The sequence below is a fragment of the Blastocatellia bacterium genome, assembly GCA_016713405.1.
Lineage (GTDB): Bacteria > Acidobacteriota > Blastocatellia > Chloracidobacteriales > JADJPF01 > JADJPF01.
Genome location: JADJPF010000004.1, coordinates 230687 through 288357, shown reverse-complemented (window position 1 = coordinate 288357; position 57671 = coordinate 230687). Strand labels below are relative to the sequence as shown.

The window sequence follows — 57671 nt, the reverse complement described above, 5'->3', positions numbered from 1 at the left end:
TATTACGCGCCCAATTAAAGCAGTGCAAGATCTGGATAAAGATGGACGCAATGAAATAGTTGTCAATGTTTGGGATGGAGCAACACAAGAAACCCGAATTTATCGTGGTGATGGAGATCAAATTAATTTAGGTCAACCAATGCTACTAGCCTCAATTCCTAGTGCTTATGTTTGGGATTTAGCCGACTTAAATAATGATGGGACAGCAGAATTTTTAGCTAGCATTGAGTCGGTTTCTAATCCAACTTTAACATTAAATTCAGCATTAAAACTCTATCGTCCAAGCGTAGTTGGCAAATAGCTATAAGTTTATTGCTTCTGGTAAGTCTATTACTGCTAGCTATTTGCTAAATCGCCCTAATATGGCAGGTGATGAATTTATTAACATTGGTAGTTCTGATCAATCTCGAAGTAAAGCTTTAATTTTAGCTACTCCTCTACCACGTTTTCTTACTTATTCAAATAATGGGATTGGTAGCATTAACTTCCAAGAAAGATTTCTTGTAATGGAAGATGATGTTTTACAGAAAAAAATTAAAAGTCAAAACAGATTTAGATATTCCTCGTCCTAGTATTATCAGAGCAATTTTAAGTACTGCCTTAAATAATGAAAATTTTTAATTAACCTAGAATCATCAGGCCAACTTACAGGAGATTTATCTATTTATCAACGTAGCCGCAACCGTCTGCGTATAGTTGGTAGCCTGTCCGGTTGGATCTTGCCTTTAGCACCCAAGTAAGAGTAGCAAACCTGGATGAAGATCGCTCAAATGAAATTTTAGTTCGTTCTTCTGGTGGAAGAATTTTAGTTTTATCTTTAGATGAACAAAATAATAGTCTAATTCCTATTACATCCTTTGCAGGAACTACAGCCCCAAATTATTCAAGCCTTAGATGGAAACAATAAAAGCCGTCCGCAAATTATTAGCAACCGTTAATGATAATGGAAGGTTAAGACTTGTTGTTTATGACACAAAAGGCACAATAGCAGCAAGAAATTTCCAAGTTGTAGAACGTTTTGGAACTACTTTTTCTGATATCTCAGCAAATACAGAAATTACAATTACAACAGGCTGGTTTTCTGGAATGCCTAATAGAGTAGATATTTTTCTTGCTAGTCCAAGAGGCCGTAGCATTATGCTTTCTGGCGTAAATGGCAACATTGTTTGGACACGTTCAGATGTTTTTACTTTTGGTAATCATGTTTCTGTAAGAGATTTTAACCAAGATGGAAAAGACGATATTCACATTGTTTCTAATAGTTTATATCGTATTCTTAATGGTGGTTTAGGCAATGAATTAGTTGGCCCAATTAATGTTGCAAGTTTTGGTGGGGACTTTAACTCTACACCCATTTTATCAGGCAGTGGTGAAGTCTTGCTTGTTGGCCCGGCAACAGTAGTAAAAATAACTGATCAAGGAAAACTACTTTGGAATTTCTCTAAAACAATTGATGGCAAACCTTCACAACGCCAAGCAAGTAATTTATTAATGGGACTAGCTAAAGTTAGCGGGAAAGGAACCTTTGACATAATTGGTGGTAATTACGGAGAAAATGACTCATTTTATACTTATGACTATTTTACGGGCTTATTAAAACTTAAAACACCTTATCAACCTATTACAGACATTGTTTCAATTGACCTGATCTTAACGGCCAAGATGAATTTGTTTTGGTACTGCTAATGGTCAAGTTGTAGCCATAAATTCACAAGATGCAACATTAGTTTGGTCAATCCAACTAGATTCTTTCCCTAGCGAACCCAATTATTGCCGTAGTTGGAGAATCACGAAAACTAATGTTACTTTTGCCCCTGTAATGGGACATTGCGCCTTTATCAAATAGGGGTTAATTAATTCATCCTGTTTAAAACAAAAAATATAACCTTGAAATTTACATCTTATTTCTATTGGAGGAGATTCCCAACCTATTCATAATTTATCTAATTTAATGACCCAACTGATGGCAATAATTAGCACTTTTACTAAAGATAATCAGGTAAAAGAAGCAAGATTAGTTGAGCAGGCTGTAAATTTAGAGAAAGAAATAAATGATAAAAAATGATGAAGAAATGAGCTAAACAGTTATATAGATTTAAAGATAAATAAAACACTTTATAATTTTTGGCTAAATACTAGTTTTATTGTTCCACTTTGTATAACTCTAGCATTGATGCCGCGCAGGTGAAGCTATTTTCCTATAGTGGAATTAACCCATTTAAGAGCATCTGGGCCAAAGCGTTTGGAAAATTTAAGCACAACCTGTGTGAGGCTGATTTGTTACTTCAATTATAGCTGAACCTAAAGCTAATTTGGTGCCTGCTGGAAGGCTTTCTCGCTTAAATCTAGGTCAATAACTAATTGATCTCCCGCCAGTTTCAATATTCCTTTGCTGTGCTGTTATACTTTAAGCGGCCATAAGATGTGATTTCGCATCAGATTCAGGTAATGGAAATGCTAATAAATGATGTTCTGAGCTAAGTTTTTGAAAGGTTTGAAAACGCAAAGTAAGCAAAGAGTCAAGTTTGGATTTATGAAGAGTATGAGTAGAAGAAAGACAGCAGAGAATAGAGTGTTTAAACAAATCAAAAGTAGGATAATATTTGGAGTAGAGACATTGTTGCTTTACAAATTTCCACAAACGCTCAATCAAATTTAAGTTAGGAGAATAAGAGGGTAAAAATAAAAGTTCAATGCCCAAAAAAGCAGCAAAAGATTCAACAGCCCTACAACGTTGGTAACGGGCATTATCCAAGACAACAGTAATAGGAATAGACAAGTTTAAGTTAGCGAGTTTCCAAAGTAACTCACATACGCTTGAGGCAGTAATGTAAGTATCATTAGTAACACTGACAAACTCATGAGTAATAGCATTGATTGCACCTAATACATTAAAGCGTTGGCGGCCTGATGGAGAAGGGATGAAAATTCTAGTAAAACACCAAACATATCCTAAAAATGCTCCTAATACAAAATGGGCTGCATCTACAAAGAACACTGCTCTACTTCCTTCTTTTGCTTCTTCTAAACGGGGCATTAACTCTTTTTTTTAAAGGCATCTTGAATCTCAGGGTCAGCTTTTGATGGCATTACTCCTACTTTTCTACATTTCATTCCTATTTTTTTTAAGAACACTCTGACTTGTGTTGGTGAACGTTTAATTCCTGTTAATTCTTCTATCTTCATCGATGCTTGACTTATTGAGGTTGGTGGACTTTTTCTCAATTCTTGTTCTATTGTTTCTTTATAATTTATTAATTCACTTTCTGGTTTATTAAATTTTACTTCTTTGAGTTTTTCTATTCCTCCTTCTTCATATTCTTTTAGATATTTTGTTACTGTATTTACATGTATTCCTGATAGTTGTGCTATTTTCTGATGCGTTTCCCCTTGACTTTTCAACCAGATTACTTCCATTTTTTGCTGCACTCTTGGATGTGGGTGATGAAATCTTTCATAATGTATTTTTTCTTTTTCTTCCTCAGTAAACTCTGGATTTATCATTTTTTGGCCTTTGCTTATGTTTTTTTATAGCATAGCCTTTTTTACTTTAATTCTAAATCACTGTTTACGCCCTTTCAAAGTATAGTTCAATAACACGAGCATTCATAATATTAAGCCGTATGTCAGTGAGATGATCCGTCTTTTAGTTCGAGAACTACCACGAGTCTTCCAGTTATCTCCAATTAAACCGTTATTTATGTCTAGCTCACCTGTCTCTTAAAACTTCTAATATCAATTTCTACTTGGGAACAATTAATTTTAATACGCCTTCATTTTTAGGTGATTTTTAAATTGATTCTAATCCATTATCATGATCTTCTATGGTTAAATAATTTGTTTCCATCATATTATCTATTATCTTTTTTATATTTTCTTGATTAGTTTCAATAACATTTTCTTTGAGAAAAACTATATTGTCTTCCTTTATCTTTAATGATAATTTTTGTATTTGGTTTTGCTCCTCTATATTGCCAAAAATTAGCCTCTTTAAATTTTTTATCATTTGCAATCTGATGAAAAATCTGTAAGTTTTTGTTAAATATTTCAGTACTTTTCTTTAACTGCTCTATCTGCTGAGGCGTTGGAGGAATTGAAAAATTCATTTGTGGTAACTTTACACTAATTTCTTTCATTCCTTGCATTCCAGTTATACCATTAATGATTATTTCGCCATCCGTATCATCAACAGCTTTAGCAACTCCTCAGGAACAATATATAGTGCAAGAATCTTTTGCCTCTGTTTCTTTACGAAGAATTTTAGTCTTTGCTATTTTCTTAACCAATTCTACTGTATTCATTAATGTATTTAGAGTCAAAATATCTTTCTTGTAAAGTTCTTTCAAAGTATCAGGCTGTTTTTCTGAGTAAGTAGTAGTTAAAAAGTTACTTTCAAATTTGGTTAGCACCTCCTAGCCAAATTTTTTTTCTTCATTTTCTGGCAACTTACTGAGTTCTTTTTTTAATATACTTATTTTTTTATTAATTTCTTTTGCTAACTCTCTATTGTCTTTGCTTAACTCATTTTATTTCTATTAAATCATCTATATTTGTAACTTCCCCATCAAGCACAAGGACATTTTTTAAGTATGCTTCTGGTGGTAACTTGAGATGGAGGTGGCAGAGGTGTTACAGGTTCAGTAATAACATTTTGATTTACTATTAAACCTCTTGCTGGATCTGGTTTTATGTACTAAAAGCGGCTATTACACCAACATTTAACCTAATCGCAATTGCTAATCCTGCTAAAACAGCAAATTTTTTCTTTGCTTTAATCTCAGCTAAATTAAGGTTTTGTCTGTTTTCTAAAACCAACATATTTTGTGTGGCAGTCAAAGCTGCAACAGGCTGAGTAATTAGATTTTCCTTTGCTCCACAGTTGTAACATTTGCTGCTTTTGTTGGTGGTAAAGTTGTTTGAGCGACTGTTAAAATGTGGTGGTTGCTGTGTTTTATTTTTGGTAATATTTCTGGCAACGTGTCAGCAGTTTCTTCCAAAACATTGCGAGGACGAGTAGCCAAGCTAATAAGAGTTTTATCATCTTTTTCAACTAAAGTCAATGCAACACTAAGTTTTGGATCAACAACACTTTGTAAAGCTGCACGCATTTCAGCAGCAGAACTAAACCGACTAGCTACATCTTTTTGTAAGGCTCTTATTATTATTTGGGCTAGTTCTGTAGGAACATAACCAGGTAAAGAATCTGGATTTCGATGACCTATTGCCCCAATTAACGCCATTATATCGATGTGGAAAAAGGCAATCGTCCAGAAATCATTTGATAAAGAATTACTCCTGCTGACCAAAGATCAGATTCTACAGTGCGTTCACCACTAAAAACTTCAGGTGCCATATAGGCAGGCGTTCCAGCAATTCCAACACTTTGCATACTGCTTTTTAAGACTCTAGCTAGCCCAAAGTCAGCAAGTCTTGGAGTATCACCATGAAGTAAAATATTTGCTGGTTTTAAGTCTCGATGAACAACTTTCCTTTGCTATGTAAATGTTCTAGCCCGCTTAAAATCGCCATTGTCATAGCTATTGCAGATTCCATAGAAGGAGCTATACCGTTGTTTTTCTTAAGCCAAGTATCTAGCGAACCATCTGGAGCATATTCACTAACGATAACTAACTGATCATCATACTTATCAGCCTCAATAATAGGTAAGATATTTGGATGGCTCCTAAGTTTAGACCATAGCTGGGATTCTTTAGCAATAGCAGCTAAATCTGGCTCATCATCTAAGGCTAGTTTAATAGCTACTTGGGTAGTAGCAAAAGCACTGCGACGTTCTGCAAGCCAAACTAATCCAAAAGCTCCTCTCCCAAGCTGACGTACTAAGGTATAGGGCCCTATTTGTTCTCCTATGTGCGGCATAGCTCAAACCTCTATTTACTACTTATCTATTATCTAACTGTTATTTAATGGAGATTAGCAAAGTTTTGCGCTTCTAGTTTAACGCCATAGAAGATGATCCGTTTAAAATTCTTTCCAAAAACTCTGGATTTTTCCCAGGAATTTTTATTATAGTATTATTATAGTATTTCTACTCTTGGATTAATACATCTTTGGCATCAAAGCGGGCCAGTAGGCTACAATTTCTTCAACTTTAGGCCGACCACCTGCAAAACCTGTTACAGTAGGTGGCGGTTAAAACTAGTGGTGCAAGCTCTTTGTAAAACGCTCAATGGCCGCTTTATTAGAGCCTCTAACCCCTATGAAGCTGAACTTCGGCTATTTCGTTGCTTGGCTCACCAGAAAGTTGTAAGCCGTGACAAGCATCTACGCCAACAAATTCTGTTAATGTCTCGTCAAATTTTAGCCCTAAAGCTTCTAGTCTAGCGCGTAGGATGCGATCAGCCGCTTTTGCTTTTTTGTAAGCATCCGGCCAAGCATAAACTAGCGACCCTACAGCCTTGTAGCCAGATTGATAGCTGATTGAAACTTTATAAAGCTCTGTTGCTGGATAGCCCTTAATTCCATAAAACTTAACGCGATCATCTCCTAAATCCTCTAAATGAATGGTGGTAAAATCAGCTACACAATCAGGAGTAATATAGCTTACTGGATCGCCCATTTCATAAACAAGTTGTTCTTTAACAATGGCTGGCGTGATGCGTCCGCCTGTGTTTGGATGTTTTGTAATTAAAAAGGTGCCGTCTTCACTAGCTTCAATAATTGGATAGCCAATATTTGCAAGATCTGGAATTGTTTCCCAATCAACTTGGCAATTTCCGCCTGTTGCTTGCGCTCCACATTCAATTGAATGGCCTGCAATTGTGCCTGCTGCTAGTTTATCCCAATCATCTTCGGCCCAGCCAAACTCATAAATCATTGGTGCTAAAGTTAAGCCCGTGTCAGTACATCGGCCTGTTATTATTATTTGCGCACCTTGTTTTAAGGCATCAACTACAGGCCAAGCACCAAAGTAAACATTAGCACTTTGAATTTCTGGTCGCACTGTGGAAAGCGGTTCGTCAGTCTCCATATTGCGTAGCTCAACATTACTAGCTAAAAGTTCATCTAGCTTATCCATAATGTCATCGCCTGCAACAATACCTATTTTTACCTTATCACCTAAACCTAGCTTATTTGCTACTGCTGCAACTGCTTCAGCACAACCACGCGGATTAACTCCACCTGCATTAGCAATTACTTTGATATTTCGCTCCAGGCATTGAGGTAAAATTCTTTCCATTAATGGCACAAAGTCGCGGGCATATCCCATTTTTGGATCTCTAGTTCGTTGTTTTTGCATTATTGACATAGTAATTTCTGCTAAATAATCTAGCACTAAGTAATCAATATGTCCGCCTTCAACTTGACGTACAGGAGCTTCTAAAGAATCGCCCCAAAATCCTTGTCCATTAGCAATGCGAATTGTTTTCATAGATATTTACCTTAGTCTTATGAATAGTTTGTAGCCTAGGGAATAAATCTTAATTTATTCCCTAGAAATAAAAATTTATTTTCCGGTAAAAACAGCTTTACGCTTTTCTAAGAAAGCTTTTACGCCTTCTTCTTTGTCTGCACTAGAAAAACATAGAGCAAAAAAGATCATTTCTTGGTCTAAGCCTTCGCGTAAATTCATACGAGAAGCATTTTTTACAGCTTCTTTACCCATTTGTAAGGCTACTGGGCTTTTTTCTGCAATTTTACGAGCCATTTTCATTGTAAATTCTTCTAGTTCAGCCTGTGGAACAACATGATTTACTAGGCCAATAGCTTTAGCTTCGTTAGCGTCTATCATATCACCAGTTAAAATCATTTCCATTGCTTTACCTTCGCCTACTAACCGGGTTAAGCGTTGTGTACCACCACCACCAGGAATAATGCCTAAATTAATTTCCGGCTGTCCAAATTTTGCATTATCAGATGCAATTCTAATATCACAACTTAAAGCAGCTTCACAACCACCGCCTAAGCAAAAGCCATTAATCATAGCAATTACAGGTTTAGGAAATTCTGAGAAAGAATCAAACATACGTGTTGCACGCATTACAGCACGTTGATCAAGTGCAGTGCGACCTTCAAACTCACTAATATCAGCACCAGCAATAAAAGCTTTGTCACCAGTACCAGTAAAGACGATGACTCGGACATCTGCATTTTTTCCAAGTTCTGCTAGAGCAGACAAGATTTCTTCACGAGTAGGGATGTTTAGAGCATTAAGTTTTTTAGGACGGTTAACGCGAATAATCCCGATTTGGTCTTGAATTTCTAAAATAATATTTTCGTACATTAAAACTTCTCCATAAAATCAAATTTGTAAATTATTTATTTAACTACCATTTATAAAAGCCTTCTCCAGACTTTTTTACCTAATTTTCCTTCAGCGACTTTTTGACGTAAAATTTCAGGAGCGCGAAAAACTTCACTTCCTAAAGTAGAATGCAAATAATCAGCAATACTTAAGCGAATATCTAACCCAACTAAATCTGTAAGTTTTAGTGGCCCCATTGGGTGGTTATAGCCAAGTTCCATAGCTTTATCAATATCTGCGGCAGTAGCAACGCCTTGTTCAAGCATTCGCATAGCTTCAAGTCCTAGGGTAATACCTAAGCGACTAGAAGCAAAACCAGGACTATCTTTTACTAAAATTGGTTCTTTACCTAGACGACGGCTAATTTCTAAAACTGTGTCAATGGTTTCCTTAGAAGTTTCTTCTGTATGAACAACTTCCAAAAGTTTCATAATATGAACTGGGTTAAAAAAGTGCATTCCTAGCACTAGTTGAGGGCGTTTTGTCGCAGCAGCAATGTCTTTTACGCTTAAAGAAGATGTATTGGTAGCTAGAATTGTTTTAGGGCTAGAAAGCTCATCTAGTTGGGAAAAAATACTTCTTTTTAGGTCTAAAGATTCTGGAACAGCTTCAATTACTAGGTTTGAAGGTTTTGCAGCTATAGCTAAATCTGTTGTAATGGTTAATTTAGCTATAGCTTGATCTCTGGCTTCAGCCGTAACTTTTCCTTTTTCTACACCTTTATCTAGGTTGTTTTTAATGCTAGCAAAGCCGCGTGTAACAAATTCATCTTTAATGTCATATAAAAACACTTGATAGCCAGCCATTGCAGCTACTTGGGCAATTCCATGTCCCATTGTGCCGGCACCTAATACACTAATAACTTCAATCATAACTTTTTCCTTAATCAATTAACTTAATCAAATTTACAAGAATAAAGTGCCTCTATAAAAGGATCACAAGCTCTTGCTGTTTTCATTGTGCGAATTGCGGTTTCTAGGTCATAACCAAGGTAGCGGTAAAGATAACCTATTGCTACCGTAGGCGAACGGTTAACCCCTGCGGTACAATGAAGATAAATTATGTGACCTAGACGAGCAAATTCATCAACAATTGCTGTAGATTCTGGTAACTTATCCCTTAAATCTTCAAGTTCAAAATCTCTAATAGGATAGCGTTTTGCTTCAATATTACAACGTAAATAATATTGCTCTATTTTAGGCCAATCAACTCGATACCATTCAAAATCATCATCTGTTTGTAGATTGACTACAGCACTAACGCGGGCCTCACGAATTAAGCGATCAACATCATCAAAAGTTTTTGGGACAGTCCCAACATAGAGATTAGGCAAAATTCTATTAAAATTTATTGCCATAAATAGTAATCCTTACTTAAATTGCGGTTCGCGTCGTTCAAGAAATGCTTTAATTCCCTCTTTAGCATCTTCTGAGCTAAAACATTCTTTTTGCGCAGCAGTTTCATAATTAAGCATTGAGTCTAAATTTTGCTCAATACCTTGATAGATTGCGCGTTTTGCCAGTGCTAAAGCTTTTTGAGGTCGAGCCACTAATTTTTCTAATAGTGCAACAGTGGTTGTTTTTAGTTCTGCGTCTGCTACAACTTGATTAACTAAGCCAATTTGGTAAGCAGTTTGAGCATTAATTACATCGCCTGTAAAAATCATTTCACAAGCGCGGGCTGTGCCAATTAAGCGAGGTAAGAAAAACGTGCCGCCCCAATCAGGATGGAGTCCTATTTTAATAAAAGCTTGGCTAAAACGTGCCGACTCGCCTGCAATACGAATATCACTTGCAAGCGCAAGGTTTAAGCCTGCCCCAGCAGCAACTCCATTGATCATTGCTACCACTGGCTTTTCTAAACTTTGTACTTTGGTAACAATTTGACGACCACTAGAGAGAAGTTTTTCAAAACTAGCTACATCATCATTTTCCTGCAAGCTAGCCATATAATTTATATCCCCACCAGCACAAAAACCTTTTCCTGCTCCCGTTATACAAACGGCTCTTACTTGTGGATCTTGCTCTGCATCAGTTAAAGCAGCCAAAATTTCCTCGCGTGCCGTTCCAACCAAAGCATTTAGCTTGTCAGGACGATTTAAGGTAAGCCAGGCGACTTTGTTTTCTTTTACTAAAGTGATGTTTTCCATTAATTTAACTAGTTATTTGCCTTGAAAATTTGCTTTGCGCTTTTCTACATAGGCAGATAAGCCTTCTTTAGAGTCTTCGCTAGTAAATAAACGTTGTTGGAGTTCTCTTTCAAGTGATAAGCCTTCGGTAAAGCTCATTTCCAAGCCTGATTGAGCAGCACGTTTAATTAATCCTACGGCTTTGCTAGCTCGATTAGGAGGTGTAAATTGTGCAGCATAAGCTAAAGCTTTTTCAGAAAAGTTTTCACTGTCCCAAACTTCATTAACTAGGCCAAAGCTTAAAGCCTCGTCAAAATCCATTGTTCGGCCTGTTGCCATTAGTTCAATAGCTTTAGATTTACCAACTAGGCGGGCTAAACGTTGTGTTCCTCCTGTGCCAGGTAAAACTCCTAAATTAACTTCTGGGAGTCCAATTTTACCGCCTCCACGTCGGGCAACTCTAATATCTGCTGCTAGCGCAACTTCTAACCCTCCCCCAACACAATGCCCATTTAAGGCAGCAATTACTAGTTTTGGGGTTTGTTCAAGTCGGTTTAAGGTTTCATTAGCATGTAAGCAAAAATAATACTTAAATTCCGGTGTAACTTCCGTTAGCATACGGATATTTGCACCAGCACAGAAAAATTTTTCTCCCGCGCCTCTTAGCAAAATTACATGGACATTTTCATCCATTCTAGCTTGCAAAATTGCGCTATCTAACTGCTGCATCATTTCATAACTATAAGTATTTGCAGGAGGATCATTAAGTTGAATAATTGCAACACCTTTATCAACACAATATTCAATCAGTCGGGCTTGTTCAGACTTGTTTTCTGACATAAATTCTCCAGCTAAAAAAATGTAAATATTAGGAAAATATAAGAAATGCCTAGCCTATATTAGCCAAATATCATTGTCAACCGCCTTGAGCAAGATCTAAACTAACCATTTACTTGAATTTAGCCGTTAGAAAAACTTACAAAAACCTAAAGGATAACTGGCACAATTATGTTAAAACTTTTCAATACCCTCTCACGTCAGCAAGAAGAATTTCAGCCCCAAGAAAATAATTTAGTAAAAATGTATAACTGTGGCCCAACAGTCTATGACTTTGCTCACATAGGCAATTTTCGCACTTTTCTTTTTGTTGATGTTTTGCGGCGTTATTTGAAATATAAAGGTTATCAGCTTTTACATGTAATGAATATTACTGATATTGATGATAAAACAATTAAACGTGCTAATGAGCGAGGACTTTCACTACAAGAACATACTAAAGAATTTACTAGTAAATTTTTAGAAGACTTTGACACTTTAGCGGCTGAACGACCAGAAAAAATTGTTGTTGCAACACAACATATTGACGACATGATAGAGTTAATTAAACACTTGGATAAAAACGGGTTAACTTATGTTAGTGAAGGGTCAGTTTATTATCGCATTTCTGCATTTGATAGTTATGGAAGGCTTTCAGGTGCAAAACTTTCAGGAAATATTGCTGGAAAACGTGTCAATGTAGATGAATATGACAAAGAAGATGCACGAGATTTTGTACTTTGGAAGTCGGCTAAGGCGGATGAACCTAGCTGGCCTACTCCTTATGGTGAAGGTCGTCCGGGCTGGCATTTAGAATGCTCTGCAATGTCAATGCGTTATTTAGGGGAAAGTTTTGACTTACATTGTGGAGGTGTAGATTTAATCTTTCCTCATCATGAAAATGAAATTGCCCAAAGTGAAGGTGCAACGGGCAAGCCGTTTGTTAAATATTGGGTACACTCAGAGCATTTAATGGTTGATGGACAGAAAATGTCTAAGCGTGAAAACCGCTTTTTACTGTAAGAGATTTAATTGAACAAGGTTTTGAGCCTTTAGCTATTCGTTACTCGCTTATTTCTGTTTCCTACCGTAAACAACTTAATTTTACTTTAGAAGGTTTAAAAGGCGATGAAATCCGAGTTAAAAAACTTCAGGATTTTCAACGTAGGCTTCATAAAACCAATTGTTTGCCTGGTTCATCTTCAGAAGTTAGTTATGCAATAAAAAAAGCTCGTCAAGAATTTGAAGCAGCAATGGACGACGATCTTAACACTTCTTCAGCACTAGCCGCTGTAGCAATTTTTGAGAGTGAAATAAATAAGGCTATTGCCTCAGAAAGCTTGCTAGCAGATGATAAACAAGCGGCTTTAGACTTTATTAAAGGTGTTGAGCAAGTTTTAGGAATTTTTGGAGAATATAAAGAAGAAATCTTAGATAGCGATATTCAACAGCTAATTGAGGAGCGTTTAAGCGCGAGAAAAAATAAAAACTTTGCCCGTGCTGATGAAATTCGTAAATATTTAGCTGAAAAAGGAATAATCCTACAAGATACAAAAGATGGTACAGATTGGCGACGTAGCTAATAACAGCTAACTTAGTCAATACTTTGGAGTTATCCTAAAATGCAACATTTTAATATAAAAACACATCTTGGAGTTAAGTTTATTGAATGCAGCCCTTTAACTAAAGCAGGGTTTATAGCTGGTTTTAGCACTCGTGTTGGTGGAGTTAGCCCACTACCAGAAAACGCGCTAAATTTAGCTCATTTTGCTGCTGATACTCAAGAAAATGTAAAAGAAAACCGAAAGCGTTTTTTATCTACCATAAAATTAAATGTAAATACAGATCAGCATTATGAAATCGTTACAGCTAAACAAGTTCACTCGGCTGATAGCAATTTAGTAACAAGTTTATCAAAAGCTCAGCAAACCCCTATGACTTGTGACGCGCTACTTACTAATGAAAAAAATATTTTGTTAGGAATACAAACTGCTGATTGTCTACCTGTACTGGTAGCAGACCCTAAAAACCAAGCAATAGTTGGTATTCATGCAGGTTGGCGAGGAACTTTAGCAAGAATTGTAGAAAAAAGCGTTGAACAACTAGTAAAAAACTTTGGTAGTAACCCTAGTGATTGTCTAGCTGCAACTGGCCCAGCAATTGGACAATGTTGTTTTGAAGTTGGGCCAGAAGTTAAAGAAGCTTTTGAAACAGAGTTTTCTTGCTATGGAAGTAAATTATTTAATAACCATCAACCTAATGGCAAATCACACATGGACTTACGCCTAGCCAACCAAGAACAGTTGCTTAATTGTGGCATTAAGTCAGACAATATCTTTATTTGGAATGATTGCACCCTTTGCCGAATGGATCTTTATTTTTCTTATCGTGGTGAAATTTCAAGGGGTGCTGTAGGTCGGTTGCTTTCAGTGATTGGATTAGCTTAAAATCACCACTTTTTGATAACAACTAAAAATATTTTGGGTGGTTAAATTTATGAACGTAGCAGACATAAAACAAGAAGCTCTTCGTGTGATAGAAGCTATCCTAGCTAACTTCCACCAAGAAAACCCAACTTTAACATTAACAGGGTTAGCTTGTGAAATTGACCCAGGTGCAGCATCGCTATATATATCTTTGTGTGACTCAACCCAAAATAACCAAGATCAAATAAGCAAATGGCCTCATTCATTGGATGAACAACAAGTTAAGGGCCTTCGTCCACCTGCTTGGTTTGACCAATACCATATTTTATTATCACGTCATTATAAAGATCATGAAATTAGCTATGAACCCATCAAAGCCGCATTAGCAATTATTCTTGATGGTATTGCTCAAAGCATTGCAGAACTAGAAAAAACTGGTCAACTGGCTAGAATTGGTTTTGCTAAAAACTCTATTTTATCTGTCTGGACAGAAGATGATGCCGATGATAATGTAGGTAAAACGAGGGTAGCAAAACACTTACATCATACTGCATAGGTCAATAAATTTTATAAACCCTTTTCTTACATCTCTTTTAATCAACAACATTTTTAACTCATTTGGGCCTAGATTTTGTCTAGGTCTAAGTAGGTTGCTGAATAACTGCTATCTGACATAAAATAGCCTTCCTTCCTAAATCTATGGTAAACAAGAGGAGATCATTTAATGAGCCGAATAGAAAAAGTGTTAGCCCGTGAAATCTTAGATTCTCGTGGAAACCCTACTGTAGAAGCAGAAGTAGAGTTGGATACTGGTTCTCATGGCCGTGCTGCCGTCCCTAGTGGTGCTTCAACAGGTGAAAATGAAGCTATTGAATTAAGAGATGGTGATAAGTCACGTTACTTAGGTAAAGGTGTAAGAAAAGCCGTTGACAATGTTAATAATAAAATTGCCCAAGCCCTTTATGACCATGATGTCTTTGATCAAGCTGGCATTGATCAAGTTATGCTTGATTTAGATGGCACAAACAATAAAGCAAACCTAGGTGCTAACGCGCTTTTAGCTGTATCTTTGGCTGCTGCTCGTGCTGCTGCGGCTGAACTAGCAATTCCGCTATACCGTTATTTAGGTGGCCCTGGTGCAAGAACCTTGCCTGTACCAATGATGAATATTCTTAATGGTGGCGCACACGCAGATAACAATGTTGATTTTCAAGAGTTTATGGTTTTACCTGTAGGAGCAAGTAGCTTTTCTGAAGCTCTACGTTGGGGAACAGAAGTTTTTCATGCTCTAAAATCAAGCTTAAAGAAACGTGGCTATGTAACTAGTGTTGGGGATGAAGGCGGTTTTGCTCCTAGTCTAAAATCTAACCTTGAAGCAGTAGAAGTTATACTTGAAGCTATCAACGCAGCAGGCTTAAAGGCCGGTGAACAAATGGCTTTAGGCTTAGATGTTGCCTCTAGTGAATTTTATAATGATGGTAAATATGTTTTCAAAAAATCAGATAAATCTGAGCGTTCTCCTAGCGAAATGGTAGAGTTTTACGCCGATTGGGTTCGTCAATACCCTATTATTTCTATTGAAGATGGAATGGCTGAAGGTGATTGGGATGGCTGGTCACTACTTACCAAAGAATTAGGCAAGAAAATCCAGCTTGTTGGCGATGACCTTTTTGTAACTAATACTGAATACTTACAACGTGGTATTGCATCTAGTGTTGCTAATTCAATCTTAGTTAAAGTTAACCAAATAGGTACTTTAACAGAAACTTTGGACACAGTAGAACTAGCTAAGGTAAATAATTACACAACGATTATTTCTCATCGTTCTGGCGAAACAGAAGACACTTTTATTGCTGACTTGGCGGTAGCACTTAACACAGGTCAAATTAAAACAGGATCTGCTAGTAGAACTGACAGAGTAGCTAAATATAATCAACTACTCAGAATTGAAGAAGAGCTAGGAAAATCAGCTAAGTATTTAGGCCATAAAGCCTTTTATAATTTAGCTAAGTAATTTCAGTTAGTTAAAAAGGAGAATAAAATTTATTCTCCTTTTTAGGTTTTAAAGATATTTTTTTGATATGAACATACTTGATATTGGTTGTGGTAAGCATAAAACCCCTGGTGCCATTGGGCTAGATTGTAACCCTAAAACAGACGCAGATGTAATTCATAACTTAGATATTTTCCCTTATCCTTTTAAGGATAATGAATTTGACGTAATAGTTGGTAATCAAGTAATTGAACATGTCCAAGATGTTTTGGCTGTGATGCGTGAACTTTACAGAATTGCTAAACCAGGAGCAATTATTAAGCTAGATACTCCTCATTATACAGATGTTAGCTCATTTCGTGACCCTACACATAAACATCACTTTACTTGTGAATCATTTATGTATTTTACTGAAAAACGCCCAGAATTTGAATTTTATAGCGATATAACAATGCGTAATCGTAAAATTTACGTTAGTTTGCTAAAACTGTGGCGTTTCCTAGGCATAGAGTTTTTAGTTAATTGTGGCAATCGCTACCCTGCATTAAGATTTATAAGACGTTTTTGGGAGTCTTATTTGTGTTATCTTATTCGGGGTAAAAACCTTTATTTTGAATTTGAAGTAATCAAATAATTATTTAAGGGGTAATATGAGACCTGTTGCACTAATTATTTTAGATGGTTGGGGTTATGAGACTCGCACAGAAGGCAATGCTATTTATTTAGCAAAAAAACCTTACTGGGATCATATGTGGGAAACTTATGCACATTCTTTAATTATCCCATATGGACAAAGGGTTGGACTACCAGTTGGACAAATGGGAAATAGCGAGGTAGGACATCTAAATATGGGTGCAGGGCGAATTATTCGCATGGACATTTCCCGAATTGACCATGCAATAGAAACAGGGGAACTTTTTACTAACCCTGTTTTAGTTGAAGCCATAGAACATGCTCATAAAACAGGTGGAGCATTACATTTTATGGGCTTAATGTCGGATGGCGGAGTCCATAGCCTACAAACACATTTATATGAGCTTATAAAAATGGCAAAAGATCATATCCTAAGTAAAGTTTTTATTCATGCTTTTACTGATGGTCGAGATACTGCCCCAGATAGTGCAGCAAGATATATTGCAGAGTTACTTAGTAAATTAGATGAAATAGGCGTTGGAAAACTAGCTTCTATTTGTGGTCGATATTATGCAATGGATCGTGATAAGCGTTGGGAGAGAGTTGAGCAAGCTTATAAAATGATGGTCAATGGCGAAGGAAAGCACGCTCAAGACCCAATTAAAGCAGTTGAAGAATCTTATCAAGAACACATTACAGACGAATTTATTAAGCCTATTGTTATAACTCAAGAAAATGGCTCTCCTGTGGCTAAAATTCAAGATGGTGATAGCGTAATATTTTTTAATTTCCGAGCAGACCGGGCCCGTGAAATTACACGCGCACTAACACAAGCAGAATTTAGCGATTTTGAGCGAGGCGCGGCCCCTAAAATACATTATGTTTGTATGACTCAATATGATGCTACTTTCCCACTGCCAATAGCCTTTGCTCCTCAAACCGTGCATAACATATTAGCTGAAATATTTGCTGCAAATAATTTGCGTAATTTGCGAATTGCTGAGACAGAAAAATATGCTCATGTGACATTTTTCTTTAATGGTGGAGTGGAACAAACTTTTCCTAGTGAAAGGCGAATATTAGTTCCCTCTCCAAAAGTCTCAACCTATGACTTAAAACCTGAAATGAGCGCGTTAGCTGTTACTGACGCACTTTGTCATGAAATTATGCATGGTGGAGCAGATGTTTTTATTGTTAATTTTGCTAATGCTGATATGGTAGGTCATACTGGTATACTGGATGCAGCTATTAAAGCAGTTGAAACACTAGATAAATGTTTAGAGCGCATAATTGGAGCATTACTTAAAGTCGGTGGACGGGCGATTATTACAGCAGATCACGGTAATGCAGAAAAAATGATAGATTATGATACAGGTCAACCCTACACTGCACACACAATTACTAATGCAGTCCCCCTAATATATGTTGACCCAGGTTTTCACGGTAAATTAAGAGAAAATGGAGCATTGGAAGACATTGCTCCTACATTACTAGGAATGTTAGGTATCGTTCAGCCTGCTGATATGACAGGACGCGACCTACGTTCATTAAATAAAGAGGTATAGTTTTTTATGAAAGTTGGTATTGTTGGGTTTGCTGGTTCAGGTAAAACCACTGTTTTTAATACATTAACTGGGTTAAAAGCTGAAGTTGGCGGTTATGGTGGCAAAGATAAAGCTAATATTGGAATTATTAAAGTTCCTGATGTAAGAATTGAAGAGCTAGCAAAAATTTATAAACCTAAGAAAAAAGTTTTTGCAGAAATGAACTTTGTTGATGTAGCTGGCCCACAGGGTGAAGCAGCTAAATCTGGCTTAGACACAAAACTAGTGGCAGAAATGCGCGAAGCAGATGCTTTAGTGCATGTAGTTCGTGGCTTTGAAAATCCTTTAATAGAACAACCTGCTGATTTGCTAAGAGACATTAAAAATTTTGATATAGAGCTAATTTTGGCTGACTTAATTCCTTTAGAAAACCGTTTAGCAAAAATGAAAAAGGAAAAAGCTAATCCAAGGGAAAAAGAAATTATTGAACAATGCAAGGCGGCTCTTGATGAAGAAAAACCCCTGCGTTCACTAGATTTTTCTGCTGAAGAATGGCAAATGCTAGCAGGTTTTAGATTTTTAAGCCAAAAGCCTGTAATGTTGTTAATAAATTTATCTGAAGACCAAATTGGTCAAGCAATTCCCTTAGAAGTTGAACAATATGCTAAAGATAATGGCTATAAACTAATTACTATGTGTGGTAGAGCAGAAATGGATATAGCCGAACTGCCTATTGAAGAACAAGGTGAATTCCTAAAGGATTTAGGGATTTCTGAACCTGCCCGCGATCGTTTTATCCGTAGTGCTTATGAACTTTTAGACCTAATTAGTTTTTTAACCTCAGGTGAAGATGAATGCCGCGCCTGGACAATTAGACGTGGAACTAATGCCCAACGTGCCGCAGGAAAAATTCACTCAGATATTGAGCGTGGTTTTATTCGTGCTGAAGTCGTTGCTTACCTAGACTTTATTGCTTTAGGTAGCGAAGCAAAATGTCGCGAAACAGGCAAATTACGCCTAGAAGGAAAAGAATATATAGTTCATGACGGCGATATTATTAATTTTAGATTTAATGTTTAATTTCTAAGCTTTTTCTAACCTTATGCAAATAAATATCCGTGATGCAACAATTAAAGATATTAATTCAATTATTGTTATCACGGAAATCTACTATAAAGAAGATAACTATCCTTTTTCTAGCGAAAAGTCGGCTAAAAACTTGTCTTTATTAATCAATAACCCTACTTGGGGCAAGGTTTGGGTGATTGAAGAAAAACAAACTATTCAGGGCTATTTTATTGTTACACTTAGCTTTAGCCTTGAATATGGCGGCAGAGACGCATTTTTAGACGAGATTTATTTTTTGCCTGCTACTAGGGGAAAAGGTGTTGGAAAAACTTGTGTTGAACTTGCTATAGAATGGTGTAAAAGCCAAGATGTCAAAGCTATCCATTTAGAAGTCGAGCAAAAAAGAGTTGCAGCAATAAAGCTTTATAAAAAAATGGGCTTTACTCTTCATGACCGCTTGTTAATGACTCGGTATATTTAACAGAGTATACCAATAGTTAAACCCTTAAGTATAATAGCAAAATGTTCCCAAAAGGCCCAACGGGTGCGCATAATATTTTAATGTTAAGAAAAAACTCTGTAGTTAATTAGTTTTTTTAAGTTTTGCTAGTTCTTCTTTTACTACTTGGGTGTAAGGATTATCTGCTGAATTTTCCTTAAGAAAATTCTCTAGCTGAACAACTGCATCTGTTGATCGAGAGCTACGTTTATAAATTTCTGCAAGGTAAAGTCTAGATAGTGGAATTTTTTGGGCTGCATTAGTTACAACGGTTTCAAACTCCATTTGTGCCTGCATCAAATCCTTCAATTGAAAGGCACAAACACCTAATTGAAAATGTGCTAATGGATTACGAAAATCTGCTTCTATAGACTTATTTAAGTATTCTTTAGCCTCAGCAAATTTCTTCTTTTCTGCTAAAACAATTCCCATATTCAAATTTGTTAAAGCTAAATTAGGTTGTAGTCTTAGGGCTGCTTCTAATTGTTGTGTTGCCTCATCATATCGAGCAAGCTGCATATATTCTACTGCCAAATTATTAATTGCATCAATATACGTAGGGTAATATCTAATAGCTTCTGAAAAAGCTTTGATTGCGTCCTCTGATTTACCTTGTTGAGATTTAGTTAATCCTTTTTCAAAGGCTTTTCTAGCATTTTTTGGGATATCTTCATTAACTGCATTAGCATTAACTGTTCCTGGTGCGGCTATTGTTCCTGGTGCAACTGTTTCGCCTGCCATTTTTATTTTTGGTGACATTAATACATTAATTTGCCTTGTTATAGAAAATGAACCTCTTAAAGAAACACGTTCTGTATAAGCTTCTAAGTACTTATCATTATCAGCCGTAACCGTAACAATATATTCACCATTTGGTAGTTGTGTAAAATCTGTTCGAGTTTCCCTAACTAAAGTTTTTGTTAATAGCGGTAGTCCATTGCGCTCAGAATCTATCTTAACTTCAATTACTTGAGGCGGAGCTATTCCATTAGGTAAAATAACACTAACAATTAATCTATGAACAACTACACGTTGTTGGCTATAGGTTGGCATCACAAAAAAAACTAAACTTAAAAAGAGACTTAAAGAGATTTTTAGTAGTAACCTCATAGCAATTGCCCCTAAAATAAATAAGATTTGCAAAAGCAAACTATTTTAAGATAAACAACAGATTTGTTAATGGATTAAGTACAAAAATTGTGTGCAGTTGTGGATAAGTATAATCTAAATTTAGTGATTAAGCGATAGTTAGAAATGCTGATTAGAAAAAATTTACACCAATTTTGCAGCTATTAATTTTTAACCTTTTATTTTTACAAAACCTATAAAAAAGTTTATAAGCAAAAATCTCCAGAATAACTACTAAATTTTAATCTAGTAGTTATTCTCATTAATTATTATTTATAGCTATTCTTTAGCCTGCCCTTTAGCAACAAAATCTACTGCTTGTAAGGCGTTATAGTAGGCCCAGCGTTGCCGCTTTGGTGCAGCCAAGAATCTAATAGCTGCTAGTAATGGTAGAACTTTTAGCCGATGATCTTTAAGTCCTTGATATTCAACAATTGCCGCAAAAGTTGTTTTTATTGTATGAGCAAGCATTATTGGAATTTCCGCGCTATCAGCTAAGGTATATTTAATTAGTTCTGTAAGTAAATTACTGTCAGAATATCCTAGCTCTAAATAGGCTCGTGTAGTCTCTAGGGCTAATGATGGCTGCCTTTGATCTATTTGATTAACTAAAAGCTCTAGCAAATCTTTTTCAGTATAAGTAGATAACTTTTCATAATCTAGTTTTTGGCTTAAATCAGCTTCTTTTTCTCGTTCATTAGCAGGTAAATCTAAAACATCATGGTTAGGTTTACGGGTATATTGTACAAAACGAGCAGCTAAATAAAGCCCTCGTAGTAGTTCTGGACTAGGATAAATTTCTAGTGCTTCTCTAATTGCACTGGCATGTGTAAAGCAATGTGTTACATCTAACCAACCTTCTTCCATGCTGCGATTTTGATCAATTGCAATGTTAAAGCGCAAACAGCGTTCTGCACTAGCCAAAACAATTGCTTGAGCTATTTTTATCATTGGTACACCACTATTTAAGGCTTGGTCTACAACATTAAAAGTCTCATCTAATGAACCATCTAGCAAAGCTTTGCAAAATTCTTCTTCATTAAAATCAGCATTAGCATTTTGTTGAAGTGCAAAAAGTTCTTTAAAATCTACTTTATTAAGCCGTGATTGGAATTTACGCATATAAGGAAGGCGGTCTTCACGTGTTGCCCAAATTATTGTTGGGACTAGGATAGGTAGAATTTCTTTAGCATAATCCCAAGCAATGATATCTAAAAGTTGAAAAGCTTTTACTAAATAAATTAGACGATGCCCATAACTTAAAAAATGACTTGTTACAGTAGGAAATAGCCAAGATTTTATTTCTTCTTTACTTGGGTTTTGTTCTAGAAAAGCGTGAAAAAGTGCTTCTGCCGCTATAACTTGTTCAGTTTCCACTAAATGTAGAAAGTCGGCTTTAGCAGTTTCTAAAGACTCATATGTTGAAAGGGTTGTTGTCTTAGGAACATCGCGTTTTTTTTGTCTTAGCCGAGTCTCAGCAACAGCACTTAAGGCTTGTACTAGTGGGATAACTTTTTCTACACCCTGGTAATAATCTAACATTCGAGCGCAATCAACCATTACAGCCATTCCATGATCCCAGCCATGAAAATCATTTCCTTCGCCATCATAAGTCACACCATAACAAGCAATTGCAGCAATAATTTTCTTTTCATCAAAACCTAGTTTTAGCAGTCGAACAATGTCGCGTGCTGCACGAGAATCATCATTTTCCACCATTGCACTTGTTAAACTTTGAAAATAAATCTCTTGCTGCTCTAAAATTGGTGGATCGCTAACATCTATTTGTAGCTTTTCACCAACAATTTTTGTGTTGTAGGATCGAACATCTTCGCCACCTCGCAAACATTGCCCATCATTAAGATTAAATTTCCAGTTATGCCAATCACAAGTTAAAGTGCAATCTGTAATAGTTCCTTGGACTAAGGGATAACCCTCATGCGGGCAACGATTATCTACAGCATGATAATTATTCTCACCTAATCGAAATACTGCTATTTGTTTACCTTCAATAGATATAACTTTTGCTTTTCCTATGGCTAAATCATTGTTATTTAATACCGTAATAAAATTTTCTTTACTCATACAATTCCCTCTTTTTAAGAATTAAAAATATTTCTTAAAATAATAGCTGAGTAAAGAAATAAAAACATTTCTATTGCTATTAAATTGGCGACTTGTTCAATTTATTGGTCAAAAAAATAGCTTGTAAAAATAAAAAGTGGCAGAAACCTAATTTCTGCCACTCCAGCATTACTTACTCGCTAGCACTAGGCTTTCTTTAATAAAGCAATTTGACCACTATGATAAACAATATGGTTAAATATCCCTCCTATTACAAAACGGAGATTATAGTCTTTGCCTGGAATATTTACGCCTAGGTGAGCTTCTGACAATTTTGAAATTTTTTCAAGCATTTCATCAATATTTTCTTTAAGCTGAACAAGAGTTTTTTGCCAAGCTTGTTGACTAGTATCATTGATTATAGGAAAATCCCCGTCTTCAGGTACATCAAGGATTTTTCCTTCAAGTCCTAATAAAAAAACTTTGTTCCAGCCAAGAATGTGCAAAACTAGTTCCCAAATGTTGTGTGCATTAGGGATAGGTTTTGCTAAAGCTTGTGTAGCATTTATATCTTCTAAAATTTCTTTTAATGCCGGGCCATGAAAAGCATTTCCATAATAAAGACTTTGTAATTCATCAAAAGTTGTTTTTATCTCTGACATTTTGTTTCTTCCTTATCCTATAAAATTTTTAGCAAAAAACTTTGTTTGACTGGCAAAGACTAAAACTCAATGTTACTATCTTGGTAACATATTGATTCTGAATACTTTTTATACTTTTCTAAAACTGCTTTTGTCTTAGCCAAATTTATGTAACCAGCTATTTGCTTTTAAGTGGTTACACAATAAAATAATATTAGTAACCTGTCAAACTAATTTTACTGGTTACACAATTAATTTTTATGAATCTTAAAGACAGACCCGTTTCATCATTAAATTTAATAGGCGGACGATTATGCTTAGATTTTGTTAACACTGTTGGTGGACGAAAGTTTAGCACGCCAGAAAATTTATTTAGTGATTATATCGTACAAGGTGATACGTTATCAAATTACTATGATTTACTAGCATGGTGTCAGCTAACTAAAATACTTTCAGCAAATGAAATTCAAATACTATTAGAAGAAAGCTGTTTAGAGAAAAATAAAGAAAAAATAGAGCATATCTTCAACCTAGCGTTAGACTTACGAGAAGCTATTTATAGAATTTGTAAACAACTTATTAGTAATCAGCAACCTAACATTTTAGATCTAGCCCTACTAAACCAAGTTTTATCATCATCTTATAGTAATCTTGAACTAATATTTAAAGAAGGAAAGTTTCTTTGGCAATACAACAAAGTTACCCTAGAGAAAATGCTTTGGATCATAGCTGGTTCTATGGCAGATTTTTTAACTACTACTAATTTAAGTAGGTTACGGGAATGTCAAGGAAATGGATGTTGTTGGTTATTTGAAGACAGTAGTAAAAATAAGATGCGTCAATGGTGCGATATGCAAGTTTGTGGTAATTTAGCAAAAGTACGGCGGTTTCGCTCAAAGCTAAATAAAAAGGAAAAGGCTAGATGAAAAGTTTAGAAAATATAGAAGATAAAGCAGAAGTATTAAAACGACTAGAAAAGCTCCCTTCAAATGCACAACGCCAATGGGGAAAAATGAATGTTAATCAAATGTTTTGCCATTTATCAGACTCATTTGAAGCAGTAATGGGTAAAAAAGAATTTGTTCCTGCTGATAATATTTTTACTCGAACCCTAGTCAAATGGGTAGCATTACAAGTACCAATACCTTGGCCTAAAGGGGTTAAAACCCGTCCTGAGTTAGATCAATTGCAAGGTGGGACTAAACCCAAGGAATTTGAAAGAGATAAACAAAGATTAAAAGAGCTTACAGAAGTATTTTCCACTTCTTCAGACTTTGCCAATTGGCAACACCCTATTTTTGGTAAAATGGCTTACTCTGACTGGCAAAGATGGGGTTATTTACATATAGATCATCACTTAAGACAATTTGGAGGCTAACCAAGTTATTCTGGTCTAGCGGTGACAAAATAGTATTTACCTGACTTTTGGCCTACAGGAATGGTGACTTCCTTAGAAAGGCCGTTTGTATGGTCAAAGTTTACTTTTAGAACCTCTGTTACTTCTAAAGTAGTTATATATCTTTTCCCATTGAGAATAAAAGGTTTATATTTTCTTGGTGCAGCTTTAGAAATCTTTATATCTATTATTTTATAGTCAAGATAGCGTTTTTGATTACTTGTAACTGAGTTTTTTACTTTTTCATCAACCCCTTGCCAATAATAAAGAGATAAAACAGCCGCTAAATCTTTATGTTTATGAGCTTCTCTATAAGCTGCAATAAGTTCATCAGAAGAATTTTGGGCTAAAAGACCCGTAAAAACAAACAGTCCAACAAAGTTAAATAATAAATAGAAATTCATTTTTAATTATTTCTAAAAACTTTCTTTACTTACTCTATTGGACGAACAAAAACCCAAACAGTGTTAGTCATATCGCTATAAAATAGATTTACTAAAACATTTCTAGGATTTTGCTTAAAAGCAAAGTGATAACGGAATTTTTCATTAAGTTGCTTTTCTGTCACCCCTTGCTTAAATTGTCCATAAAATTCCTTTACATTTGTGCATGGAGCAACTTCTGTAAAAAAAGTTTTTTCTATTACACTTTCTTTTTGAAGTTGAGCTAGCTTTGACTCATATTCATTAAACTTTAAGATTTTTCCTTGTTCATCTAATTGAATAGCCCCACAAGGAAGTTCATCTAATTGTTTTACTGTTAGGGTGTCTATTTTTTGATAAAGTTTTTCTACAACATCAGATAATAATGCCATACTAATATTTTCTCCTTAAGTATAATAAAATGATTGAGTTATCAAAAATTAATTATTATCTATAGATGAGAAATGATCCAGTGTATCTCCAGAACTAATATGCGCCTCACCCAATTCTGATGCAAATTCTACAGCCGAAGACTGTCTATCAGCAGGTTTTTTAGCTAAAGCTTTTAGTATTACGGCTTCAACTTCTTCTGAGACTGCACTATTAAGTAATCTTAATGGTGGTACAGGCTGTTTTAAGTGTTTTTGTAAAATTTCTGTTGCTGTTTGACCATTAAAGGGAACTCGTCCGCTTAACATTCTATAAACTAAAATACCTAAGCTATAAATATCTGAACGAGCATCAAGTTGTTGACCCATATAGCGTTCTGGGGAAAGATATTCTGGTGTGCCAACTACAAAACCTTGTTGCGTTAAAGGATTGCTATCATCATTTAGCATTTTTACAATCCCAAAATCTATCAATTTTACTACTTCCGTATTATCTTCTAATTTATGTAATAAAATATTACTAGGTTTAAGATCTCGATGTAGGATATTTTTTTGGTGCGCTAGGTTTAATGCTGCACAAATTGGGGTAATAATATCTACTGCACGTCCAACGCTTAAGACTCGCCCACGCTTAATATAACTAGAAAGGGTTAAACCATTTAGTAGTTCTAGGACTAAATAGGGTTGGCCTGTTTCAGTTTCATCATAATCAAAAATAGAAACAACATTTGGATGTTTAACTGCTGCTGTGGTATAGGCTTCTAATTGAAACCGTCTTTTTTTCAAAGCATCTTTAGCTAAATCTGGGTGCAGTATTTTGATTGCCGCTATATCACCTATATGTAAGCGTTCAGCCGCAAATACATAAGCCATTCCGCCATCACCAAGTTGACGAACTATCTTATATTTTCGGTCTAGGATTAGCCCTGGCAATTGTTCTGCACTATACATAAAAGTTTCCTTAACGGGCAAAATGATAAACAATAGAAAATAGGCTGTCTAGCAAAATTCTTCTTTTTATCGCTTAGGAATAAGGATTTTAAGAGAATTTTAGATTTATAGATTTGTATATTTTAATGATGGAGGTGAAGGGAATCGAACCCTTGTCCGAAGATCTTCAACGGTAGAATCTACATGTGTATTCCCTTCCTATTAATTTCATTGCTTATAACAGTGGAAAGGACAAGCATTATAAGCAACTAGTTCAGTATTTCTTGTCGTCTAGCCCTGATCACAACTAAACGACCAGCCCGCTAAAGTGACGTTTCTAAGCTACCCACGGGCAAGATAACCTAAAAACGCTAGCTGCCTATTAAGCTGCTAGGGCTAAATTCTGCGTGTTTGCAGTTAGTTTTTCTATGCAGTTTACGGGTTACATAGTTCCCGACATGCATCTACCAATCTCATGTATCCCCGTCGAAGCCTGTCACCCCCGAAGAGAAGTTTTTGAAAGGCGTTTGATCCTAACAGCACTTATAAAAGCAAGTCAAGCTAAGATGCTTTTATTTTGCCGATAAACCTATTTATTTCAGAGTGTTAATTTTTTTCATAACTAAATAAACTTCTGCTATTGCAGTAAAGGAACCTAGAAAAAGCCCTATGATTACAAGCACTGGGCTAGTAGCAAAATATTTGTCTAAAAAATAACCAATCAAAATAGGCCCAGCAAATGCTCCAGGCAAAGAAAACGCTAGACCTACAGCCACCATTGCTGTTTGCCAAGATTTATCTAGCTTTGGCCCTTTGTTACTATCCATAAATTTTTCCAAATTTTTGCTAAAAAGATTGCCTTATTCTAACACAATATTCAAAACGACTTATCAAAGATAAAATCCTTGTTAATTAGGTATACTATAAATATACACTTTTTAATATATGGAACTCACAGACAACAAAATCATTGAATTAACACTTAATGGTGAAGTAGAAGCATTTAATACTTTAGTTAGTCGTTGGGAACGCCAAATTTATGCTTTAGCCTTTCGTATCCTAAAACGAGACGACGAAGCAGCAGATATTTGTCAAGAAACCTTTATGTCAGCCTACCGCAATTTAAGCAAGTTTCGTGGTGAAGCAAAATTTTCATCATGGCTTTACCGCATTGCCATTAATTATTGTCATAGCCGCCTACGTTCATCAGGAAATAATGACCTTTCCTTAGAACAACAACTAGAAGACAAAGGTTTTGAACCTATGACTAGCACGGAACATATTAATGACACTTTACAACGTGAAGAAGTATCAGAAGTAGTAAGAAAGGCTTTGGCAGGACTACCTACAGAAATGCAACAGGCAATAATAATGAAAGAATATCAAGAGCTAAAATTTCATGAAATCGCTGAAGTTCTTAACCTTCCAGTAAGTACAGTAAAAACTAGAGTTTATACAGGCTTAGACCTATTAAATCAACGCTTAAAACACTTAAAAGAAGTTTTATAAGCTACATAGTTGTTAGCAAAAATTTTTATATTTAAAATAAAAAAGCGGGCGTTTTGCCCGCTTTAGTTTTGTAAAATTACTTTGGTGTAACTTAATAATTACTTAGTTAAATCCACTTGTCCATCAGGGCGAAAGTTAACAACAGCATTACTTGTGCCTTTTTCAACTATGGAGACAATACCTTTTGCAACGCTATGTCGCCAGGCTTTATACCATTTTTGAGCAAATTCTCGTCGCTCTTTTTCGCCTAACTTAAACCAACACTCGCCAACTTCTACAATTAAAAGTCGGGGCAAGTCTTTTTGGATTTCAGCTTTTTCAACACAAGCTTTTTCTTTAACTTCTTTACTATTTATATAAGCAACAACTTCTTCTTTTGGAACATCATGCCCAAAAATTGTTGTGGCACTAGTAATTATTAGTATTAAGGCTAAAAATTTATTTCTCATCTTCATTTCCATTTGGTTGGATTAGCTTACGAGTAGCATCATCCAACAACTTATGAAATAGGTTTATTTCCTCAGCACCAACTTTTAATTGATACCATGGGAAATTAAGATGATGGCTATGAACTGGTGATTCATCACCTCGATCACTAATATCAACTAACTGGTCTGGAGTATCAATTATTTTTGCTGTAGCACTAATGCCAGGAGCATCAAATCTACCATTCCCATTACGGTCAATAAAAATTGGATTGGTAAAACCTAGGGAAGTAAAGTTTGGTGCAATTTGTGCGTAAATCGGTGGTGAAGGAGGTTGAACAAGCCCTCTGTCACTCGCGTTTATTGTGCCATCGCCGTTTGTGTCGCCTGTATCAACTACACCATCACCATTTAAGTCAGCAATTGCAGGTAATTTGATGCCAGCTTCAACAGTTAAGAAAGAATCTTTCTTAGTAGTTTTTACTTTAAGACCTGTCACCTTAAAGCGTTCCACACCTAGATTTGAAGTAGGATCAGTAGGTGCAGGATTAACTTTTACTTTGCTATTAGCGTCAAAAGTCATAATGACTTTGCCATTTTCTAAAATTCTCACTTCTTCAACTGGAACCAGGCTGGCGCACTAACAGTAATATCAACTTTTACTTTGCCTGTTCTCTTAGTCACTATTGAGCCTACAGGTTGACCTTGAACATTAAAGCGAATAAACGGCCCTGATGTACCTACCACATTACGAGCTAGCACAGCAGTTGTCACCATATCATCTGTTACTGCCATTGGGTCATCGGTTGGGCTAGCAACATAGCTTATTGGAAAACCTGGAGTTTCTACTACGGCACGATGTGAGTCAGACACGGCTGTAGCAGTTTTAATAAAGCCTTGGTTAATTAACCCTACCCAATCATTACGAGTTACTTGATAGCCACCAATGCTATCACCGTTGTAAAGCTCCATAGCATCAAAGTCAATATTCTTAGTTGTTGTACCTAGTTGGCTACCCACAGTAAAAGCAATAGGTAATGGTCTAGTAGGACTATAATTAATAATATTAAATAGTCCAATTAGGGTTAGACCTGCAACACCTGCTCGAGGATGATTAAGTTGGATTACTTGTTTTACACCTGGGTTCATCATTTTAACGCGGTCATAAAATGTTGCTGCTGGGACATATTCGGTAAATGGTGCGCCACGTCTAGGAGCAAAAGGATCTTCTAGTAATGGGAAAGCGATATGATGACCAAAAGCTTGTGGAAATAGTGGTGTAGGCAAGCTAGTAGTCATTTCATCACCAACTACAGTTTTCATAAACTTGTTTAGAAGTAACTTGCTAACAACTGGGCCGTAATCAGCAATATAGTTATGTTCTGTGGAGACTACTACTTCAACATTTTCTGCTGCAAAGCTACGAATACGGTCTTCTATTGGAACAGAGGCATCAAAGCTTTTACCTGAATGGACGTGGAAATCTGCGGAAACAAAGCCTTTAGTATCAACTACACGTTCAAGAGCAAAATTCATACTAGTTTCTTGACCAGCAGTAACGGTAATTGTTTGTTGGGCAATGGTATATTCTAGGCCACGAGAAGCTATAACTTGATAGCGACCTGGCTTAAGGATTTGTTTACCGCTTCCAGTGCTAGTAAAAACAAAGTTAGCAGCTGGTGTGCTAGTAAATGTGCTAGCTTGTAAATCTAGCATTGTGTTGCCAGTCATTGGGTCAAATATTCTAGCATCAAAAAATCTAGCAAAGTCTGGTTTTGGTGTGCCTTCTATACCAACAAAAGTTAATTTAGCTGGAACGGGTTGCCCCTTTTCAGCAACAGTAAAACTTACTGAACCTGCTGCACTAAGTTTGGGAATAGTGGCTGTTGTAGTTGTGCCAGGTGCTACAGTAACTTTTACTCCATTTAAGTCATCTCTATTAGGTGAAACTATGCTTAAAGTATATTCTCCAGCAGGTAAAGTAGCTGAAAACTTACCTGTTTTATCTGTACGCACTTGGGTTACAGGTAAAGTTGTTGTAGCGGAAAAGAATGGTGATAAAGCACCTGTAATGATTATATTAGCTTCAAGGTCTGTACCTTCCATTGAATCAATATCACCTGTTAAAGTACCAAGTGCAGCAGCAGGAAAAGCACGTCTAAAAATAGGATCTGACACAGAAGCAACATCATTTCTTTCACCAACAAAAATTCGTCGAGTGTAACTAAATGAAGCACCAGGTGCAACCATTGGAGATTGAGCAGGGTTAAAAGGATTTCCTGTTGCTGTAACTTCAGCACTTGCAACACCTAGAAGTATTGGAAGGTTTGTAACAACTGGCGCATTTGGCCCAGCCGGGCCATCTGGATCAATAGCACTACTTACGGCTGTCACCCCATAAGCAACTTCACCACAACTATCTTTTGTAACTGTGTCCATTATTCCATCTTCTGGACGAACATTTCCTACCATTGAAACATAAGGAAATGTTCCTAATGCAGCAGCAATACCAGTAGCATTAAGGATTAAATTAGGTGCATTAAATCCACGATTAGGGAATGGAGCAAAAGGTAAAATTGAACGTCCTACAAGGGGAAAAGCATCTGTTACGTTAAAAAGTGGGACTGGAGCAGTACCATTATTTATAATGGTGCTAGTTACGGTAATAAAATCATCTCCAGGTGCAATAGAATAAACAGTTTGACCAACTAAAGTTGGGCCAGGGCCGCCTGTACCTGGTAAAGTAGAAACTCCTGTAAATAAAACTATTCCATCTACTACAATACTTGCAAGATTATCTGTAGAAACTGATTTAATACCTGTATAGAAAAACGTGTTAGAAGGGTCAATATTACAAACTTGAAACATTGAATTAAATTGATCATTATTTTTTCCCACTAGCCCTAAATCAATTAGAGTGCCTCCTGTGGGAGCTATACCGTTTTGTTGTGGTCGGCCAATATTTGCGATTCTTAATAAATCTTCTTGAAATGCGACATTATCAATAATTGCTTCTACTTTGCCATTAGAAAGATACCAGTCACCAATTCCACCATTGGGATCTGAGCCTGAAAAAAGGCGCGTTGCAGCGTTATCTCTAGTTATTTGTTCAGCTACTAACGGTTGTTGTTGTGCGTATGCAGGACTAACAGCCGAGGCAGCTAGAATTAATGCAGCCCATACGATTTTATTCATTATTTTTTGCTCCTAAAATTGCTTGCAAAAGGTAGGTTTATGATTTGACAAAAATTTTACATTATGTTTACAGATCTTGCCAGCAAAGATATCTTTCAGACCATTTTTCCTAGACAAATTTCCGTGTTATTTTATCTTTTTTAATTTAGGAGCCTAGGGCAAATGCAAATTAGTAGATTATCCATAGATAAACAAATTCAATTGGCCTGGGGCTTGCTCTATGAGATTGAAGTTATTGAAGATATGCCTTTAGAAGATATGTTTGTTAGGCTTAAAAAAGTAAATCAATGTATTGTAGCTATAAATAAACGCAAGCGTTTAACAGAAAAACAAAAAGAAAAGTTAACAAATTTAGAAAAATGGTATCAATCTTATGATATAAAACGCTTAGAACAAGATATTAAAAAGCAAGCCAAAAAATAGCCTTTCATTGGTGCTTACTTTTACAAAATAAAAAAGAGGTAACATGAAAAAAACGTTAGAACAAATCCAAGCAGAATTTCATCAAGATGCTGAAACTTTAGCCACCCTTCAAGCAATTTATGCAGAGCGTGTTAAACAAATCCGTACCAATCGCGCCTTCCCGCCCGATATTCAACAACGCTTTTTAGTTGAATGGGAACAATTCTATGACCAAAGAGTAAAAGAAATTTTTAATTATGACTTACCCTCTTCACATACAAGCAGCAGCACAGAAGTTGTTGCAGCAGCACCAGAAGAAAAAGATTCAAGTGCAGAAAAGGCAGCTAGAAAAAGTAGATAAATATAATGACTAATTTGACTATTGCATTAGCTAAGGGCCGTTTGCAAGATGAGGCAATGAAACTTTTTAATAAAGTAGGTATTAATATTGCTTCAGAGCAACTAAACTCTAGACGATTATTGCTAACAGACGAAAACCAAAAATATAGTTTTGTACTTGTAAAACCCTCAGATGTCCCTGTTTATGTTGAACATGGAATAACAGATATTGGAATTTGTGGTCAAGATGTATTATTAGAGACTATTGCCGACGTACATCAACCTTTAGATTTAGGGTTTGGCTACTGTCGTATTGCAGTTGCAGGAAAAACCAATGAAAAAGATATTAGTAAATTTTCAGTATTACGAGTTGCTAGTAAATACCCCCGTATTGCTACAGAATATTTTCAATCTCGTGGTCTAGCTATAGAGATTATTAAGCTTTCAGGCTCTGTTGAATTAGCACCTTTACTTGGACTAGCAGACTATATAGTTGATTTAGTAGAAACAGGTCAAACACTTATAGAAAACGGTTTAGAAGTAAAAGAAATCATCACCAAAACAACTGCTCAACTAATCGCCAATCGAGCAAGTTTTCAACTTAAACGAGATGCTATAATAGAGCTAATAGATTTATTAAAAGAAAAACAAATTTCACAAAATCAAATAGGCCATTAACTTATGATAGAAATAGTAAACCTTAGCCAAACAGCTAGCCATCCTCGCTTAACAGCTATCTTAAATCGTAATTTGGTTTTAGAACCAGAGCTTTTAGCTAAAGTAGCTAATGTAATTGAACAGGTTCGCACTTTAGGGGATGAAGCATTATGTGATTTTACTCAAAGTTTTGATGGAATTGCCATTACTCCAGCTAATTTGCGTGTTGATCCAGATTTAATTCAAACCTTAGCCTCTCAAGTAAGCTCACAATTAACAGGTTTTATCCGACGCGCAATCGAAAATGTAAAAGCATTTCATAAACATCAATTACAAGAATCTTGGGAATTTACTGATGAAGATGGAGTAACACTTGGTCAACGGCTTATTCCACTTCATAGCGTTGGGCTTTATGTACCAGGTGGAAAAGCAGCTTATCCTTCAACATTAATTATGAATGCAGTTCCAGCAATTATGGCTGGAGTTAAAAAGATTGTAGTTGTTACACCTCCTACAACTTTTATGTCTAATCCTGTGATAGCAGCAACACTTAATGAACTTGGCTTAACAGAAGTTTACTCAATAGGTGGAGCGCAGGCTATTGCAGCATTAGCATTTGGAACAGAGAGAGTTCCTAAAGTAGATAAAATTGTTGGGCCAGGAAATGTTTATGTAACTGCTGCTAAAAAAATGCTTTATGGGACAGTAGACATTGATAGTGTTGCTGGGCCAAGCGAAATTGTAGTAATTGCAAATTCAGAAACTCCTGCTAGATATGTTGCAGCAGACCTTTTATCTCAAGCCGAACATGACATGTCTTCATCAGCCATTCTAATTACCACTAATCCAGCCTATGCTAGAGAAGTACAAATAGAAGTCCAAAAACGTTTATCTGTCTTGCCACGTAAAGACATTGCAGAAAAATCACTAGAAAAATATGGTGCTATTTTTGTGGTAAGTTCACTAGAACAAGCTTGCGGACTAGCAAATCATATTGCACCAGAACATATAGAAATAATGGTAAATGACGAAGAAAAAGTAGCAGCTAATATTACTAATGCAGGAGCAATCTTTCTAGGCCCTTATTCCTGTGAAGCTGTTGGAGATTACTTAGCCGGGCCAAATCACGTTCTCCCAACAGGTGGAACGGCTCGATTTTTCTCACCTTTAGGAGTTTATGATTTTGTTAAACGTACTAATATTATTAAGTATAATAAAGCAAAGTTAGAGAAAACTATTGCTGCTGTAGTAGGTTTAGCCGAAAGCGAAGGTCTATTAGGTCATGCTCGTGCTGCAATGGTACGTTTTGAAATGGATCAAGCCGAACAGCGAGCGACTCGCCCACTTTCAGCCATTCCAGGCTTTAAATTACCTTTGATGGATGATGATGAATAACTTTTATAGAATTTTTAATTCGATCTTGGCAACTAAGTTGTCAAGATCTTTTAATAACAAACAAAATGCCTAATCCACTAGATAAAATTAAATCACAAGTAAAAAAACTTTCTGCTTACACGCTAAATGCTCCTGAGTGTCAAATTAAAATTAACCAAAATGAAAATCCTTATGACATGCCAGAAGAAATTAAAACCGAAGTTTTAACACGTTTAGCTAATCGTCCTTGGTCGCGTTATCCAACTTTTGTGCCAGTAGATTTACTAGTAGCTTTAGCAAAGTTTTCTCATTGGCGGGCTGATGGCGTTTTAGCTGGAAATGGTTCAAATGAACTAATTCAAGCTTTGCTTACGGTTACAGTTGGTCAAGGAACAAAAGTTTTAATTTCTGAGCCTACTTTTACGCTTTATCGGTTGCTAATAGAAACTTTAGGCGGTGAAGTTATTAGTATCCCGTTAACAAATACTTTTGAATATGATATAGAAAAAATTAAACAAAAGGCTCAAGACGTTGACTTAGTGATTATTTGCTCTCCTAATAACCCTACAGGCTGTGTAATTAAAGATGCAGACCTAATAGAATTATTAAGTAATTTTTCTGGATTAGTAATCTTAGATGAAGCCTACCATGAGTTTTCTCGTCATACGGTTGTACCACTCTTAAAACAATTTAATAATTTAGTTGTACTACGTACATTTTCTAAAGCTATGGCCATGGCTGGTTTAAGAGTCGGCTATTTATTATCCCATCCAGATTTAGCAAAAGAAATTGCTAAAGCCAAATTACCCTATAACTTAAATTTTTTCTCGCTTACTGCGGCGATTGTAGCAATGGAACGTTTTGAGTTACTTAGCCCAATTATTGACAATGTAATTAACGAGAGAGAAAGACTTTTTCAAGAACTAAGTAAAATCAATGGTTTAAGACCAATTCCCTCACAAGCTAATTTTATTCTTACAGAAACAGCGATTGCCCCTTTAGAATTAATGTCTAAACTCCAAGAACAAGGCATTTTAGCCCGGGATGTTAGCCGCTATCCAATGCTTAATAATTTTGTTCGTTTTAGTGTTGGAACAGTAGATGAAAATAATGAGCTAATAGCAAATCTAAAAGCTATTTTTAGCAACTAAGAAAATTAACCTAAGCAAAATGAAAATATCCTTTATTATTTTTAATAAAATGACATCGCTAGATTTTATTGGGGTTTATGATCCTGTTACTAGGTTAAAATCTATGGGATTTATGCCTAATTTAACTTGGGATGTGTGTTCTTATGAAGAAAATCCTATAACAGACGACCGAGGACTACAATTTTTAGCTACAAAAGTTAAAAAGCCATTAAATAGCTATGATATCTTGATAATTCCTGGTGGGTTTGGCACTAGAGAACTAAAAGAAAATAGCGAATTTATTGCATGGATCAAGACGGCTAAAAATGTAAAACTAAAAGTTTCTGTCTGCACAGGTTCAGTAATTTTTGGGGCAGCAGGCTTTTTAGTTGACAAAAAGGCTACTACACATCCAATTGCATTTGAAGAGCTAAAACCATATTGCTTAGCAGTAGAAAACACTAGAATTGTTGACGAGGAAAATATAATTACTAGTCGTGGGGTGTCCTCTGCAATAGACGTTGGGTTATATTTAGTAGAAAAATTAGCAGGAAAAGATGTAAGAGAAAAAATTGCCACCCAAATGGATTATCCTTATTTCTATCAGAAATAGCTAGTTAATAGTCGTTAGTTAATAGTTAGCAAGTTTTTCGGAAATTTATTGGAACTAAATTAGCAGTTTTTTAGTCTAACAACCTTTTAGCATTACCATATTGATGGGAAGGTGAGAAAAAATGATTTTTCTAAAAAACAAAACTTTTTATCAACTAACGTTTGCTTTAACACTAGCATTTCTTTGTTTTCCAACACTTACATCAGCACAAGTTTTTACAGAAAGCAAATCTATTAAAATTCCTAACAAAAAAGCTAAAACCCCTAAAAAAGCTAAAACGGCTTTTGATAGTCAACTCTTAAAAGCTGTTAAGTCACAAGATTTTGATCAAGCCAAAAAAGCTTTAGAAAAAGGTGCTAATGTTGATGTTCAAGATGAAGATGGTAATACTTCATTAATCTTAGCTACTAATTTAGAAGCCGTAGATTTAGTTTCTCTATTAATAAAACATAATGCAGATATACAAATTAGAAATAACAAAAATCGCACTGCATTTTCTGAATTTTCCTCTAAACAAAAAATGGCTTTTCTTGTAGTTGAAGATGTTCCATCTGGTAGATATCCTATTAGTCCAGTAATTGAATTATTATTTGTTGCTGCTCAAAATTTACCAAAAGAAGAAAAAGAACAATTTGCTTTAGAAGCTATTTTTCTAGGTGGGCGTGATCCCAGAATTTTAGAGCTAGCTTTAGGTTTAGGCATTGATCCCAACATCAAATTGGATTTGCAAGGCAATACTTTATTAACAAATGGATGGTTTACTACTCCTAACATGATTAGAAAATTGATAAGTTATGGAGTAGATCCAAATACAGCTAACAACGCTGGTGAGACTCCTTTAATGAGAGTATCTTCTTTTTTTGGCTCTGCTTTTGCGTCTACTGAGTCAATAGAAGTTTTAATATCTGCTGGAGCGCAAATTGATACTGTAGATAGCCAAGGTCAAAGTGCTTTACTTAAGGCAATTAAAAGTAATCGTATCCCAATTGCAGTAAAATTAATTGAAAAAGGGGCTAATGTTAATTTAGCTGATTCTAAAGGCCAACATCTATTTATGTTAGCAATGGAAAAGGAAAACCCAGAACTTATTAAAGCTTTAATCAAAGCTGGTATAGACTTAAATATTACTAATGAAGAAGGTAGAACCCCGCTTATGATGTTGGCTCTAGTAGGTAAAAATGAACTCGTAGAAGCATTTATAGAAGCTGGTGCAGATATAAACAAGCAAGATTCCCTAGGACAAACAGCTTTAATGTTGGCTATTGATAAATATCCTTATCCAGAAACAGTAAAAATACTAGTTAAAGCTGGAGCAGATGTTTCTATTCAAGATCTAAATGGTGATACAGCTATTTCTATTGCTGATCGTGATGGTCGTAAAGAAATAGTTGAACTATTAAAGCAATCTGTAAATAATTGATCTTTTAACCCTCTTTGTTATGAAGATTTAGCCAGTTTGTTAAATCTTCATAGCTAGAAAAATCTAGTAGAGATTCACTTAATTCTTCAATGTTTTCTAAAGCTAATTGGCTAAGTTTAGTTTCTAACTCTGCATCCATTGCACCAAAGCGTTTTTTTAGCAAACGTAATACTAACCATAAGGCTTCTTCTGTTTTTCCTTGTTGAATTCCTTGTTGAATTCCTTGTTGAATTCCTTGTTCCATCCAAGAAGTTACTATTTCCATAATTTGTTCCTTTTCTTGAGGAATTATTTCTTCTATATGTTGATTGAATATTTTTAATTCTTCAGCATTTAGTTTTAAGTAAGTATCTACAAAGCCTGAGATAAGTTGCATTTTTGCTCGATCAAGTTTAAGTGTAACAAGCAATCTTAAACATTCCAATTTAACTTTGGCTCGCTCTGTTGGTTTTATATCCATTTTAGCCATCAAAGCACTAGCAATAGGATTAGGTTTATTAACATAATCTCGCCAGTTAAGTCGGTTTAATTGTATTACTCGATAATGAAAAGATAGGACATTAAAGTTTTGAAAATCTACTTTGTAATTGTCTATTTCTGGGCGTTTTGGTTCTTGATAAGAAAAAATTGCTATTGGGTAAATTGGTAACTCATATAAATCAAGTAGGCGGGAAAAATAGCGAAACATTCGACGATTAAAGCCACCTCTTGCTTCAGATTGATTTTCTAAATGTACAAGAAAAAAAGCATCTTTGCCTAGAAATTTAACTTTAGCTACTAAATCTACCTCATGTTTTTCTCCTGATGTAACATCTACAAAGATTTCTTTATCAAGAAAAGTTATAGAGTTTTTGTCTATATCTTGCAATATTTCTGGAAAAAATAAATCTAAAAACTCTACAAAAAAAACTCTTAATAATTCCTTAAACAGCCGATCATGGTCTAAACGCTCTGTCATTTGTCACCTTAGTTTTTGTACTCTAAATCTATAGCTACAGTCATTATGGCTTCTGAAGAAGCAATTTCAGAAAGCCGATTTTTTTCATCTACTTTTAAGCTTGTTTTTTCATTTTTACCAACAGAATATTTTTCTAGCATTTGTTTTAGTGCTTGGGAAGTTTCTAAGTCTGTTACTACAGGGTCTTTACGGTCATTTGCAGTCATTTTAATCATTTCTAAACCCATTAATTTATTTTCTGCAAAAACAAGCCAAAGTTTTCCACCTGCTTTTGGTGCTAGTTGTAAACCTTGTAAATCTGCTTCAGGCATTTTGATTTCTTGATCAGCTTCTAAAAGATTTCTCTTTTTTTCTAACGGAAATAGCCAAACATATTTTGCTAAACCTTGATCTTTATCAAGTAGTTCGCTAGTCTCTTGCACTAAGTAGATATAGCCTTCAGAATTGGCTTTTAGCCGTAATCTAATTTGGTCTTTATCCTTATAAGCTATTTTTCCTGGTAGAAGTATTTTAGTATCCTGTTTTTTATCTTCTATAAACTCTTGCAATTCAACGCTATAACTTAAATTTCTAATTTCTACTTTTTTATCAGTCTCAACAGCACTAGTTTTATTATCATTAGCATCTTTTGAAAAAAGATTTTTTTTACACGCTATAGATGTAGTAAATAGCAATATAATAAAAAGACTCAAAATTAATAAATTGCTAAAGTTTGATATATTTTTTGATTGTTTTGGAGCCAGCAACATAAAGACCTCATTTTGAAAGTTAAACAAAAATAGAAAAAACAATAGCAGATATATTTGTAATAGGTAAGCTATAATAGGCTGTCTAAAACAACTTGGAGCAACAAATTGTCAACAAATCGTGAATATTTCACTATTGCTAGTAGTTCTGAGGTTACTACTAGTATTAAGGGATCAACATTTATTTCTCGTTGTGAGCGTGTTACTTCGGCAGTAGAAGCAATGAGTTATATACAATCTATTAAGTTAAAACACCTGGATGCAACACATAATTGTTGGGCTTATAGAATTTCACCTAATGAATATAGATTTAACGACGATGGAGAGCCTGCTGGGACAGCCGGACAACCAATTTTACAAGCAATTCTAGGCTCAAATTTAGAGCAAGTTTGCGTAGTAGTAACTCGTTATTATGGTGGGACAAAACTAGGTGCTGGCGGGTTAGTTCGGGCTTATGGAGGTGGAGCATCAGCAGTACTAAAAGCGGCTCAAAGTGTATTAATTCAACCTACTATAGTTATAGCAGTAGAAGTTGCTTTTAGTGAGCAAAATAGCCTTTATTATTTTATAGAGAATCATTCTGAGTTAACTATTGTAGGTACGGAATATACTGCTAAAGGTCTAGTAATAAGCATAAAGTTATTAGCCGTAGAGCAAGCTAACATATCTGAGCAATTAACTAATCATTTACGCGGACGAGTACAAATCAAAGAAATTACCGAAGCATAATAACTCAAAGAAATTATTTTACAATCCAATTATTAGGTTGACCTAAAAGACGGATCCCTACACGATAGGTTTTATCAACCTGATTATAGTTAATGTGTTTTACTTCGCCTTGGGCATGAAATTTACCTTGAAAGCCAACTATTTCAACAATAGAGTTTGGTTCTAGTTCGTGTTTACAGAGCATAAAACAAACTCCATGTTTGCTAACATCTTCTGTTTGAATAACTTCCACAAAATACTGTCCACTTTTGTCTAATCCACGAATACTTAAACTTAGCCTTAATTTTGCTCTAGGCTCGTTGCGGTCATTGTTGAGCATACTCTGGGCAATAGTTGGATGTTTTAAGTTAGATGAAGAACTTTCACGAGCAGGTGTTAAAATAACTGAAGGTTTGGTATTTGGATTGGTAGTTAATGGATCTTGTGCATCAATTGAATTTTGTAGTGAAGCAGAGATAGACGCAGGTTTAACAGGTAAATCATTTAACGGCGTAGAAGGAACTTTTGCAGGAGTATTAACAAGAGCAGGAACAACAGGTACTGGAGCTGAAGGAGGTCTTAAGCGGTTAGCTAAAGGGTTAGGAGTGTTTAAGGATGCTCTAATTAATCCTTGTGGCCCTAAGGGACGAGTAGCAAACACATCTGAATTTTCGACCTCATTAATAATAGGTGGAGTTATAGCTATTTCTGGTGTTGGTTCTGAGGCTCTGATAGGCTCATTAACTTCTACTTCTGGAGGGTCTTTAGAAATAAAAGCTACACCAACATTTACAAATCCATCTCCTCTTGGTCTAACACGTCTTACTTGAGCATAAATTTGATATGTAGCTAAATTTTGATCATAAAGCCGCATTTGTTCAGGCATTGGTAAAACAAGTCGGACAATATCATCTACATCAACTATGTTATGTAAGCGGAAGGAAGCCCCTAGTGGACTTACATTCATAGTTTCCGTTTTTTCATAAAAGCGGCTTCGCTCACAAGCGTAACTATAGACCTCTATAGGTAAAAGCAATGGAGTTCTATAGTATTTTCGACGTTCGTTACTCACAAAAATACCCTGTTAAAAATTTCTTTTTTTGATGCTTTTGCAAGTATATCCTACTTTTTTTTTTGGTGCATTGATTTTTAAGTGGCAGTTAAACATAAGAAAGTTTATTATCGCTTTTTGTGTTTTATCATTTGGGATTAATAGAAAGTCACTTACCTAGCCATAAAGGACTAGGCTTGTTGGGGTAAAAGCCAAGAAGTCCACGTGACCAGACTAAGCTGTAGGTGAAGCTACCTTATTAGAAGAGTTAAAGAACACACCTTGGGATGCGTGCCAGTTCCAAGCTCTGTAACCAGTAAGTTAAAAAACTGCAAGGGTATAGTGGTAGTGCTTATTGGGTGTACTGACTAGTAACTTTGTCGAGGCCAACTTTACCCGCGCAAGCGGAGATTTGTGGAGTAATCCACTTCTTTTTAGTTTTTAAGGAGGAAGTTTAACTCTTCCTCTTTATTTTCTTTTTATAAGGAGATGGCGCTCCTCTCCGCCCTAAAGAGTGGAGTTTCCGCGCTGATTAAGAGGGATGAGAGAAATAAAAATAATAAAAACTTTGGCAGAGTTAAAACTAGCACTGGAAATATTAAGACAATCTGAAGCTATTGGGCTAGATACAGAAACAACTGGACTAGATCCTTACACTAGCAAATTAAGGTTAATTCAGCTTTCAAATACCAAACAAGCCTTTATCATAGATTTATTTAAGACTCCTACTCTAGCCCAAGAATTAAAAGGTTTATTTTTAGCAGAAACTCCTATCAAAGTATTACATAATGCTAAGTTTGACCTAAAAATGATTAAGCATCATTTAGGTTTAACTATTAAGTCTATTTTTGACACAATGTTAGCTAGCAAGTTAATTTCTGGTGGACGAGAAGGACAATCTCATAGTTTGGCACAAACTGCGCTACGTTTTCTTAATATTGGAGTAGATAAAACAGAACAAACTAGCAATTGGGCAGAAAACTTAAGCGAAAGCCAAATAGAATATGCTGCTAATGATTCATTAATTACCTGCCAACTTTACAAAGTGCAACTGCTAAAGCTTTGTGAATTAGGGATTTTAGAAACAGCAGAACTTGAATTTGACTCCATTGAAGCTATTGCAGATATGGAACTTGCTGGAGTATTGCTAGATGCTAAACATTGGCAAGCAATTGTAGCAGAGACAGAAAGAAAACACGCGGCTGTAGCTAGCGTGCTTAGACAAGCTTTAGAGCCGGTTGACCTTCAAATGAGCCTTTTTGGTGAATCTAATATTAATTTAGATAGCCCCTCACAAGTTCAGGAAGCATTAAAACGCTTAGGTATTCCCTTGATTGATACCAAAAGTGTAAATTTACATCACTTGTCTCAAGAATTTCCCATTTTAGAACAGCTTTTGGAGTACCGTAGTTTACAAAAAGCTTTATCTAGCTATGGTTTAGGGATGTTAAAGTTTATTCACCCAATAACAGGAAGAATTCATGCTTAGTTTTTTTCAAATAGGGACACCAACAGGGCGGCTATCTTGTCATGAGCCTAATCTACAACAAATTCCACACACAGCAGATTATCGTAGCTGTTTTATAGCTGCACCAGGTCATAAATTGATTATTGCTGATTATTCTCAAATAGAACTGCGTATTTTAGCTGATTGGGCAGATGATAAGGTCTTAATAAAAGCTTTTTGTAGTGGGGCAGATCTTCATTGTATTACTGCTAGTCAAATGTTTAATATTCCATTAAGTGCCGTTAGCCCTGAGCATCGTGCTGCTGCTAAACAACTTAATTATGGGATAATTTATGGAATGGGTGCGCAAGGTCTTTCTAATAGAATTAACCGCCCATTTGCAGAATCAGAGCGACTAATTGAACGCTATTTTAATACTTATAGTGGAGTTGCTAATTGGCTTAAAAAAGCAGGACAAACAGCATTGGAAACAAGAGAGTCCCGCACAAGACTTGGAAGGTTAATGTATGTTGATTTTGATAGTGACGATCCTACAAGCCAATCAGCAACAATTAGATTAGGAAAAAATATGCCAATACAAGGCACTTCAGCCGATATTAGCAAACGCGCTATGATGCTGCTACATAAAGCATTGGCTAATAAACCTGCTAAATTAATCAATAATATACATGATGAACTAGTTTTAGAAGTGGTAAGCGAGCAGGCGGAAGAATTAGCCAAAGAAATAGAGAAAGAAATGGTGACAGCAGGACAAGAATTCATTCATAATGTTCCTGTAGTGGTAGATATAAAAATTTCTTCTAATTGGGTAAAATAGCAATTTTTTGGGGTGAATTTATGAAAATCTGTGCAACTTGCATAAGAGAGTATCCAGAAGATACCATTTTTTGCCCCTATGACGGCAACCGTCTAACTAATTTTACTGAAACTGAACCCTACCTAAATACTATACTAGACAATAAATACCGTATTGACAGTAAGATAGCTGAAGGTGGAATGGGTAATGTTTATAAAGCTACCCATCTACATTTAAGCATTCCTGTAGCAATTAAAATTATGCACCAGGAACTTGTATCTGATGTAAATTCTATAGAACGCTTTCGACGTGAAGCACAGGCTACAATGCAAATTCGTCATACCAACGCAATAGCTGTGCTTGATTTTGGTGTCACTAAAGACAATACTGTTTATTTAGTGATGGAATTTTTAGAAGGCTGTACCCTAAGACGTAGGCTAAGAGAATTAGCAAGATTTTCTGTAGCAAATACTAATTGGGTAATCCAACAGGTCTGTTCAGGAGTACATGCAGCACACAAACGAAATATTATTCATCGTGACTTAAAACCTGACAATATTTTTTTACAAAAGGAAAGTGAAGAAGAAGTAGTAAAAGTTTTAGATTTTGGTATTGCAAAACTAAAAAATCAAATTGATGAACAAGAAAGAAATTTAACTCGTCAAGGCATGGTAGTAGGAACACCTCATTATATGTCCCCAGAACAATGTTATGGTAAAGAGGTAGACCTTAGATCAGATATTTACAGCCTAGGGGTAATCACCTATGAATTACTAACAGGCATTCCACCTTTTGATGCTGACACTCCTATAGCTTTGGCAATGAAACAAACTACAGAAATACCACGTCCAATTTATGAAATTAATCCAAATGTTCCTATAGATGTAAATGCGGTCGTAATGCACGCATTAGCCAAAAATCCAGCGCAAAGACCTAAAAGCGTAATGGTACTAGCCCAAGAACTAAATTCTGTTAGTAGCAGGGTTTATGTTTATATGGGTAAGTCTTTGGATAATAAGCAAATAGATATGGAGTTATTAGATGTAGATACTCCTATAATTAATGATATTGTAGAAGAAAGCTATCCAACACCTTCATCACTTCCAGCACAACCCATCAATTTAGTTAATAATACAAATAAAAAAGCTGTCACCAATAAACTTCCTAGTTTAGAGATAAGCAAAAAAGTAGTGCCAAGTAGCCCCAGCAACCCTATACCAGAAATTTTTCAAGCTATGATGGCAGACTTGTCAGAGCCTCAAACAGCAAATACAAATAAATCAAAGGCTAACAAAAAGCCAAATAAAACTTATCCTGTTAATTGTGAGATTTGCGGCCAAGAAGTAGGACGAAGTTTAGTAGCTAATTCAACTATTATTTGCCCAGATTGTCGTAAAAGCAGCCGTAAAATTAAAAAACCTCAAATTTAATTATGTTTTTAATTTTTTATCGTCCTCCCTTGATGAACTCTTAAGCATTTTCTGCGTTAAAACCTGATTAACAACCCTTTAATCTTAAAATTAGGTCAACTTATGCTGATTCGTCTATTTGCAATAATAATTTTTTTAATACCTTCTTTAGCTTATAGCCAAGTAGTTGAAAAACAAGAAGATATAATTAAGTTTAATACTAATTTAGTTGTACTTGATGCCCAAGTAATTGACCAAAAAACTAATAAAACCATTAGTGGATTACAGAAAGAAAACTTTATCCTCTATGATGAAAACACTTTAGAGGAAATAACTTTTTTTAAGGAAGAATCCTTACCTTTATCAATAATTTTTCTTTTTGAAGTTAGCAAAACTCTTTCGCCCTTACTAGAAAAATTACGTCCTGAAGAATGGCCTATTACTAAATATATTCGTGCAGAAGATGAAGTAGCAATAATGGCTTATGGCTCACAAACTCAACTAGTACAGGATTTTACCAAAGATAGACGAACAGTAATTAAACAAATTACTAAACTTCCAGAAATTCCAGGTAAGCTAATTTTTCAGCGAGAAGCAATTTTTCAGGCTGCCCAGCAAATGAAACGAGCTAAAAACCCTGTTGGACGGCGTGCAATTATTGTTATTACTAGCAATTTTTCTACTGAACCACTGCTTACAAATGGAAATCTTGCTACTAAGGAAGAAACCCTTGAGCAACTCTATCAAGTTGGTGCAACTGTAACAGGGTTAATATTTGGTAGCTTTGGAAATAAGCTAGCAACAGAATTAAGCGTAAGGCAAACACCGGATCAAATTTTAATTAGCAAGCTTTTTTCTAAAAGCAGTATTAGTATTTTTGCTAGTGAAACAGGCGGCGAAGTTAACACAACCAATAAAGAAAACTTTTTAGAAAAAATGAATGCCCAAATTGAGCATTTACGAACTCGCTATAGCCTAGCTTTTACCCCTAGTGTTAGCACTAGTGAAACCTTTCGTAAAATATCACTAAAACTTAATAAAATAAACAATGAAGATATCAATGAAGATATTAAAATTAGAACTAGGCAAGGTTATTATCCTAATAAATCAACATTTATTAACTATAATCAACTAATTTTACCAAAAGTAATATTACCAGCAAATTTTACTAGTCCATACAAAGTTATAAACCTAATGCCAAGATTTTGGCAAATTTATGAGCAAGTTAAAAATAAAGATATAAAGGAACAAACTAAAGAGCTTTATGAGATATTTATTAAACAATATCCTGATATTTTTAATGCTAATAATTTAGGAGTTTCACAAGCAAATTTTGAATCTGAAATTAATGCTAAACTAACTATTTTTTTATTTGACTTAAAAAAACATATCTTAAAATTACAAAAGATAAGCAATCAAATAGTTAATAATTTTGAAGTTAATGAAGAAAATTTTCTAAGCCGATTTCCTGATTTTCGTTGGAAAGGAACTATTTATTTTGTACCTATTTTAACAAGTTTTATTTCAAAACAAACTATTATTAATAATGAGCAGGCTTTGATTTTTGGATTAGATTCTATAGCATTTAAGAATGATCAAAATATTAATTTTTGGCCTATTTTTCATCATGAGCTTTTTCATCTTTATCATCAGCAATTTCAAGTAAAGGCTAAACACTTAAATTTTGAGCAGCCTTTATATGATTTTATTTGGCAAGAGGGGCTTGCTTGTTATATTGCAAGTCTATTAAATCCAGAAACTAACAAAGGTGAGATTCTACAACTAGATTTTAATGACAAAATAACCAAAATTTCCTTACAAACGGTTGCTAAAAACTTAAGAGCAAACTTAAATGCTCCAACAAAAGATATTTATCAAAACTATTTTGGCTTAAATAGCAAATTAGATAGCAACATAAGCGAAAATTATGTGGATTCGGGCAATTATCTATGTTTTTTGCTAGCAGAAAAGCTAGTTTTAGCACAAACATTTCCTAAAGCTATAGTACTAGAAAAACAAAATCTAGAAAAAGCTATAGACTTTATGCTAAGGCGTGTTGAACTATCCCAGCTAAAATAAATTAAGTTATTAGAAAGAAAGTCGAAATCCAAATTGTACTTGTCTAGGATCAAAGGCTTGAAGCCTTCTTTCAGGAGGTAAAATAAATCTACCACCTTTTTTAGCAGGTAAGTTAAATTTACCTTGTGCATCAGGTAAAAAACTTTCATCAGCCCCTGTTGTTAAATTTGGCTTATTAAAAAAATTAAATATTTCTACTAAAACTTCTAATTTTAGTATTTCTGAGAGCTTTAAGCTACGACTCAGGCGCATATCAACAGATCCAAAACCTGGAGTAATACCTACATTTCGACCTAAGCCTAGAGGACGATCCCCAGGAACGCCATCTCTATTTAAGTCATCTGTAACTAAATTATAAGGTCTACCACTAGTAAAATTCATAATCGAAGAAATTTGCAAATTCCTTAGCCATAGATTTTTGCTTTGAGATCGCCAAACCCCTGAAAAAATAAAGGTGCTTCGAGCATCTTGTAAGGAAAGCCCTTTATCATTATTTGGAACCATTGGCGAAATATCTGTATTAGTAAAATCAATAAAATTATCTATTGCTTTAGAAAATGTGTAATGTGCAAATAAACTAATTCCACGAGAAAAGTTTCTTTCTATTCCAAAAGTAGCTGCATTGTAATAACTATCATAGGCTGATTCATATTCAACAATAGAACCTTTATTAGTATTTAATCTTCCTGTAAGTTGGCTAGTTAATGGATCGTCAGTAGGGTTAATAACTGGATTTATCTCTCTAGCTGCAAATAACTTAATACCTCTAATAAAAGTGTAATCTGCAAATAACTTTGTGGTGTTATTTAAGAGGTATTCAAAACCAAATTTAGCTTGTTGGGTGTAACTACTACGTAAATTTGGATCAAAAACAAAATCCACACTTAGTTGTGGGATCTCAGAAAATGGAGTAGGTGGTTTATTTGTTTCTTCAAAACGTCGGTTAGGAAGATTAAAAGGAATCAAAGAAAAAGGAAAGACTAAAGTTAATATGCTAAATCTATCATCCTTAAAATTATTTACCACTGAAGCCGGCCCATTTAAAGGGGAAGCAAAAAACAGCCCATAAGCTGCTTTAACATTTAATTTAGAAATTGGGCGATAAGAAATAGCAAGCCTTGGGCTAAAATTTCCATTATTCTTAGGTGATCCTCCTATTCGATTTAAGTCATAACGAATACCAGCTTTAAGTATTAAATTTTCTCTTAGTCTAAAATCATCTTGGAAAAATGCACTAAATTGCTTTGTTGGAGTTTCTATTTCGCCAGGGCCAAAACCTTGTGTAAAAAATATTGGTAAAGAAAAATCGCTTAAATCTAAGTTTTTAGGAAACCCAGCAAACATTGTAGGAAGTGCTGTAGAAAGAAAAGAAACAAAAGCTTTTTGTTCTGCTGTACGTAAACTTGGGTCAAAAGCTTCTAGACTACTAAACTTTGGTAAGTTAGGAATCCCTGAAAGTTCTGTAAAATCTAGATCCCTAAACGATGTACTACCTTGACTAAAAAATGATATTTTTCCTGTAGATTTGGTGTAAATAAAATCTGTACCAAATTTGATTTGGTTCTTACCTTTAACTAAACTAACAATATTGACAAATTGGTAGATTGAATCTTGTCTAGGTTGTGGTAAAAGACGAGAACGACCAAATAAAGCATCTCCTTCAGGTGAACTTAATGCAACTCTTGGCCCTTCACCATAAGGAGCAATATTTGTGTCTAGCTTTGTATAAAGAAAGCGTGTTTCATTTACTAAATTTTTATTAGGATTAACATAAGTATTATTTAATGCAATAGCTTGATTATCTAAAATTAAAAAGCCACCATTGGTTAAATCTGACTTGCCACCAAAACCATCAAATTCTCCATTGTAATTAGAATCTAAGTTATAACGTAACCACAATGAATTATTTTTTGTTACATTATAATCCGCCCTAGCAAATACATAAGTATTAGCAACAGAAACAGGGACAAAACCATTGCTAAGAGAAAAGCCCCGTCTTTTAGCAGACTCCACTAAGATGTTAGGTACAGTAATTAGCAGACTACGATTTTGTGTAAAACGTTCAAATCCAACAAAAAAGAAAGCTTTATCTGTTTTAATTGGGCCACTTAAACTACTACCAAATTGATAACGCTCAAAAGGAGGTTTAAAGCTAAAAAGAGCATTTCGTGCAGAAGTTTGTTTTGTGCGACCTAAACCAAAAAGCGAGCCTTTAAATTTATTTGTCCCACCACGGGTAACAATATTGATAACGCCACTTAAGGCGCGGCCAAATTCGGCTGAGTAGTTGTCTGTAACAACTTGAAATTCTTGTACAACATCCTGGCTAAAAGTTGAACGCACATTTCCTACACTAGCATCATTATTACTTAATCCATCTATAGTAACATTGTTAAAGCGTGAGGGTTGATTATTAATAGAAATAAGTAAACTAACAGCTACAGAAGCTTCCGGGGTACGACTAAGTACAACACGAGGTGCAAGAGTAGCAAATTGTAAGAAATTCCGTTGGTTTATAGGTAAAGCTTCGATATCTTGACGGCGAAATTGTGTGCTACTTTCGGTTTTGTCCGACAATATCAAATTCTCTGAATTTATTTCAACAACTTCACTTGTTCCTTTTGCTCTTAGCTCAAAGTCTATAATTGCTGTTGTTCCAATAGTTAGAACTAGATTTTCTTCTTTTGATTCAAAGTCTTGCAATTCAGCCTTAATTTTATAAGTACCTGGAGGTAATTGGAGCAAATGATAAAAACCTTTTTCATTTAATTGAACAGTACGTTTTAGATTAGTTTCTATTTGTGTTGTTTCAACAGTAACACCAACTAAGATTTTTCCATCGGTATCTTTTACCGTTCCAGTAATTGTTCCTGTAGTTGCTCCACTAAATTGAGCCATTACAGTTAAATTAAGGAAAAAGATTAAAAACCCTAGTAGAAATATTGATTGCAGAAAGCGTAATAAACTCATGAAGTTAGCTCCCACTTAGCTAAATACAACTAACAGCCTTTATTTATAGTATTTTTTGACGATCCTTAGTGTAAAGATTTTTGAAAGCTGTAATTATATATTTTTTTCTTTAACTACCAAATAATATTATGTTTACTCATATAGTAAAATCCCTTATGTGTTAGGATATTGACACCTCTAGTAAAAACGCTAGAATTAATTTGTTTTGCGCTTGATCCAAATTATTGCACCATTGAGGTTTTGATAAGTTTATGTTTACACAGATAAGCTCACTACTTAAGCTATTTCCTATAGCAATTCAAGAGAGTGAGCAAATTTACCGCCCCGAAGTTCCACTACTTCCAGGACTAGAAAAGTTTGCACAAACCAACAATATAAGTTTTCTATATAGCTTGGATACATTTGACATAGTGATTATTTCACTTTATTTTGGCATCCTTTTTATTTTGTCTTTATATGGATTTTACCGACTAAAATTAGTTTATTTATTTTTTCGCTATCTTCCCCACGCTCCTAAACCGAAAACAGAATTTTCTGAACTACCTAAAGTAACTGTTCAGCTACCGTTATTCAATGAAATGTATGTAGTCGAACGCTTAATAGAATCTGTAGCAGCAATAGACTATCCACGAGAACTGTTAGAAATTCAGGTTTTGGATGATTCAACAGATGAAACTATAGCAATTGCTTCTTGTGTAGTTGAACAGTATAAAAAACAAGGTTTTGATATTGTTTATCTTCACCGTACAGATCGCACAGGTTTTAAGGCAGGAGCATTAGAAGCAGGTCTTAAAAGTGCTAAAGGTCAATTTGTAGCTGTATTTGACGCAGATTTTCTTCCACGTCCAGATTGTATCAAAAAAATGATCCATTATTTTACTGATGAAAAAATTGGTATGGTACAAATGCGTTGGAGTCATATCAATGGTGATTACAGTCTGTTAACTAAAATTCAATCTATTATGCTAGATGGACATTTTGTTGTTGAACAAATGGCACGTAATCGTTCTGGTAGTTTCTTTAATTTTAATGGCACGGCTGGAATGTGGAGACGAGAAGCTATTGAATATTCTGGCGGTTGGCAACACGATACCTTAACAGAAGATACAGATTTAAGTTATCGCGCTCAACTAATGGGCTGGCGATTTGTTTATCTTTTAGATGAAGATGTTCCAGCAGAACTACCTGTAGAAATTAATGCTTTTAAGGCTCAACAACGACGCTGGGCCAAGGGCTTAATTCAAGTAGCTATAAAGCTTCTAGGACGTATGTTAAAAAATGATAACCTCCCTACTAGAGTTAAAGTAGAGATGTTTTTCCGCTTAACTAACAATATTGCAGCACCATTAATGATCTTACTTGCACTACTTCACTTACCTGTGTTGATTGTTCGTTATAATCAAGGTTTCTTCCATTTACTACTTTTTGATGTTCCTATCTTGCTATTTTCCTCACTCTCAGTAATAGCCTTTTATGGTTCAGCACAATATTACTTACACCCTACAACATGGAAAAAGCGATTAAAATATCTACCATTAGTTATGGGAATGGGCATAGGTCTTACTTTTAGCAATGCTCGTGCAGTAATAGAGGCCATTTTAGGCGTACAATCCTCATTTGTACGTACACCTAAATATAAAGTAGAAAGTCGTCAAGATAATTGGCTAAGTCAAGCAATGAAATACCGTCGCAATATGGGCTTAATTCCTTATTTAGAGGTCTTAACAGCTATTTATTTTGTTGCTACTATTTACTATGCTTTTACTAGGTCGATCTTAGGAACAATTCCATTTTTATTTATCTTTTTGTTTGGTTATGGTTATACAGGAATAATGTCAATGTTTCAGTCTACTTGGCAAAGATTTTTTAAGACTAAGTAAATTACACTCTGCCCAAGTTATTATAAATAAGACAGCTTATAGCTGATTAAAACTTCGCACTCTTAGGGAGATAAGCAAGACTATGTATTTAAGAAAAACTTCTACTATTCGCTTTATTACCCTGATTTTATCACTTACTTTATTATTTGCTGCTTTTACAATAAACCCATCTCAAGCAAATGTTTCTAATACTGTACTACTTGCAGAACAACCATTGAGTGAATATAAAGTTAGACGTGAAAAACTACTAGAAAAAGTACGTGATGGTATAGTAGTAGTTTTAGCATCAGAAGAAGATGACCTAGGTGTTGGGGCAAAGTTTCGCCAAAATGATAATTTTATGTATTTAACAGGTGTGGATGTTCCTGACAGTGCTTTGGTACTTGTGCCAAAAGGCTATCAAGGTGCAAAAGAATGGTTGTTTTTACCTACCCCAAACCCTTTTATGGATCAATGGACTGGCCCACGCCCAGATATTTCTGAGCAAACTGCTCAAGCCTTTGGAGTTGAAAGAGTTGCAAGCTTAAAAGATCTACCAAAAATCCTAGGCGAAATAGCTCACACTGCTGATTTTCAAAAGTCAGGGGAAAAAGTTTATACAGTTGTCCCACCTAGCAATTACACTCGTTTAGTTAGAGAAGAAAAATTTACTGAACAGCTACGTAAAATTAGCGCGACAGTAAATCTTAATCCTATAGCTCCATTTTTAGCAGATCAAAGAATGTTAAAAAGTGAGCCAGAACTTTCCTTAATTAAGCGTGCTATTGATATTACAGAACAAGCTCATAAAGATGTACTTAAAAATGTTCAACCTGGAATGTTTGAATATGAGCTAGAAGCTCTTATTTTAGGGCAGTTTTACCGTAATGGAGCGCAGCGTCCTGCTTTTCCTTGTATTGTTGGTTCGGGCATAAACTCAACTATTTTACATTATGAAAAAAATCGTAAGAAAATAGAAGATAATGATTTAATAGTAGTAGATATTGGTGCGGAATATAATTATTATGCTGCTGATATTACACGCACTTATCCAGCAAATGGACGCTTTACCCCACGCCAACGTGAAATTTATAAACTAGTTTTAGCGGCACAAACAGCAGCAGCAAAAGCCTTTGAGCCTGGCAAATCTACTATGCATGACCTAGACGCAGTTGCACGTCAAGTAATGCGTGAAAGTTCGTTAAAAGATTCTAAAGGCAGGTCATTAGACCAATTCTTCCCACATGGCCTTGGGCATTTTGTAGGAATGTATGTTCATGATGTAGGTGATTATAGTCGTCCGCTACCTGTTGGATCAGTGATTACTATTGAGCCTGGGATTTATTTACCAGATGAAAAAATTGGTGTTCGTATAGAGGATGACTACCTAGTTACTAGCACTGGGCTAGTTAAACTCTCTCAAAATGTCCCTAGTGAACCAGAGGCATTAGAAAAGCTAATGGCAAAATAACATTAGTAATATTAATTAGCTCGTTTTTTACGACTACTTGTACGCACTGGTTTAGCCTCGTTTTTAGCAATTTCTGTTGTATTTGCTGTATTTGTTGTATTTACAGCAGCTAACACATCATTTAAGGATAAAGTTTTATCACTTAAATGTGAGGCTAAACTTTTAGCATAACGTTCTGCCAAAACTTCATTATCTTTTAAGTTAAAAACATATTCTCTAAAATTACGCCTCATAAGCTCATCAATTACTTCATGTGCTTGATTAGGGGAAAATAGCTTACAAGGATTGCCTATTACAATATGTTGAATAGGAACTAAAGTTTCTGCTGGCAAATGGGTTTGAATATGTACAATTGCCCCCAAAGAAACGGCAGCATTACGTCCAACTACTGAGCCATTAAAAACCGTTGCATTAGCACCAATAAAAGCGCGATATTCTAAAGTTGCACCAGAAATATAAGCTGTGGGGCCAACTAAAACATAATCTTCTAAAATACAAGGAAAAGCTTGTTTAGCTCCACCTGCACCACGAATTACAGCATTTTCCATTACTACTACTCCACGACCAATTTTTACTGGCGCACCCTCAGAAGTAATTACTGCCCCATAAAGAATCCGACTATCTGGGCCAATGGTGACATCGCCTGAAATAACTGCATTTGGTGCTATATAAGCAGAAGGATCAATAACAGGTTTCTTTCCCTCGTGTTCAATGATCATGATAGTTTTACACCTCTTGATTTTAGAAAATTTATTAACGTATTTTAGATATTTTTAACTGTTAGGTAATCGGAAAGAGCCTAGTGTAACGGCTAGTTGCTCAGATTGAGACAGCATTTCACGACTAGTTACAGAAAGTTGTTCAGAAAGTTTTGCATTACGTTCGGCGGCTGATTGTACTCTTTCAACAGATTTAACTATTTCACTAGTTGAGATAGATTGTTCTTGGCTAGCAGCCTGTATTTCATGAGTAACAATGGTTAACTCTTGTGTAGTTCGTAAGATTTCTTCTGTGCCAACTGATTGTTCAATAATAATATTATCAATATAACTTGATGTAGTAGAAACACTATCCACCACTATCTCTATTTGTGAAAGAGCAGAAACAACTTTACTAGATTGTTCTAGTCCATCATTAACCAGGCTAGTAGAAAGTCCCATTTGTTTTGCTGCTTGTGCAACATCTCTTTGTACTCCACCAATTAAAACGCCAATTTCCTCGGCTGATTCTGTAGTACGTTCTGAGAGTTTACGAACTTCTTCAGCAACTACACCAAAACCTAATCCATGTTGACCTGCTCGAGCAGCTTCTATTGCAGCATTTAAGGCTAAAAGATTTGTTTGCTCCGCAATAGCATTAATAACTTCTACTATTCTTCCAATAGCAGCAGCATGCTCACCTAAACCATATATTGTGTCCGCCGTGCTAGTTATAGAATGATGTATCTCCCTCATCCCTGAAGAAGCTTGTTCTACAGAATCTCGTCCATCTTTAACTACTCCGCGAGCAGAGCCTACTAGTTGTGTTAAATCCTTAGTTCCAGCAGCAATACGCTGCATACGAATAGACATATGCTGAATTGCAGTAGTTGTTTCTACTACACTAGAAGCTTGCGATTCTACACTTTTAGCAATAAGTTTTATATTGGTAGAAAGCTCTTCAACTAAAGAAGCCATATCTTGAACTGCCGCTGCTACCATTTCTGTATCTTTTTGGAGTTGTTGACCAGATTTAGCCAAAGTTTCTGACATAGCTTTTACTTGATCAGAACAACTCTTTACTTTTACAGTAACTATTCTTAAAAATTGCACCATTTTTTGGAAAGCATCTCCAAATGTGTCATTAGTAGACTGAAGCTCTATTTGTAAGCTAAGATCGCCTCCTGCAATTCTATCTGCAATATCAGACGCTTGTTGCAGATAAATAACCATTTGGTTCATTTCTTTAGCTAGAAGTCCAATTTCATCATCTTTATTTTTTAGCTCAGTAGCAACAACATTTAAGTTTCCTCGTGCAATATGTTTAGCAATATTAATTAATTTATTTATAGGTTGAATTAAAAGTTGACGATTTAGAAAAATACTAGAAGTAATTACTAAAGCAAAGCCAAGCACAATTACTAATATTATCTGCCAAATAAAACTAGTAATTTCTTTATCTGTTTTATCTACAGGAACTACTATTTCTATTACTCCTCTTACATCTGATTCTTTCCAATCTTTTTTCGGTGACTCTGGGTTAGCATTATGACATTCTACACAAGATTTACTCATTATGTCAGCAACAGCATAACGTAGCGACATTTTACCATTTACATTTTCCATTCGATAAAAAGGTATTTGAGGCTGTTTTTCTAGTTTATCTAATGCTTGCTGTTGAAATTCATCTTTTTTTTCTGCTGCACGAGAAGGAAAAGGATAACGACTATATAAGTATAATCGACTACTATTTGTTTCAGTAAAAAGCTTTTCGCCTAGATGATCTTTAAAATCATAATTAACTTTTATGCCTGACTCTTTAGCCCTAGTAACAATTTCATCTGTATAAAAAGCCCTTAAAGTAGTAACTTGCCTAGCTAAACTTTCTGCCTTTTGCATTTCCATTGCTAGTATAGTTTTTTCTTTAACTTGAAATATTACAAATAGGCATAATAGTAATACTAGCATCGCGCTAATTACTAATGCTAAGAGTTGTTTATTTTGCAGTGATTTTATAGCCATAAGATATTTTCTTAAAGTATATTTAGGCTAATATACTAAAGTCACCTTTAGATAAAATTAAATTTAGGCTGGGATTCCAACTACTTTATTTCATCAATAAGTTTAGGTTGTTTGCCCATAAAGACTTTTTACTAAATCATCTAACTTACCAATTTCTTGAGAACTTAAAATTTTCTTTAAGTCCAACATAACAATCAATCGATCATTATGTTTAATAACTCCAATAATATAATTATTTCCTTGTCCGCTAATTAGCTCTGGTGCTGGGCCAATAGCCTTATCATCAACACGTATTATTTCAGATGCAGCATCAACCAACATACCCATTAACTTATCATCTATTTCTAGGATAATAATCCTAGAAGTTTTTTCTTTAGATTCTGCTATTTGTGTATGAAGGCGTTTACGCATATCAATGATGGTGACTATCTTACCACGTAAATTAATAATACCTTCGACAAAATTATAAGCATCTGGAACTGGAGTTATATTTTGAAAAGGAACAATTTCTTTTACTAAGCTAATTTCTACAGCAAAGATTTCACTAGCAACTTTAAATAAAATTAATTGTTTGTTTGCCATGCAAACTCCTGTTTTTAGCTTAGGCTAACAATCTAGTAATTACTTCTTTTAACCTAATCGTAGAAATAGGCTTAAGTAGATATTCATTAGCACCTAAAGTTAAACCTGCTTGTATCTCATGTCTTCGCCCTTAGTACTAATAATAATAATTGGTACATTTTTGTTATTTGATTCTTGCCTAACTTTTGCAACTAGATCTAGCCCTGTCATATTAGGCATTTTTATATCACTTAAAATTAGGTCAAAATTTCCAGCCGCAAATTTTTCATAACCATCTTTACCATCTACTGCTTCAACAAAAGTTAATGGCCCGATTCCATCTAATTTACGAACCGCCATAATTAATAACTGTCGCATAGTAGCAGAATCATCAACTACTAATACTTTTCTATCTGCCATCTTAATTTTATCTCCTAAAAAATTTATAGTTTTAACTTTGTCTTAAAAGATTCATAAACCCCTCAATAGTGCGGAGTTTACGTTCTGTACCTTGATATAATTTAGCACATAAAAGAGCCGTTGCAGCTTGTCCAGCTAAAAGGTTTAATAGCTCAAAATCTACTGGAGTAAATTTTTTTTTATGACTAAGAAACTTGTAAATACTAATTACTCCTACTAGCTCATTAACTGCTTCATTACCAGATTTAGCAGGTAGTGAAATTTCTAATGGAACAGCAATTAATATATCTGAATCTTTATCTCCACGATAAATTTTTCTTTTTACAGCCACTTCTCCTTCAACACCTTGGCCCAGTAGAATTTTCTTTTACTCTGATGCTTTAATTCTGCGAGTTCGCCACCCATAAAACTTAGCTCTGTCCCTGCTTCATTTAAGGTAAAAACTGCAAACTCTTCAGCCCCTATTAAATTACTAAGAATGTCTACGATGATATTAACCACCATTTGAGAATCTAAAGTAGAATGCAATTGATAACTAGCAACATAGAGGTTAATTAAACCTTCATTTTGTTTTTCCATCTCAAGATAACGATTAATAAAATTTTTACTTTCTGTTCTAATTGATAAATTTTGTGTTTGTAAATTTTTTAACTTCTGCTTGTAGTTTTTTAACTTCTGTCTGTAAAGCATGCTTTCCTAAAGAATTATTTTCTGATAGCTCGGTTTCTAGTTCATTTACTTTTAATTTTAATGCTTCATTTTCTTCAAATAACTCTTTTGCTAGTTCTTGAGCTTGTTCAAATTCTGATAAAAATATCTGCCCCCTGAAAAAAAAATCTAGTAAATCCTCTTTGGACATATACTGTACTTAAAGCTCCTAATAATAGAATACCTAGTAATATCTATAGTTTATCTACTACTGTTATGTTTAGTGTTACTTCTCCACAAGGAGTATTTAATGGAAAAACTAAAGTTTCTACCTGTTGAGTAGCAACTTGCAGGGGAGTTTCCATAATAACTATTGGGGGAGTTATACCAATATTCCAGTTCT

General features: G+C 35.1%; 60 protein-coding genes, 1 other RNA gene and 4 pseudogenes (2 of these 65 running past the window's edge). 30 read left to right on the top strand and 35 right to left on the bottom strand.

Features of this window, described 5'->3' with window-relative positions:
• The 5 genes from IPK14_07600 to IPK14_07580 all read left to right on the top strand — a co-directional run.
• Nucleotides 1-59, top strand: partial view of a hypothetical protein gene (locus IPK14_07600; protein ID MBK7993283.1) — the end only. It extends 241 nt beyond the left edge of the window; the window shows 59 of its 300 coding nt (coding positions 242-300); its start codon lies off the left edge, out of view; its stop codon occupies nucleotides 57-59.
• Nucleotides 23-301: a VCBS repeat-containing protein gene (locus IPK14_07595; GenBank protein ID MBK7993282.1), complete on the top strand. Its 279-nt coding sequence runs from the start codon at nucleotides 23-25 to the stop codon at nucleotides 299-301. Before IPK14_07600 ends, IPK14_07595 begins: the two co-directional genes overlap by 37 nt.
• Complete coding sequence (locus IPK14_07590) at nucleotides 291-572, top strand: hypothetical protein (GenBank protein MBK7993281.1); 282 nt, start codon at nucleotides 291-293, stop codon at nucleotides 570-572. The genes IPK14_07595 and IPK14_07590 overlap by 11 nt, the downstream gene beginning before the upstream one ends.
• 140 nt (nucleotides 573-712) lie before the next feature.
• Nucleotides 713-907 (top strand): hypothetical protein, encoded by a 195-nt coding sequence (locus tag IPK14_07585; protein MBK7993280.1) that lies wholly within the window; start codon nucleotides 713-715, stop codon nucleotides 905-907.
• Nucleotides 895-1686 (top strand): hypothetical protein, encoded by a 792-nt coding sequence (locus IPK14_07580; GenBank protein ID MBK7993279.1) that lies wholly within the window; start codon nucleotides 895-897, stop codon nucleotides 1684-1686. Before IPK14_07585 ends, IPK14_07580 begins: the two co-directional genes overlap by 13 nt.
• A 796-nt stretch (nucleotides 1687-2482) precedes the next feature.
• Here IPK14_07580 and IPK14_07575 read toward each other — a convergent pair.
• The 12 genes and pseudogenes from IPK14_07575 to IPK14_07520 form a co-directional block, all read right to left on the bottom strand.
• A pseudogene (locus IPK14_07575) lies at nucleotides 2483-3504 on the bottom strand (IS630 family transposase).
• Nucleotides 3505-3887: 383 nt separating this feature from the next.
• Nucleotides 3888-4136, bottom strand: a complete 249-nt coding sequence (locus IPK14_07570; protein ID MBK7993278.1) for a hypothetical protein — start codon at nucleotides 4134-4136, stop codon at nucleotides 3888-3890.
• 550 nt (nucleotides 4137-4686) lie between these two features.
• On the bottom strand, nucleotides 4687-4836 hold the full coding sequence (locus tag IPK14_07565; protein MBK7993277.1) for a hypothetical protein: 150 nt from the start codon (nucleotides 4834-4836) through the stop codon (nucleotides 4687-4689).
• A gap of 20 nt (nucleotides 4837-4856) precedes the next feature.
• Complete coding sequence (locus IPK14_07560; GenBank protein ID MBK7993276.1) at nucleotides 4857-5240, bottom strand: hypothetical protein; 384 nt, start codon at nucleotides 5238-5240, stop codon at nucleotides 4857-4859.
• Entirely contained in the window at nucleotides 5240-5455 is a 216-nt protein-coding gene (locus tag IPK14_07555) for a protein kinase (protein ID MBK7993275.1), read from the bottom strand. The genes IPK14_07560 and IPK14_07555 overlap by 1 nt, the downstream gene beginning before the upstream one ends.
• A gap of 11 nt (nucleotides 5456-5466) precedes the next feature.
• On the bottom strand, nucleotides 5467-5877 hold the full coding sequence (locus tag IPK14_07550) for a protein kinase (protein ID MBK7993274.1): 411 nt from the start codon (nucleotides 5875-5877) through the stop codon (nucleotides 5467-5469).
• Between the two features lie 180 nt (nucleotides 5878-6057).
• Nucleotides 6058-7390: pseudogene (locus tag IPK14_07545) on the bottom strand (DUF1446 domain-containing protein).
• Nucleotides 7391-7465: 75 nt separating this feature from the next.
• Nucleotides 7466-8242 (bottom strand): enoyl-CoA hydratase/isomerase family protein, encoded by a 777-nt coding sequence (locus IPK14_07540; GenBank protein MBK7993273.1) that lies wholly within the window; start codon nucleotides 8240-8242, stop codon nucleotides 7466-7468.
• Between the two features lie 43 nt (nucleotides 8243-8285).
• A pseudogene (locus tag IPK14_07535) lies at nucleotides 8286-9135 on the bottom strand (3-hydroxyacyl-CoA dehydrogenase family protein).
• Between the two features lie 23 nt (nucleotides 9136-9158).
• Nucleotides 9159-9620, bottom strand: coding sequence for a dual specificity protein phosphatase family protein (locus IPK14_07530; protein ID MBK7993272.1), 462 nt, complete (start codon nucleotides 9618-9620; stop codon nucleotides 9159-9161).
• Between the two features lie 12 nt (nucleotides 9621-9632).
• Entirely contained in the window at nucleotides 9633-10412 is a 780-nt protein-coding gene (locus tag IPK14_07525) for an enoyl-CoA hydratase/isomerase family protein (protein ID MBK7993271.1), read from the bottom strand.
• A 12-nt stretch (nucleotides 10413-10424) separates the two neighbouring features.
• Entirely contained in the window at nucleotides 10425-11231 is an 807-nt protein-coding gene (locus IPK14_07520; GenBank protein ID MBK7993270.1) for an enoyl-CoA hydratase/isomerase family protein, read from the bottom strand.
• A 165-nt stretch (nucleotides 11232-11396) separates the two neighbouring features.
• On the opposite strand from IPK14_07520, the pseudogene IPK14_07515 reads away from it, so the two are divergent.
• The 8 genes and pseudogenes from IPK14_07515 (at nucleotide 11397) to IPK14_07480 (ending at nucleotide 19352) form a co-directional block, all read left to right on the top strand.
• Nucleotides 11397-12790: pseudogene (locus IPK14_07515) on the top strand (cysteine--tRNA ligase).
• A 39-nt stretch (nucleotides 12791-12829) separates the two neighbouring features.
• Entirely contained in the window at nucleotides 12830-13654 is an 825-nt protein-coding gene (gene pgeF, locus IPK14_07510) for a peptidoglycan editing factor PgeF (protein MBK7993269.1), read from the top strand.
• Nucleotides 13655-13703: 49 nt separating this feature from the next.
• Nucleotides 13704-14189, top strand: coding sequence for a hypothetical protein (locus IPK14_07505; protein ID MBK7993268.1), 486 nt, complete (start codon nucleotides 13704-13706; stop codon nucleotides 14187-14189).
• Nucleotides 14190-14357: 168 nt separating this feature from the next.
• On the top strand, nucleotides 14358-15647 hold the full coding sequence (gene eno / locus IPK14_07500) for a phosphopyruvate hydratase (GenBank protein ID MBK7993267.1): 1290 nt from the start codon (nucleotides 14358-14360) through the stop codon (nucleotides 15645-15647).
• A 67-nt stretch (nucleotides 15648-15714) separates the two neighbouring features.
• The gene (locus IPK14_07495) at nucleotides 15715-16260 is read left to right on the top strand and encodes a class I SAM-dependent methyltransferase (GenBank protein ID MBK7993266.1); all 546 of its coding nucleotides are present in this window, start codon (nucleotides 15715-15717) and stop codon (nucleotides 16258-16260) included.
• A gap of 16 nt (nucleotides 16261-16276) precedes the next feature.
• Nucleotides 16277-17824, top strand: a complete 1548-nt coding sequence (locus tag IPK14_07490; protein MBK7993265.1) for a 2,3-bisphosphoglycerate-independent phosphoglycerate mutase — start codon at nucleotides 16277-16279, stop codon at nucleotides 17822-17824.
• Between the two features lie 6 nt (nucleotides 17825-17830).
• On the top strand, nucleotides 17831-18883 hold the full coding sequence (gene ychF / locus IPK14_07485; GenBank protein ID MBK7993264.1) for a redox-regulated ATPase YchF: 1053 nt from the start codon (nucleotides 17831-17833) through the stop codon (nucleotides 18881-18883).
• Between the two features lie 22 nt (nucleotides 18884-18905).
• Nucleotides 18906-19352 carry a GNAT family N-acetyltransferase gene (locus IPK14_07480; GenBank protein ID MBK7993263.1) on the top strand — a complete coding sequence of 149 codons (447 nt, stop codon included), beginning with the start codon at nucleotides 18906-18908 and terminating at the stop codon, nucleotides 19350-19352.
• 102 nt (nucleotides 19353-19454) lie between these two features.
• On the opposite strand, the gene IPK14_07475 is transcribed toward IPK14_07480, so the two are convergent.
• The 3 genes from IPK14_07475 to IPK14_07465 all read right to left on the bottom strand — a co-directional run bounded on the left by IPK14_07475 (nucleotide 19455) and on the right by IPK14_07465 (nucleotide 23224).
• Nucleotides 19455-20480: a tetratricopeptide repeat protein gene (locus tag IPK14_07475; GenBank protein MBK7993262.1), complete on the bottom strand. Its 1026-nt coding sequence runs from the start codon at nucleotides 20478-20480 to the stop codon at nucleotides 19455-19457.
• Between the two features lie 297 nt (nucleotides 20481-20777).
• Nucleotides 20778-22583 (bottom strand): Rieske (2Fe-2S) protein, encoded by a 1806-nt coding sequence (locus IPK14_07470; protein ID MBK7993261.1) that lies wholly within the window; start codon nucleotides 22581-22583, stop codon nucleotides 20778-20780.
• A gap of 185 nt (nucleotides 22584-22768) precedes the next feature.
• Nucleotides 22769-23224 (bottom strand): DinB family protein, encoded by a 456-nt coding sequence (locus IPK14_07465; GenBank protein MBK7993260.1) that lies wholly within the window; start codon nucleotides 23222-23224, stop codon nucleotides 22769-22771.
• 239 nt (nucleotides 23225-23463) lie between these two features.
• Here IPK14_07465 and IPK14_07460 point away from each other — a divergent pair, with 239 nt between their 5' ends.
• Together IPK14_07460 and IPK14_07455 are read left to right on the top strand one after the other, a co-directional pair.
• The gene (locus tag IPK14_07460) at nucleotides 23464-24129 is read left to right on the top strand and encodes a CGNR zinc finger domain-containing protein (GenBank protein ID MBK7993259.1); all 666 of its coding nucleotides are present in this window, start codon (nucleotides 23464-23466) and stop codon (nucleotides 24127-24129) included.
• Nucleotides 24126-24581 carry a DUF1569 domain-containing protein gene (locus IPK14_07455; protein ID MBK7993258.1) on the top strand — a complete coding sequence of 152 codons (456 nt, stop codon included), beginning with the start codon at nucleotides 24126-24128 and terminating at the stop codon, nucleotides 24579-24581. Before IPK14_07460 ends, IPK14_07455 begins: the two co-directional genes overlap by 4 nt.
• A gap of 5 nt (nucleotides 24582-24586) precedes the next feature.
• Here the strand turns inward: IPK14_07455 and IPK14_07450 are convergent, their stop codons facing one another.
• The 5 genes from IPK14_07450 to IPK14_07430 all read right to left on the bottom strand — a co-directional run bounded on the left by IPK14_07450 (nucleotide 24587) and on the right by IPK14_07430 (nucleotide 27167).
• On the bottom strand, nucleotides 24587-25003 hold the full coding sequence (locus tag IPK14_07450; GenBank protein ID MBK7993257.1) for a hypothetical protein: 417 nt from the start codon (nucleotides 25001-25003) through the stop codon (nucleotides 24587-24589).
• A gap of 29 nt (nucleotides 25004-25032) precedes the next feature.
• The gene (locus IPK14_07445; GenBank protein ID MBK7993256.1) at nucleotides 25033-25413 is read right to left on the bottom strand and encodes a PAS domain-containing protein; all 381 of its coding nucleotides are present in this window, start codon (nucleotides 25411-25413) and stop codon (nucleotides 25033-25035) included.
• Between the two features lie 48 nt (nucleotides 25414-25461).
• Nucleotides 25462-26361 carry a serine/threonine protein kinase gene (locus IPK14_07440; GenBank protein MBK7993255.1) on the bottom strand — a complete coding sequence of 300 codons (900 nt, stop codon included), beginning with the start codon at nucleotides 26359-26361 and terminating at the stop codon, nucleotides 25462-25464.
• A gap of 126 nt (nucleotides 26362-26487) precedes the next feature.
• Nucleotides 26488-26844: a transfer-messenger RNA gene (gene ssrA / locus IPK14_07435) on the bottom strand.
• 89 nt (nucleotides 26845-26933) lie between these two features.
• On the bottom strand, nucleotides 26934-27167 hold the full coding sequence (locus tag IPK14_07430; GenBank protein MBK7993254.1) for an AtpZ/AtpI family protein: 234 nt from the start codon (nucleotides 27165-27167) through the stop codon (nucleotides 26934-26936).
• Nucleotides 27168-27285: 118 nt separating this feature from the next.
• On the opposite strand from IPK14_07430, the gene IPK14_07425 reads away from it, so the two are divergent.
• Nucleotides 27286-27849 carry a sigma-70 family RNA polymerase sigma factor gene (locus IPK14_07425; GenBank protein MBK7993253.1) on the top strand — a complete coding sequence of 188 codons (564 nt, stop codon included), beginning with the start codon at nucleotides 27286-27288 and terminating at the stop codon, nucleotides 27847-27849.
• A gap of 98 nt (nucleotides 27850-27947) precedes the next feature.
• Here the strand turns inward: IPK14_07425 and IPK14_07420 are convergent, their stop codons facing one another.
• Genes IPK14_07420 through IPK14_07410 form a run of 3 tightly spaced genes read right to left on the bottom strand, consistent with a single transcriptional unit; the run spans nucleotide 27948 to nucleotide 31469 of the window.
• Nucleotides 27948-28298 carry a hypothetical protein gene (locus tag IPK14_07420; GenBank protein ID MBK7993252.1) on the bottom strand — a complete coding sequence of 117 codons (351 nt, stop codon included), beginning with the start codon at nucleotides 28296-28298 and terminating at the stop codon, nucleotides 27948-27950.
• The gene (locus IPK14_07415; protein MBK7993251.1) at nucleotides 28288-28887 is read right to left on the bottom strand and encodes a hypothetical protein; all 600 of its coding nucleotides are present in this window, start codon (nucleotides 28885-28887) and stop codon (nucleotides 28288-28290) included. The genes IPK14_07420 and IPK14_07415 overlap by 11 nt, the downstream gene beginning before the upstream one ends.
• Nucleotides 28884-31469: a CehA/McbA family metallohydrolase gene (locus IPK14_07410; GenBank protein ID MBK7993250.1), complete on the bottom strand. Its 2586-nt coding sequence runs from the start codon at nucleotides 31467-31469 to the stop codon at nucleotides 28884-28886. The genes IPK14_07415 and IPK14_07410 overlap by 4 nt, the downstream gene beginning before the upstream one ends.
• Before the next feature lie 162 nt (nucleotides 31470-31631).
• On the opposite strand from IPK14_07410, the gene IPK14_07405 reads away from it, so the two are divergent.
• The 7 genes from IPK14_07405 to IPK14_07375 all read left to right on the top strand — a co-directional run bounded on the left by IPK14_07405 (nucleotide 31632) and on the right by IPK14_07375 (nucleotide 37404).
• Complete coding sequence (locus tag IPK14_07405; GenBank protein MBK7993249.1) at nucleotides 31632-31892, top strand: hypothetical protein; 261 nt, start codon at nucleotides 31632-31634, stop codon at nucleotides 31890-31892.
• Between the two features lie 43 nt (nucleotides 31893-31935).
• On the top strand, nucleotides 31936-32232 hold the full coding sequence (locus tag IPK14_07400; protein ID MBK7993248.1) for a hypothetical protein: 297 nt from the start codon (nucleotides 31936-31938) through the stop codon (nucleotides 32230-32232).
• Nucleotides 32233-32237: 5 nt separating this feature from the next.
• Nucleotides 32238-32888, top strand: a complete 651-nt coding sequence (locus IPK14_07395; GenBank protein ID MBK7993247.1) for an ATP phosphoribosyltransferase — start codon at nucleotides 32238-32240, stop codon at nucleotides 32886-32888.
• A gap of 3 nt (nucleotides 32889-32891) precedes the next feature.
• Complete coding sequence (gene hisD, locus IPK14_07390; GenBank protein ID MBK7993246.1) at nucleotides 32892-34262, top strand: histidinol dehydrogenase; 1371 nt, start codon at nucleotides 32892-32894, stop codon at nucleotides 34260-34262.
• A gap of 65 nt (nucleotides 34263-34327) precedes the next feature.
• Nucleotides 34328-35392 (top strand): histidinol-phosphate transaminase, encoded by a 1065-nt coding sequence (gene hisC, locus IPK14_07385; GenBank protein ID MBK7993245.1) that lies wholly within the window; start codon nucleotides 34328-34330, stop codon nucleotides 35390-35392.
• 19 nt (nucleotides 35393-35411) lie between these two features.
• A complete protein-coding gene (locus IPK14_07380) occupies nucleotides 35412-35984 on the top strand; it encodes a DJ-1/PfpI family protein (protein ID MBK7993244.1) in 573 nt (190 codons plus the stop codon).
• A 121-nt stretch (nucleotides 35985-36105) separates the two neighbouring features.
• On the top strand, nucleotides 36106-37404 hold the full coding sequence (locus IPK14_07375) for an ankyrin repeat domain-containing protein (protein MBK7993243.1): 1299 nt from the start codon (nucleotides 36106-36108) through the stop codon (nucleotides 37402-37404).
• A gap of 4 nt (nucleotides 37405-37408) precedes the next feature.
• Here IPK14_07375 and IPK14_07370 read toward each other — a convergent pair whose 3' ends face one another.
• Both IPK14_07370 and IPK14_07365 read right to left on the bottom strand, forming a co-directional pair.
• Nucleotides 37409-38362, bottom strand: coding sequence for a DUF4351 domain-containing protein (locus IPK14_07370; protein MBK7993242.1), 954 nt, complete (start codon nucleotides 38360-38362; stop codon nucleotides 37409-37411).
• 8 nt (nucleotides 38363-38370) lie between these two features.
• Nucleotides 38371-39054: a hypothetical protein gene (locus tag IPK14_07365; GenBank protein ID MBK7993241.1), complete on the bottom strand. Its 684-nt coding sequence runs from the start codon at nucleotides 39052-39054 to the stop codon at nucleotides 38371-38373.
• Between the two features lie 162 nt (nucleotides 39055-39216).
• On the opposite strand from IPK14_07365, the gene IPK14_07360 reads away from it, so the two are divergent.
• Nucleotides 39217-39837 (top strand): YigZ family protein, encoded by a 621-nt coding sequence (locus tag IPK14_07360; protein MBK7993240.1) that lies wholly within the window; start codon nucleotides 39217-39219, stop codon nucleotides 39835-39837.
• A 13-nt stretch (nucleotides 39838-39850) separates the two neighbouring features.
• Here the strand turns inward: IPK14_07360 and IPK14_07355 are convergent, their stop codons facing one another.
• Nucleotides 39851-40888, bottom strand: a complete 1038-nt coding sequence (locus IPK14_07355) for a PilZ domain-containing protein (GenBank protein ID MBK7993239.1) — start codon at nucleotides 40886-40888, stop codon at nucleotides 39851-39853.
• 520 nt (nucleotides 40889-41408) lie between these two features.
• On the opposite strand from IPK14_07355, the gene IPK14_07350 reads away from it, so the two are divergent.
• From IPK14_07350 to IPK14_07335, 4 genes are all read left to right on the top strand, one after another.
• Nucleotides 41409-42356, top strand: coding sequence for a hypothetical protein (locus IPK14_07350; GenBank protein ID MBK7993238.1), 948 nt, complete (start codon nucleotides 41409-41411; stop codon nucleotides 42354-42356).
• Complete coding sequence (locus IPK14_07345) at nucleotides 42349-43152, top strand: hypothetical protein (GenBank protein ID MBK7993237.1); 804 nt, start codon at nucleotides 42349-42351, stop codon at nucleotides 43150-43152. The genes IPK14_07350 and IPK14_07345 overlap by 8 nt, the downstream gene beginning before the upstream one ends.
• Nucleotides 43153-43172: 20 nt before the next feature.
• Nucleotides 43173-44561, top strand: a complete 1389-nt coding sequence (locus tag IPK14_07340; GenBank protein ID MBK7993236.1) for a serine/threonine protein kinase — start codon at nucleotides 43173-43175, stop codon at nucleotides 44559-44561.
• 102 nt (nucleotides 44562-44663) lie between these two features.
• Nucleotides 44664-46619, top strand: a complete 1956-nt coding sequence (locus tag IPK14_07335; GenBank protein MBK7993235.1) for a VWA domain-containing protein — start codon at nucleotides 44664-44666, stop codon at nucleotides 46617-46619.
• 9 nt (nucleotides 46620-46628) lie between these two features.
• Here IPK14_07335 and IPK14_07330 read toward each other — a convergent pair whose 3' ends face one another.
• Nucleotides 46629-49589, bottom strand: a complete 2961-nt coding sequence (locus tag IPK14_07330; protein MBK7993234.1) for a TonB-dependent receptor — start codon at nucleotides 49587-49589, stop codon at nucleotides 46629-46631.
• 251 nt (nucleotides 49590-49840) lie between these two features.
• Here IPK14_07330 and IPK14_07325 point away from each other — a divergent pair, with 251 nt between their 5' ends.
• Nucleotides 49841-51469, top strand: a complete 1629-nt coding sequence (locus IPK14_07325; protein ID MBK7993233.1) for a glycosyltransferase — start codon at nucleotides 49841-49843, stop codon at nucleotides 51467-51469.
• Between the two features lie 82 nt (nucleotides 51470-51551).
• On the top strand, nucleotides 51552-52919 hold the full coding sequence (locus IPK14_07320) for an aminopeptidase P N-terminal domain-containing protein (protein ID MBK7993232.1): 1368 nt from the start codon (nucleotides 51552-51554) through the stop codon (nucleotides 52917-52919).
• Between the two features lie 11 nt (nucleotides 52920-52930).
• Here the strand turns inward: IPK14_07320 and IPK14_07315 are convergent, their stop codons facing one another.
• The 8 genes from IPK14_07315 to IPK14_07280 form a co-directional block, all read right to left on the bottom strand.
• Complete coding sequence (locus tag IPK14_07315) at nucleotides 52931-53638, bottom strand: gamma carbonic anhydrase family protein (protein ID MBK7993231.1); 708 nt, start codon at nucleotides 53636-53638, stop codon at nucleotides 52931-52933.
• Nucleotides 53639-53692: 54 nt separating this feature from the next.
• Nucleotides 53693-55639 carry a DUF3365 domain-containing protein gene (locus tag IPK14_07310; GenBank protein ID MBK7993230.1) on the bottom strand — a complete coding sequence of 649 codons (1947 nt, stop codon included), beginning with the start codon at nucleotides 55637-55639 and terminating at the stop codon, nucleotides 53693-53695.
• A gap of 102 nt (nucleotides 55640-55741) precedes the next feature.
• Nucleotides 55742-56221 carry a purine-binding chemotaxis protein CheW gene (locus IPK14_07305; protein MBK7993229.1) on the bottom strand — a complete coding sequence of 160 codons (480 nt, stop codon included), beginning with the start codon at nucleotides 56219-56221 and terminating at the stop codon, nucleotides 55742-55744.
• Between the two features lie 99 nt (nucleotides 56222-56320).
• A complete protein-coding gene (locus IPK14_07300; GenBank protein ID MBK7993228.1) occupies nucleotides 56321-56620 on the bottom strand; it encodes a response regulator in 300 nt (99 codons plus the stop codon).
• A gap of 31 nt (nucleotides 56621-56651) precedes the next feature.
• Complete coding sequence (locus IPK14_07295) at nucleotides 56652-56951, bottom strand: hypothetical protein (protein MBK7993227.1); 300 nt, start codon at nucleotides 56949-56951, stop codon at nucleotides 56652-56654.
• Nucleotides 56942-57199 (bottom strand): hypothetical protein, encoded by a 258-nt coding sequence (locus IPK14_07290; protein MBK7993226.1) that lies wholly within the window; start codon nucleotides 57197-57199, stop codon nucleotides 56942-56944. Before IPK14_07290 ends, IPK14_07295 begins: the two co-directional genes overlap by 10 nt.
• A gap of 37 nt (nucleotides 57200-57236) precedes the next feature.
• Nucleotides 57237-57479, bottom strand: a complete 243-nt coding sequence (locus tag IPK14_07285) for a hypothetical protein (protein ID MBK7993225.1) — start codon at nucleotides 57477-57479, stop codon at nucleotides 57237-57239.
• A 43-nt stretch (nucleotides 57480-57522) separates the two neighbouring features.
• Nucleotides 57523-57671, bottom strand: the 3' portion of a protein-coding gene (locus IPK14_07280; GenBank protein ID MBK7993224.1) for a chemotaxis protein CheX. The gene runs 313 nt beyond the window's last position; 149 of the gene's 462 nt are visible here — the last part of the coding sequence; its start codon lies beyond the right edge, outside the window — the gene reads right to left on this strand; the stop codon is at nucleotides 57523-57525.

Excerpts from the sequence above, each read along its gene's own strand:
- IPK14_07580 (MBK7993279.1), top strand. The coding sequence starts at position 895 with ATGGAAACAATAAAAGCCGTCCGCAAATTATTAGCAACCGTTAATGAT.
- IPK14_07570 (MBK7993278.1), bottom strand. The coding sequence starts at position 4,136 with ATGAAAGAAATTAGTGTAAAGTTACCACAAATGAATTTTTCAATTCCT.
- IPK14_07560 (MBK7993276.1), bottom strand. The coding sequence starts at position 5,240 with ATGGCGTTAATTGGGGCAATAGGTCATCGAAATCCAGATTCTTTACCT.
- IPK14_07550 (MBK7993274.1), bottom strand. The coding sequence starts at position 5,877 with ATGCCGCACATAGGAGAACAAATAGGGCCCTATACCTTAGTACGTCAG.
- IPK14_07540 (MBK7993273.1), bottom strand. The coding sequence starts at position 8,242 with ATGTACGAAAATATTATTTTAGAAATTCAAGACCAAATCGGGATTATT.
- IPK14_07530 (MBK7993272.1), bottom strand. The coding sequence starts at position 9,620 with ATGGCAATAAATTTTAATAGAATTTTGCCTAATCTCTATGTTGGGACT.
- IPK14_07525 (MBK7993271.1), bottom strand. The coding sequence starts at position 10,412 with ATGGAAAACATCACTTTAGTAAAAGAAAACAAAGTCGCCTGGCTTACC.
- IPK14_07520 (MBK7993270.1), bottom strand. The coding sequence starts at position 11,231 with ATGTCAGAAAACAAGTCTGAACAAGCCCGACTGATTGAATATTGTGTT.
- pgeF (MBK7993269.1), top strand. The coding sequence starts at position 12,830 with ATGCAACATTTTAATATAAAAACACATCTTGGAGTTAAGTTTATTGAA.
- IPK14_07505 (MBK7993268.1), top strand. The coding sequence starts at position 13,704 with ATGAACGTAGCAGACATAAAACAAGAAGCTCTTCGTGTGATAGAAGCT.
- eno (MBK7993267.1), top strand. The coding sequence starts at position 14,358 with ATGAGCCGAATAGAAAAAGTGTTAGCCCGTGAAATCTTAGATTCTCGT.
- IPK14_07495 (MBK7993266.1), top strand. The coding sequence starts at position 15,715 with ATGAACATACTTGATATTGGTTGTGGTAAGCATAAAACCCCTGGTGCC.
- IPK14_07490 (MBK7993265.1), top strand. The coding sequence starts at position 16,277 with ATGAGACCTGTTGCACTAATTATTTTAGATGGTTGGGGTTATGAGACT.
- ychF (MBK7993264.1), top strand. The coding sequence starts at position 17,831 with ATGAAAGTTGGTATTGTTGGGTTTGCTGGTTCAGGTAAAACCACTGTT.
- IPK14_07480 (MBK7993263.1), top strand. The coding sequence starts at position 18,906 with ATGCAAATAAATATCCGTGATGCAACAATTAAAGATATTAATTCAATT.
- IPK14_07475 (MBK7993262.1), bottom strand. The coding sequence starts at position 20,480 with ATGAGGTTACTACTAAAAATCTCTTTAAGTCTCTTTTTAAGTTTAGTT.
- IPK14_07470 (MBK7993261.1), bottom strand. The coding sequence starts at position 22,583 with ATGAGTAAAGAAAATTTTATTACGGTATTAAATAACAATGATTTAGCC.
- IPK14_07465 (MBK7993260.1), bottom strand. The coding sequence starts at position 23,224 with ATGTCAGAGATAAAAACAACTTTTGATGAATTACAAAGTCTTTATTAT.
- IPK14_07460 (MBK7993259.1), top strand. The coding sequence starts at position 23,464 with ATGAATCTTAAAGACAGACCCGTTTCATCATTAAATTTAATAGGCGGA.
- IPK14_07455 (MBK7993258.1), top strand. The coding sequence starts at position 24,126 with ATGAAAAGTTTAGAAAATATAGAAGATAAAGCAGAAGTATTAAAACGA.
- IPK14_07450 (MBK7993257.1), bottom strand. The coding sequence starts at position 25,003 with ATGAATTTCTATTTATTATTTAACTTTGTTGGACTGTTTGTTTTTACG.
- IPK14_07445 (MBK7993256.1), bottom strand. The coding sequence starts at position 25,413 with ATGGCATTATTATCTGATGTTGTAGAAAAACTTTATCAAAAAATAGAC.
- IPK14_07440 (MBK7993255.1), bottom strand. The coding sequence starts at position 26,361 with ATGTATAGTGCAGAACAATTGCCAGGGCTAATCCTAGACCGAAAATAT.
- IPK14_07430 (MBK7993254.1), bottom strand. The coding sequence starts at position 27,167 with ATGGATAGTAACAAAGGGCCAAAGCTAGATAAATCTTGGCAAACAGCA.
- IPK14_07425 (MBK7993253.1), top strand. The coding sequence starts at position 27,286 with ATGGAACTCACAGACAACAAAATCATTGAATTAACACTTAATGGTGAA.
- IPK14_07420 (MBK7993252.1), bottom strand. The coding sequence starts at position 28,298 with ATGAGAAATAAATTTTTAGCCTTAATACTAATAATTACTAGTGCCACA.
- IPK14_07410 (MBK7993250.1), bottom strand. The coding sequence starts at position 31,469 with ATGAATAAAATCGTATGGGCTGCATTAATTCTAGCTGCCTCGGCTGTT.
- IPK14_07405 (MBK7993249.1), top strand. The coding sequence starts at position 31,632 with ATGCAAATTAGTAGATTATCCATAGATAAACAAATTCAATTGGCCTGG.
- IPK14_07400 (MBK7993248.1), top strand. The coding sequence starts at position 31,936 with ATGAAAAAAACGTTAGAACAAATCCAAGCAGAATTTCATCAAGATGCT.
- IPK14_07395 (MBK7993247.1), top strand. The coding sequence starts at position 32,238 with ATGACTAATTTGACTATTGCATTAGCTAAGGGCCGTTTGCAAGATGAG.
- hisD (MBK7993246.1), top strand. The coding sequence starts at position 32,892 with ATGATAGAAATAGTAAACCTTAGCCAAACAGCTAGCCATCCTCGCTTA.
- hisC (MBK7993245.1), top strand. The coding sequence starts at position 34,328 with ATGCCTAATCCACTAGATAAAATTAAATCACAAGTAAAAAAACTTTCT.
- IPK14_07380 (MBK7993244.1), top strand. The coding sequence starts at position 35,412 with ATGAAAATATCCTTTATTATTTTTAATAAAATGACATCGCTAGATTTT.
- IPK14_07375 (MBK7993243.1), top strand. The coding sequence starts at position 36,106 with ATGATTTTTCTAAAAAACAAAACTTTTTATCAACTAACGTTTGCTTTA.
- IPK14_07370 (MBK7993242.1), bottom strand. The coding sequence starts at position 38,362 with ATGACAGAGCGTTTAGACCATGATCGGCTGTTTAAGGAATTATTAAGA.
- IPK14_07350 (MBK7993238.1), top strand. The coding sequence starts at position 41,409 with ATGAGAGAAATAAAAATAATAAAAACTTTGGCAGAGTTAAAACTAGCA.
- IPK14_07345 (MBK7993237.1), top strand. The coding sequence starts at position 42,349 with ATGCTTAGTTTTTTTCAAATAGGGACACCAACAGGGCGGCTATCTTGT.
- IPK14_07340 (MBK7993236.1), top strand. The coding sequence starts at position 43,173 with ATGAAAATCTGTGCAACTTGCATAAGAGAGTATCCAGAAGATACCATT.
- IPK14_07335 (MBK7993235.1), top strand. The coding sequence starts at position 44,664 with ATGCTGATTCGTCTATTTGCAATAATAATTTTTTTAATACCTTCTTTA.
- IPK14_07330 (MBK7993234.1), bottom strand. The coding sequence starts at position 49,589 with ATGAGTTTATTACGCTTTCTGCAATCAATATTTCTACTAGGGTTTTTA.
- IPK14_07325 (MBK7993233.1), top strand. The coding sequence starts at position 49,841 with ATGTTTACACAGATAAGCTCACTACTTAAGCTATTTCCTATAGCAATT.
- IPK14_07320 (MBK7993232.1), top strand. The coding sequence starts at position 51,552 with ATGTATTTAAGAAAAACTTCTACTATTCGCTTTATTACCCTGATTTTA.
- IPK14_07315 (MBK7993231.1), bottom strand. The coding sequence starts at position 53,638 with ATGATCATTGAACACGAGGGAAAGAAACCTGTTATTGATCCTTCTGCT.
- IPK14_07310 (MBK7993230.1), bottom strand. The coding sequence starts at position 55,639 with ATGGCTATAAAATCACTGCAAAATAAACAACTCTTAGCATTAGTAATT.
- IPK14_07305 (MBK7993229.1), bottom strand. The coding sequence starts at position 56,221 with ATGGCAAACAAACAATTAATTTTATTTAAAGTTGCTAGTGAAATCTTT.
- IPK14_07300 (MBK7993228.1), bottom strand. The coding sequence starts at position 56,620 with ATGGCAGATAGAAAAGTATTAGTAGTTGATGATTCTGCTACTATGCGA.
- IPK14_07290 (MBK7993226.1), bottom strand. The coding sequence starts at position 57,199 with ATGGAAAAACAAAATGAAGGTTTAATTAACCTCTATGTTGCTAGTTAT.
- IPK14_07285 (MBK7993225.1), bottom strand. The coding sequence starts at position 57,479 with ATGTCCAAAGAGGATTTACTAGATTTTTTTTTCAGGGGGCAGATATTT.